Consider the following 57,671-nt stretch of genomic DNA (forward strand, 5'->3'; position numbering starts at 1 on the left):
AAATCCTGCTGATGGAATCCGCCGAAACCGCTGCCACCAAATCCATTGCTGCCAAAACCGCTGCTGCTGTGGAATCCGCTGCCTCCGCCGAAATGGGAATAACTTCTGTTGCTGCCGCCAAAACCGCTGCTTCCGCTATGGCTGCCATGGAACATATTTCCGAAGATATCTCCGAAAATATCATCCATATCTTCACCATTAAAATGAAATTCCTGATATCCGCCATTGGTTCCACCGTGAAATCCGCTGAAGCCGCCTGCACCTGCGCCCGGATCGGCTCCGGCTTCAAAAGCAGCGTGGCCGAACTGATCGTACATTTTCTTTTTCTTAGGATCGCTTAAGACATCATAGGCCTCATTTACTTCTTTAAATTTATCTGCTGCGTCCGCATTTCCGGCGTTGGTATCAGGATGATATTTTTTGGCCAGTTTACGGTATGCTTTTTTTATTGTTTTCTCATCTGCGTTCCGGTCAATGCCCAGAACGTCGTAATAATCTCTTTTTGCTGACATGGTATTCACCTTCCCTTACATAATTATGCTGTCTGTGCGCAGCAGTTCAAAATCCTGTAAAATATAATCTCTGAATTGCTGCATCTGCGTACAAAATTCCCCGGGAATAATTCCCGGGGGATAACTTCAAAATCTTCGGTAAAACTGGTTTGATAAAAAAGTTCTCTCCCAGTTGTTCTATATAGAATATAACACCTAAAACATGAAATGTCAACCCTCTGTCCCGATATAAGTCCAATTCGGACTCATTACAGATATATGATTCTTACAGATTTTTACAGGAAATATGATATAATACTGACATAAAATCCCGGCAGATATCTGATCGGTAAGAACAGATCAGCTTATCAGCAGAAAAAATATCATATTGCCGGGGAATTGCGTTTATCAAACATGCAGCAGAGCAGAAGAATATACAGATATTTGCTTTGCTGACAAAGAAACAGGAGGTTATTAACAGTTAAATATAAATTATAAAATCATATAAGTACATGTTGAGTTTTATAAGATATTAGAGTAGAATATTATTGAAAGGAGTAGATGCTTTGAGTAAATATTATTCTATACATGAATTTTCAAAAATTATAGGCGTATCCGCCCAGACATTACGAAATTGGGATGCCAATGGAAAACTTCATCCGCATCATACTACAGTAAGCGGCTATAGATATTATTCTGACGAGCAACTCAACCAGGTAATAAATGTAAAGCCTAAAAATCGCATTACAATTGGATATTGTCGCGTTTCCAGCCATAAACAGAAAGATGATCTGGAACGACAGATTGATAATGTTAAGACATATCTTCTGGCAAAAGGACAGCCATTTGAGATAATAAGTGATATCGGTTCCGGAATTGATTATAAGAAAAAAGGACTCCAGGAATTGATCAGGCGAATATCTCAAAATAAGGTTGAAAAGGTTGTTGTTTTATATAAAGACCGGCTATTGCAATTTGGTTTTGAATTGATAGAATATATCGCTTCGCTTTATAATTGTGAGATTGAGATTATTGATAATACTGAAAAATCCGAACAGCAGGAACTTGTTGAAGATCTGGTTCAGATAATCACAGTATTCAGTTGCAAATTACAAGGAAAACGAGCGAATAAAGTTAAGAAACTTATCCGGGAACTGATACAGGAGGAAGTAGATGGTAAAAGCCATAAAAGCAATGTTGATACCAAACAATGTACAGAAAACTAAGATGTTTCAGTACGCAGGTGCTTCAAGATTTGCTTATAACTGGGCTTTGGCAAGGGAAATAGAAAACTATGAAAAAGGCGGAAAATTCATTTCAGATGCAGAACTCAGAAAAGAATTTACAAAGCTTAGACATTCTGATGAATACGCATGGTTATTGAGTATTTCAAATAATGTAACCAAACAGGCAATCAAAGATGCCTGCACTGCTTATAAGAACTTTTTCAAAGGTTTGCAGAAATTCCCAAGATTCAAGTCAAAAAAGAGATCAATGCCGAAGTTCTATCAGGATAATATTAAGATACAATTCAGCAATACTCATGTTAAGTTTGAAGGATTTTCTTCGAGCAGGAAAAGAAATAAACAAAAACTAAATTGGGTAAGACTTGCAGAGCATGGTCGTATTCCTACAGATGCTAAATATATGAATCCGCGAATATCCTTTGACGGATTGAACTGGTGGATCAGCGTATGTGTGGAATTGCCTGATTGCATAGAAAAACTTAATGATGATGGAATTGGTATAGATCTAGGAATCAAAGATCTGGCTATTTGCTCTGATGGAGCTAAGTATAAGAACATCAATAAAAGTCAGAAAGTAAAGAAACTAGAAAAACAGAAACGCAGATTACAGCGTAGTATCTCTCGCTCTTACGAGAAAAATAAGAAAGGAGAAAGTTACTGCAAAACAAATAATGTAATCAAAAAGGAAAAACTTTTATTAAAACGAAATCACAGATTAACAAATATCCGTAAGAACTATTTGAATCAGACTACATCTGAAATTGTAAATCGAAAACCAAGATTTATTTGTATTGAAGATTTGAATGTTAGTGGAATGATGAAAAATAGACATTTATCAAAAGCAGTTCAGAATCAGGGCTTTTTTGAGTTTAGAAAGCAGCTTGAACACAAGTGCAGCGATAAAGGGATTCAGCTTATTGTGACTGATCGGTTTTATCCATCATCAAAGCTTTGCAGTTGTTGTGGAAATATTAAAAAAGACCTGAAATTGTCTGACAGAATTTATAAATGTGATTGTGGAAATGTCATTGATAGAGATTTTCAGGCATCTATAAATCTCAAGGCTTATGGAGAAAGATTTGCAAGCTAACACTAAAACGTTAGTGCAAATATGTACGGGTACGTTAATCCGGAATTTTACGCCTATGGAGAGTACAAGAACTTGTGAGTAGATAGATATTTATATCATCAAAAGCATACTCGTTGAAGTAGGAATGAAACATAGAAGTTTATAACTTTTTATAAGTTTTCAGTAACGGCATGTCTATGGAGAAAAAAACTTATCTGTCATTCATAAAAACAGTGAAATGCCTGGCACTTTTTGTATTTATTTTTGCGACGGCATTTATGATGACAACACAGAGGACACACGCAGCAGCAGGAACGACTTTTCAGGTGAATGTAAAGAGTGGTTATCTGGCTCTTCGAAGTGAGAAAGCTTTTGACAAGAGCAATGAGATTGGCCAGCTGAATACCGGAGATCTGGTTGAGGTTACAGACAGGAAGGATTCTACTTACTGGTACGCATATTCGCCGAAGCTTGATAAGTCCGGATATGTGGACAGGAATTATATCAAAGCGGTGGAAAGTGAATCCACATCCAATGATTCCTGGACTGTAAAAGTAAAAAGCGGTTATCTGGCTCTTAGAAACACAGCAGCCTATAATGACAGTAATGAGATCGGCCGTCTGAACACAGGTGATACTGTCCTTGTAAAAGATAGCAGTGATTCTACTTACTGGTATGTATATTCTCCGAAACTTGATAAATGCGGATATGTGGATAACCGATACATTTATAACAGCGGTCTGTGGACAGTGAAGGTTGAGAAGGGTTATCTGGCTCTTCGTAATAAACCGGCTTACAATGACAGCAATGAGATTGGGCAGTTAAATACAGGTGACACGGTACAGGTGAAGGATACCAGCGACAGCAATTACTGGTATGTGTATTCTCCGCTGCTTGATAAAACAGGATATGTGGACAAAAACTATATCACCGGTGGTTCAGAAGTTACGTATCCGACAATGACCGTCCAGGTGGAAAAAGGCTATCTAGCATTGCGGAATGCGAAAGCCTATGACAAAAATAATGAGATTGCACAGTTAAATACAGGCGATCAGGTGGAGATCATTGAGAAAAAAGACAGTACTTACTGGTATGTATACGTTCCGAAACTTGGAAAAGAAGGATATGTAGATAAGAATTACCTTAAATAATAAGCGTAAATTACCAAACATGGCAGCAGGGAGGTTGACAGATGACGCTGGCACAGCTTAGATATACGATTGAGATCGCAAAAGCAGGCTCTATGAATGAGGCAGCTAAAAGCCTTTATATTTCCCAGCCCAGTCTTTCCACAGCAATCAGGGAACTGGAAGCAGAGACTGGGGTTGAGATATTCCGGAGAACAAACAGAGGAATTGCAGTGACACCGGCAGGGGAAGAATTTCTGGGATATGCGAGACAGGTGGTTGAACAGTATAAACTGATGGAAGCCAAATATATTTCCAAGGAGCAATCACGAAAGAAGTTCAGTGTTTCCATGCAGCACTATACATTTGCAGTGAATGCTTTTGTGGAGCTGGTGAAGCAGTTTGGAATGGATGAATATGAATTCGCAGTTCATGAGACAAAGACCTATCAGGTGATCGAAGATGTACGTGATTTTAAAAGTGAGATCGGAATTCTTTACGTCAATGATTTCAACCGAAAGGTTCTGACGAAGATGTTTCATGAATATGGCCTGGAGTTTCACGAGCTTCTGAATTGTAGCATCTATGTTTATATGTGGAAAGGCCATCCGCTGGCAAAACGAGAGATGATAACTCTGGAAGAACTGAAAGAATATCCTTGTCTGTCTTTTGAACAGGGAGGAAATAATTCCTTTTATTTTGCAGAGGAGGTTTTAAGTACTTACGAATATAAACGTCTGATCAAAGCAGATGACAGAGCGACTATGCTGAATCTGATGGTAGGACTTAACGGTTACACGCTGTGTTCAGGAATTATCTGCGAGGATCTCAACGGTTCTGATTACTGTGCTGTGAAACTGGATTCTGATGAGATCATGACTATTGGCTATATCGCAAGAAAAGGTGTTAATATCAGTGCCCTTGGAAAAAAATATCTCGAGGAGATCTCAAAATATAAGGATAAGGCGTTGAAATAAGTGAAAATAAAAATCTGGCAGAATTGTTACCGGATACGTAATGACACGTATGATAAGGGCTGTTCTGCCAGATTTTTTTGTTATGTTCGATTGGATCAGACAAAGAGTGAATATCCGCCTGACTTGGAAAGCGGTTGGATTAAACGCGGATCACAAATTCCTCTTTACGAGGCTTTGCATCCGGATACTCGCAGTCACGGTATCCCAGAACACAGTGGCCGATGCCAACATACTCTTCCGGAACGCCCCACTGTTTCTTAAGCTCTTTTCCTTCTTCGGAATCAAAAACTTCTCTTGCGCGGTGGATCCAGCAGGAATCAACATCAAGTGCATGAGCCGCGTTCATAAGATTTCCCATTACAAGGCTGCCGTTCTCAACACATGTACCCATTTTGCTGTCTGAGAAAACAATGATCACGGTCGGAGCACCGTAGAATGGATCAGCTTTGCTGCCCATGACAGCAGCGTTCATTTTGGAAAGCTTTGCTACGAGGTCAGGGTCCTGTGTTACGACCATAAGAGTGCTCTGCTGTCCCATACCGCTTGGGGAATATTCACCGGCTGTCAGGATCAGATCCAGAGTTTCCTGAGGAACAAGGTCCTTCTTATAAGCGCGGATACTTCTGCGCTCCAGAAGATTTTTGATGCTTTCGTTCATAATATTTACCTCCTGAATAATTGCAATTTCTGAAATTGCTATAGTAATCTGATGGAATTATTATAGCGTAGATAAGTCTGATTTCCAAGTAGTTATAACTTTACAACTTAAGGCAGAGTATTATATAATCGAATAAACTGCAAAGCAGGTTATTCGATGTAGAGTTGCGTAGCGAATGCTTTTATTCAATTAACGTAGAGTATTCCGGTGGACAGCTGTGATGCCGGGATATGTTGGGTGGAGATTGAGACGGAATATACGTGACAGAAGAATATGAGGTGTCAGATGGAAAAAATTCGAAAACATTTTTACTTTTCAGGAAGAGTTCAGGGAGTTGGATTTCGTTACCGCTCTTTTTATATCGCGCAGGATATGGGAGTGACCGGATGGGTGCGGAATCTTTGGGATGATCGCGTGGAGATGGAGGTTCAGGGAACCAGAGAGGAGATCCGGGAGATGGTTGAGAGGCTTTCCCAGCAGAATTATGTGGAGATCGAAGGAATCGAGTCTAAGGAAATCCCGCTGGAGAAGGAGAGTAGTTTCCGGATAAGGTGATATTGGAGGATCAGAGGACTTACTCCATCTCCAATGCCAGGTACAACAGAACAGCGTCCCGGAATTTCCGGGGATTAAGACCACATTTTTTATAAATGTGGTTTAATTTATATTGGAGAGTATTTTTATGGAGAAAAAGCTTTTCCGCAGTGTCGGCCAGTGACATTTCCAGGGAAAAATAGGTGCGAAGAAGTTCTTTTTCGTTGTCAGAGAGGTGGAGTATAGTTTTTCCGGCAAATTCTTTACGGTCTTCCGGTGATACAGAGGAAAGAATGATTTCCAGAGTGAGATTGTCAAACAGTACGTAATGTTCTATTATGCTTTCGTCAGTGTCATTGCCGGCTGCTGGAAACTGCAGACTGCGAAGGGCAGTTTCAGCCGTTGTCAGAGAAATACTGAGCTGATGCAGAGGCACAGATTTTCCCACTGCAATGGACAGAGTATCGCTATGCTTTTCAGTAAAACGGCGCAGCTTCCCGGAGATCTCAGAGAAACGGGAACTGTCTGCGACAGCCAGGTAATCGCCCGGGTAGCGAAAGGTGTACAGCGTGATTCCTGTATCTATGAAAAGATTTCGAATATGATGCTCTGGAAGGGAAAAATCAGTATTCGTTTTTACATCAACAGATGCATTTTCAGTAGAGCGGGCCTGTGCGGAATGCACTGTATCGGAATATATCCGTATCAGGATCAGCCGCTTGGGTGTGTCGGGATCAATCTGAAATTCTCTGAGACATTTCAGAAGATATTCCGGGTTCTGGGAATCGCCATGGAGCAGGGAACTGATGACAAAATGCTTCTTATCTGCCTGATGCTGGCTGTACTGGTTCAGTTCCTGCTCACGGATCAGAAGGCTGGTAATGCGCTGGGCCAGAAAAGCATATTTGCGCACTTTTTCCGGTGAGCCGGTGATACCGATCACGGCGAGAAGGTTGTTCTCATGATAAAGGGGCATATTGATTCCCTGCCGTGTCCCGGTAAAATTTTCGGATTCAGCCACTTCGATTGTAACGCCCGTGGCAGCAGCCTTTCGTCCGATTTCATGAAAGGTTCCGATTCGGGCAGAATTGGTACTGGCGATAATAGTGCCGGAGGGATTGATGAAATTGATATCATAGCTGCAGACGTCTTTAATGGTGTTGACGATCTGCTGGGCGAGGGTATGGCTGATGTGTGTGATCATAGGGAACCTCCTTGATTTCTTTTGGAAAGTATATCATATGGAGTTCAAAACTTCAATTTTGTTATGTTATATATAACAATAAAATATAGAAATATATAAAGAATATAGCATATATAACATATACATTTATTTCCGAATTTATTATGATAAGAACAGAAAAAAGGTTGAATGCAAATAGACATTCGCTCACTGCTGATGTGAAGCGCGGGCAGGGAATGAGAAGTCTGTTTTATGGAAAAAATCTCACAGGAGGAATAAATAATGAAGGTAGTTACAGCAATCGATTCTTTTAAAGGAAGCATGACATCCATGGAAGCAGGTTTTGCAGCAGCAGAGGGAATCCATCGCGTGGATGCCAACGCAGAGGTTCAGGTAAGACCGCTGGCAGATGGTGGTGAGGGTACTGTGGAGGCTCTTGTTGCAGGAATGAACGGAAAAACAGAGCATGTTAAAGTTACAGGACCTCTTGGTGAGCCGGTGATCTGTGAGTATGGAATTATCGAGAGCACAAAAACAGCAGTTATCGAGATGGCAGGAGCCGCAGGAATCACACAGGTTCCGGATGAGAAGAGAAACCCTCTTTACACCACAACTTACGGTGTAGGTGAGGTTATCAAGGATGCTATCGAAAAAGGCTGCCGCAGATTTATTGTAGGTATCGGCGGAAGTGCTACAAATGACGGCGGTGTGGGAATGCTTCAGGCACTTGGCTATGCATTCCTTGATAAAGACGGAAAACAGGTTCTTCCAGGAGCCCGTGGCCTCAAAGACATTGCAGAGATCACAGATGCCTATGTGATTCCGGAGCTTGCAGAATGTAAATTCCGCGTTGCCTGCGACGTAACAAATCCGCTTTGCGGAGAGCTTGGCTGCAGTGCTATTTACGGTCCGCAGAAAGGTGCGACACCGGAGATGATCAAAGATATGGACCAGTGGCTCGGTGCATATGCAGAGCTTGCAAAAGACCGTTTCCCGAAAGCAGATCCCAAATATCCGGGAACAGGAGCTGCCGGTGGAATGGGATTCGCTTTCCTTACATTTACAGATGCAGTTCTGGAATCAGGAATCAATATTGTTCTTGATGAGACAAAACTTGAAGAGTATATCAAGGACGCGGATCTTGTGATCACAGGTGAAGGGCGAATGGACGGACAGACAGCTATGGGAAAAGCACCTGTAGGTGTTGCAAAGCTTGCAAAGAAGCATGGCAAAAAGGTCATTGCTTTTGCAGGTGCAGTACAGCGTGATGCAAGAGCATGCAATGATGCGGGAATTGATGCCTTCTTCCCAATCCTCCGCGGTGTGGTAACACTGGAAGAAGCCATGAAAAATGAAAATGCAAAGCAGAATATGGCAGATACTGTGGAGCAGGTTATCCGATTGATGAAATAATATGGAAACGCAGAAAAGACAGGTTCGCTGTGATATTGATCACATTGTGCAACCTGTCTTTTTGCGGTTTATAATTTGTAAAAACAAGGGAGTTGTAACCTGATAGAATCAGTTTGGAAGGATTTTGTTTTATCCTTCGATCGGCTCAAAATCCACAGCTCCGTGCTTACACAGTGGGCAGATGATATCTTCCGGAAGTTCATCGCCTTCGTAAATATATCCGCAGACTTTGCATACCCAGCCTTTTTTGCCTTCGGTCTGTGGCTGCGGTTTTACGTGTTTCTGATAGTAGGTGTAAGTCATGGTTTCCTGATCGCTCATAACGCGGGCTTCAGTTACGCTGCAGATGAACATTCCGTGAGTGCCAAGATCCACATAATTCTCTACCTTCAGGGACATAAATGCGTTGATATATTTATCCAGGAACACAAGTCCATTGTCAGAGTGGTTCACTTTCTGGCCAGCAAATTTATCCACGCTTCTGCCGGACTGGAATCCGAACTGTTCAAAAACAGAGAACGGAGCATCCACAGACAGGCAGTTTACATTCATGATACCAGTCTGCTGGATCACATGATGGGAATAGTTGGCTTTGTTGATATTGACAGCAACGCGGTACGGATTGTCTGTGAGCTGTGTAACCGTGTTGACGATGAGACCGTTGTCTTTTTTGCCGTCATTGGATGTCACCACATAGAGGCCGTAGCCGATGCGGAACAGTGCAGTCATATCATTCTTATTTGCAAGATCATCGCTTTTGGCAATGTACTCCTGGCAGAGCTCGTCAGCCATTGCTTCTATCTGTTTACGGTTCTCCTCGTTTACAGCAGACATGATCTTGACGGTGGTGTTCAGCCAGTTGATCTTTTTGCATTTGGAAAGCATTTCCTTCATAACTTTGGCTGCAAGCGGTGCCCAGGTTCCGTTTTCAATAAGTCCGACTGTACGGTTCTGGAAATTGTGCTCCACAAGTCTGGTGATAAAATCATTCATAAACGGATAAATGCTTGCATTGTAAGTGGTTGTTGCCAGTACCAGCTTGGAGTAGCGGAAAGCATCACTTAGTGCCTGGGACATGTCATCTCTTGCAAGGTCGTAGACAAGGACATTTGGACATCCTTTGCTGCGGAATTTGTCGGCAAGCTGCAAAACTGCGGTTTTTGTGTGGCCGTATACGGAAGTGTAGGCAATCACGATTCCGTCATCCTCCGGTGTGTAGGAAGACCAGGTATCATAGAGACTGATGTAGTGGCCAAGGTTTTCATTGAGTACCGGGCCGTGGAGCGGGCAGATAGTCTGGATATCCAGAGTTGCAGCTATTTTAAGAAGGTTCTGAACCTGCACGCCGTATTTTCCTACGATGCCGATGTAATATCTTCTTGCCTCATCATCCCATGGCTCCTCAACGTCAAGAGCACCGAATTTTCCGAATCCGTCTGCGGAAAAAAGTACCTTTTCTGTGCTGTCATATGTGACCATAACCTCCGGCCAGTGTACCATTGGTGCAAACACGAAGGTCAGGTTATGCTTGCCAAGGGAAAGGCTTCCACCGTTATCTACTATAATTTTCTGGCCTTCCAGATCCAGGTCAAAGAAGTTCTGCATCATGCCGAATGCTTTTTTGTTGGAAACAATTGTGGTGTCCGGATAAGCTTTCATGAAGTTTGCGATGTTGGCTGCGTGGTCCGGTTCCATGTGCTGGACAATAAGATAATCCGGTTTGCGATCACCCAGAACCTGCTGGATGTTATCAAGCCATTCGTGGGTAAAATTGGCATCTACTGTATCCATGACAGCAGTTTTTTCGTCCAGGATCACGTAGGAGTTGTAGGACATACCGTTTGGAACTTTGTACTGGCCTTCGAAAAGGTCAATCTGGTGATCGTTTACGCCTACATATTTGATAGTATCTGTGATTTTCATGAGCAATACCTCTTTTCTTTCTATGGTGGATTTATGTGAGTGGCTGTTTTGTTTGTCCTTAACTTTGATAAAAATATAACAGATTTACCATAATAATTCTGTTGCAAATACAACAAAATATGGAAAAATATATAAATGTCATTATTAAAATAAACATTTTTCCAGGGGATTATTACAGCGTGTTTTCCAGATAATGTTTTATAAAATGCTTGTGATTTCGGTGCATTGCGAAGTGTACTGCTGGCCACGGAGTGAACAGTAATACAGAGCGTGATGTCATTCATGGAATGAACCGCTTTATCTTTACATTTCAGATATGCTGGTATAAAATCATGAGCAGATAACATGGGGAAGGATGGGGAAAAGAAGCTATGGAGCATATCACATTATTTACGGATATTCTGCCCGAAGAGCAGGAAAGAATGCGTGTCTGTTTCAAAGTCCGGGAGGCTTTTTTCCAGAATGGGGAGACGATCATGGAATATTCCAGCTCCATGAAAAAAATCGGTCTGATCCAGGAGGGACGGGCAGTTCTTTACTGCTGTGATGAAGACGGGAATGAGTATGTGATCGATGAACTGAACAGAGACAGCGTGTTTGGAGAGCCTTTTTTGCTTCCGGCAGATTCCCAGCATTATTATGTGTGTGCCACTACGGATACGAAGGTGATGTTTATTGATTATGAGCACGTGATCAAGCGATGTGAAAATGCCTGTCATCATCACAGTCAGATGGTCAGCAATCTTCTGCAGATGATCGCACTTCGCTCCAGACAGCAGACGGACCGTATCTATATGCTTTCCAGGTCCAGCACCAGAAAAAAACTGATGGCGTATCTTCATTCACTGGCCGCAGAGAAGAATACCGGGAAGTTTAAACTGCCGATGTCATATACTGCGCTGGCTCAGTACTTGAGTGTGGACCGCAGTGCCATGATGCGAGAGATCAGGAATCTGACTGATGAAGGTGTACTGTGGCGTGACGGGCGGAATGTGGAGCTGCTTATGTGAATGTAGAAGAGGGGAAATAAAATGCAAATGACTGTTTTGCTGTGTGCTTTGCAGAAATGCGAGAGGAGAAGTTATTGTGAATATTACAGTAAGAAAATACGAGGAAAAAGATCTTTCGGACCTGATCCGGATCTGGAATGAGGTTGTAGAAGATGGCGTGGCTTTTCCGCAGGAAGAATATCTGAATGAAGAAACAGGAAGAAATTTTTTTGCGGAGCAGACATATACAGCTGCGGCTGTAGATAAGGAAAGCGGAAAGGTTTATGGCCTTTATATTCTTCATCCCAATAATATAGGAAGATGCGGCCATATCTGCAACGCCAGTTATGCAGTAAGCAGAGATTCCAGGGGTCTTCATATCGGAGAAAAACTGGTGTCAGACTGTCTGGTGCAGGGAAAAGAGCACGGCTTTGGAGTTTTGCAGTTTAATGCGGTCGTGGCATGTAATGTTCATGCAAGACATCTTTATGAGAGACTTGGCTTCGTGCAGCTTGGCGTGATCCCGAAGGGATTCCGTATGAAGGACGGACATTATGAGGATATCTGCCCGTATTATCATGAACTGTAGAGACAGAAGCTATTCGTTTGAAGGTCTGTTTTATTTATGGAAGTTTTCGACAGGGGATGGATGTGCCTGATTGGAACGATCTCAAACTCGCAGCAGAGCTGGTGGTAGTGACTTTGCAGGAAAAGAAAGGATTCATTATGAAAAATCTTCAGATCACAGCATATACTCAGCATTTTATCAGGCAGCAGGTAATGCCGGGGGATATCTGTATTGATGCAACGATGGGAAACGGGAATGATACTGCACTTCTGAGCAGGCTTGCAGGAGAGAAGGGTCATGTGATTGCTTTTGACATTCAGAAGCAGGCACTGGAGCATACTGCGGAACGGCTTTTGAAGGATGGCTGCCCTGAGAATTATCAGCTGTTCCTGGATTCACACGAAAATATGATGAACTATGCAAAACCGGATACCGTATCCTGCATCACCTTTAATCTGGGTTATCTTCCTGGTGGGGATCATTCCATTGCAACTAAGGCTGACAGCAGCAAAAAAGCTGTGGAAGCTGGTCTTCGCCTGTTGAAAAAGGGTGGCCTTATGACATTGTGTATCTACAGCGGCGGGGACACCGGATTTCAGGAGCGGGACGCTATGCTGGATTTTATCCGGCAGCTGGATCCGCATAAATATCTGGTTATCCAGTCAGAATATGCAAATCGTCCCAATGATCCGCCAATACCGGTGCTGATTATTAAACTATAAGAGGAAGGGGAAAATCATGAACGATTACATATATTATTATCTATTGGCCGTCAACATCCTGGCCTTCGTATTATTCGGCATCGATAAACAAAAAGCCCGTCGGAATCTCTGGCGGATCCCGGAGAAAACCCTTCTTCTCAGTGCCCTCATCGGCGGCAGTGCCGGAGCGATCTTAGGGATGCAGTTTTTCCATCATAAAACGAGAAAACCTAAATTTGCAGTCGGTGTTCCGGTGATACTGGTTGTGGAGATTGTTGTAGTTTGGTTTATACAGACAATGTAAATAACAGCTGCCTGTCAGGCAGTGGAGTTTAATACTCCACGTCTGCGGCAGCTGTTATTTTATGAAAAGCCGGTTAAATAATGCGATAACGCAGCTCATACCAAAGGTTACTATAACATTTCTTCTTGACAAATACTTTTATGATGATATAATTTGATAATCAAAATATTTTAAAGCAAAATATAATCTAGAGAACAGCAGCAAAGATTATGGAGAGAAATATGACAGGTAAAATATGTGGAACAGGTTCCTGGGCACCGCCGAAAGTATGGGACAACAACGATCTGGCCAGGATGGTGGACACCAGTGATGAATGGATCCGGGAAAGAACCGGAGTGGTGCAGAGACACATTGCGGAAGAAAATGAAGATACTGTGACAATGGCATCAAGGGCAGCACAGAGAGCACTGGAAGATGCAGATATGAAGGCAGAGGAGATCGACCTTATTATTGTAGCGACCATCTCACCAACTGAGATCATGCCTTGTGTGGCATGCGGAGTGCAGGAAAAACTTGGCGCAGAAAATGCTACCTGTTTCGATCTGAACGGAGCTTGTACAGGATCTCTTCTGGCATTAAACACAGCACAGGCTTATCTGTCCCAGGGAATTTATCAGACAGCACTTGTGATCGGTGCAGAGAAATTATCCGGTTTAACGGACTGGACAGATCGAGGCACCTGCATCCTTTTTGGGGATGGAGCAGGAGCAGTTGTACTGAAAGCAGAAGAAGGCGGCAAATATGCTCAGGTAACACAGTCCATTGGAAAAAAAGGCGGTGCGCTTACATTACGAAGCAGAAACCAGATCCAATACGAAACAGATCCCAAAGCAAAAGAAACCTACATACAAATGAATGGAAAAGAAGTTTTTACCTTCGCAGTTTCGAAAGTTCCGGAGGCAGTAAAAAATCTTCTTTCCAGAGAAAAAGTTCCATGTGAGGACATTCGATATTATCTTCTTCATCAGGCAAACGAGCGGATCATCCGCTCAGCAGCAAGGCGAATAGGAGAAGACATTTCCAAGTTTCCCATGAATATGGATGAATACGGAAATACCTCATCAGCAAGTCTTCTGATCCTTCTGGATGAGGTGAAAAAAAGCGGAAAACTGCAGAGAGGCGATAAGCTGGTACTTGCAGGCTTCGGCGGTGGATTGACATATGGAGCGAGTTTGATTGAGTATTAATTTCCCGGAGGTAAAAAATGAAAACGAGAATCACAGAATTACTTGGTATTGAATATCCTGTCATTCAGGGCGGTATGGCCTGGGTAGCAGATCATCATATTGCAGCTGCTGTATCTGAGGCTGGCGGTCTTGGGCTGATCGCAGCAGCCAATGCACCGGCTGAATGGGTTCGCGAGCAGATCCGCGAGGCAAAAAAGCTGACAGACAAGCCTTTTGGTGTAAACATCATGCTTATGAGCCCAAGTGCAGATGAGGTTGCAAAGATTGTAGTAGAAGAAGGAATCAAGGTGGTAACAACCGGCGCCGGAAGTCCTGAGAAATACATGGAAGCATGGAAAACAGCCGGAGTAAAAGTTATTCCGGTGGTTGCATCAGTAGCTCTTGCAAGAAGAATGGAACGCTGTGGTGCAGATGCTGTTGTGGCAGAGGGAACGGAGTCAGGCGGACATATCGGAGAGACAACAACAATGGCACTGGTGCCACAGGTTGTTGATGCAGTACAGATCCCGGTGATCGCAGCAGGCGGAATCGCAGACGGCCGCGGAATCGCGGCAGCCTTTATGCTGGGAGCAGAAGGTGTACAGATGGGAACACGTTTCGTAGCAACTGAGGAATGTAATGTCCATGAGAATTACAAGCAGTTCCTTCTGAAAGCAAAAGATATCGATACAAGAGTAACCGGCCGTACCACAGGCCATCCGGTACGTACTTTAAGAAATCCGATGACAAAAGAATATCTGGAAAAAGAAGCAGCAGGAGCATCTTTTGAGGAGCTTGAGATGCTCACACTTGGCGGACTTCGCAAGGCTGTTGTAGATGGTGATGTAAAAACAGGAAGCGTCATGTCCGGCCAGATCGCAGGAATGGTGAAAGATGTGCCGACCTGTAAAGAGCTTATGACGAGACTGATCGCGGAAACGAAGGAAGCTGTAAAAAAACACGCTTTTCTTGTGGAGGAATAAGCAAATGGGAAAAATAGCATTTATCTTTCCGGGCCAGGGCGCACAGAAAGCTGGTATGGGAAAAGATTTTTATGAAAAATATGACACAGCAAAAAAGGTTTTTGATTCAGCCAGTGAGTGGCTGGATCTTGACATGAAAGCTCTCTGCTTTGAGGAGAATGATAAACTTGACCTTACTGAGTATACACAGGCGGCACTTGTCACAACCTGTCTTGCAATGGAAAAAGTGGTAGAAGAAATGGGACTTCACCCGGATGTGACAGCAGGGTTAAGCCTTGGTGAATACTGCGCCATTGAAGCAGCAGGCGGCATGGATCTGAAAGATGCCATTACAACGGTAAGAAAAAGAGGAATCCTTATGGAGCAGGCTGTTCCGGCAGGACAGGGCAGCATGGCAGCTGTAATGGGAATGGAAACAGAGAAGATCGAGGAAGTGATCTCAGATATTCCGGATGTGAGCATTGCCAATTATAACTGTCCGGGACAGATCGTGATCACAGGACTTGCCCAGGCAGTCAGTGAAGCTTCCGAAAAACTGAAAGAAGCAGGTGGAAGAAGAGTAATCCCGTTAAATGTCAGCGGTCCTTTCCATTCTGCAATGCTGAAAGAAGCAGGAAAAGAGCTGGGTAAGGTTCTGGAAAATGTCACTCTTCATCCCCTTCAGATCCCATATGTCACAAATGTAACAGCAGAGTATGTGGAAGATTCAGCAGAGACAAAAGCATTTCTGGAAGAACAGATCGCTTCTTCTGTTCGCTGGCAGCAGAGTGTAGAAAATATGATCAGCCAGGGAGTTGATACATTTGTAGAGATCGGACCAGGAAGAACTCTTGCCGGATTCATGAGAAAGATCAACAGGAATGTAAAAGTATATAATATCCAGACAGTAGAAGACGCAGAAAAAGTCTGCCAGGAAATCGGATGAAGATAATCGCCCAGAAAGGAATTCATATGTCAGATAAAAAAATCGCAGTAGTAACAGGCGGTGCGCGTGGAATCGGAAAAGCCATTGCCATGGAACTTGCAAAAGCAGGAAATATTGTAGTGATCAATTATAATGGTTCAGCAGACAAGGCAGAAGAGACCAAAAAAGAGATTGAGGCAGCTGGCGGACAGGCAGATGTGATGCAGTGCAACGTGGCAGATTTTAATGCGTGTGAGACTTTTTTCAAGGTTATTGCAGAAAGATATGGAAGAGTCGATATCCTGGTAAACAATGCGGGAATCACAAAAGACGGACTTCTCATGAAGATGAGTGAAGAAGACTTTTCCAGAGTAATTGATGTGAATCTGAAAGGTGCGTTCAACTGTATCCGACATGTGTCCAGAATGATGCTGAGACAGCGAAGCGGCCGGATCATCAGCCTTGCGTCTGTAGTAGGTCTCCACGGAAACGCAGGACAGGCCAACTACGCAGCCTCAAAAGCAGGAATCATCGGTCTGACAAAATCCGCTGCAAAAGAGCTTGCATCCAGAGGAATCACCGTAAACGCCATTGCCCCGGGATTTATTAAAACAGATATGACAGACGTGCTTTCTGACAAAGTAAAAGAAAATATCGCGGCATCTATTCCAATGGGAAAAATGGGAACAACAGAAGATGTGGCAAAAGCAGCAGCATTTCTGGCATCTGACGGTGCACGTTATATCACAGGACAGGTGCTCAGTGTAGACGGCGGAATGGCAATGTAGAGGAGAGTTGAGGATGAAAAGACGAGTAGTAGTAACAGGACTTGGCGCAGTAACACCTATTGGAAATGATGTGAAAAGCTTCTGGAACGGAGTAAAAGAAGGAAAAGTAGGAATCGGGCCGATCACCCGTTTTGATACAACAGGATATAAGGCAACACTGGCAGCGGAGCTGAAGGATTTTGTGGCAAAAGACCGTATGGACCCGAGAACAGCCAGAAGAATGGAGCCTTTTTCCCAGTATGCAGTAGTAGCTGCTCTGGAAGCTGTGGAAAATGCAGGCCTTAAGATGGAGGAGGAAGATCCGTACATGGTAGGCGTGATCATCGGTTCCGGTGTGGGAAGCCTTCAGGCAACAGAGCTTAATGAGAAGAAGCTTGTGGAAAAAGGCCCGTCAAGAGTTGATCCACTTCTTGTTCCGAAAATGATCACAAACATGGCAGCAGGAAATGTTTCCATTGCAACCGGTGCAAAAGGAAAATGTACTAACGTTGTAACTGCATGTGCAACAGGAACCCACTGTATCGGAGATGCTTTCCGTGCGATCCAGTACGGGGATGCAGATGTAATGCTTGCAGGTGGAACAGAAGGCGCGATCTGCCCCATCGGAATCGCAGGATTTTCAAGTCTGACAGCCCTCTCCACAAGCGAAGATCCGCTGCGTGCATCCATTCCTTTTGATAAGGACAGAGGCGGTTTTGTTATGGGCGAAGGTGCCGGCATTGTGGTTCTGGAAGAGCTTGAGCATGCGAAAAAAAGAAATGCCAATATTCTTGCAGAGGTTGTTGGCTACGGTGCAACAGCAGACGCATTTCACATTACTTCTCCGGCAGAGGACGGAAGCGGAGCAGCACGCGCTATGGAAAACGCCATGAAAGAGGCGGGAGTTGCACCTGAGGAAGTTGACTACATTAATGCACACGGAACCGGAACACATCATAACGATCTTTTTGAGACAAGAGCTATCAAGCTTGCGTTCAAAGATGCTGCAAAAAATGTGAAGATCAACTCCACAAAATCCATGGTGGGACATCTTCTGGGAGCAGCCGGAGCTGTTGAGTTTATTGTGTGTGTGAAATCCATTCTGGACGGCTTTATCCACCAGACAGTGGGAACGAAAGAGACAGAGGAAGAGCTGGATCTCAACTATATGATTGGTGCGCCTGCCAGTCAGGAAGTACGTTATGCAATGAGTAATTCCCTTGGTTTTGGCGGCCACAACGGAACATTGCTTGTGAAGAAGTATGAGGAGGACTGAAAATGGAGTTTAACCAGATCCTTGAGCTGATCGATCATGTATCAGCATCAGAGCTTACCGCTTTTACATATGAGACAGATGATCTGACACTGACAATGGAGCATGGAAAACCACAGATCATCCAGGGTGTTATGGGTGAAGCAGTGGAAAATATCCCGGCAGCAGGAATGACAGGTGGAAAAGTCCGCAGGGCAGTTCAGAAGACGGCAGACCAGGTGAATACAGAAGCGCAGAACAACCAGTCAGCATCTGCTGTGCAGGAAAGTAAGAGTCAGTCAGAAACCGTAACAGATACATCAGCTCCGTCCGAGGCTGCTTCTGATCAGTCCGGAAGCCTGGTAACATCCCCTCTGGTAGGAACCTTCTATGCGGCTCCATCCCAGGATCTACCTCCTTATGTACAGGTAGGAGATAAGGTGAAAAAAGGTCAGGTTCTTGCAATCGTGGAGGCCATGAAACTGATGAATGAGATCGAAAGTGATTTCGATGGAGAAATTGCAGAGATCTATGTGGAGAATGGAAAGCCTGTGGAATACGGACAGAAACTTTTTCGCATTAAATAAAAATTACAGATAAAGAACAGATACAGCTGCGGATGAAATATGCAATGATCTTCGGTCAGCACGCTTCACCGAAGCTTTTCAGGAGGATAAATAAATGAAACATCTTGATGTAAAACAGATCGAGGAGATCATCCCACACAGACATCCGTTTCTCCTTGTAGATTATATTGAAGACTATGAACCAGGCGAGTTTGCGGCAGGATATAAATGTGTAACTTTCCGCGAGGATTTTTTCAGAGGACATTTTCCACAGGAGCCGGTAATGCCGGGAGTCCTTATGGTAGAAGCACTGGCACAGGTAGGTGCAGTTGCCATTCTTTCCCTGGAGGATATGAAGGGAAAAACAGCGTACTTTGGCGGCATCAACAAATGCAAATTCCGCAGAAAGGTAGTTCCGGGAGATAAGCTTCGTCTTGAGACAAAGATCATCCGCAGAAAAGGTCCTGTAGGAATCGGCTCCGCGGTGGCATCTGTTGACGGGGAAGTTGCTGTAGAGGCAGAGCTTACATTTATGATCGGGTAAGGTGATTGTATGATTCGAAAGTTACTGATCGCCAACAGAGGCGAGATTGCGGTGCGTATTATCCGTGCCTGCAGGGAAATGGGAATTGCAACAGTGGCCGTTTATTCTGAGGCAGATGAGGAAAGTCTCCATACACAGCTGGCAGATGAAGCGATCTGCATTGGCCCGGGCCCTTCCGCACAAAGCTATCTGAACATGGAACAGATCATCAGTGCAACCATGGTTTCCGGTGCGGATGCCATTCATCCGGGCTTTGGCTTTCTTTCTGAAAATGCCAGATTTGCAGAACTCTGTGAAAAATGCGGCATCACTTTCGTAGGTCCGCCATCAAAAGTAATCCGTATGCTTGGCAACAAACAGATTGCAAGAAGCACAATGATAGCTGCAGGAGTTCCTGTAGTTCCGGGAAGTGAAGGCTCTGTGGATGATATTGAGACAGGTCTTAAGGAAGCTGAGCGAATCGGTTATCCTGTAATCATCAAGGCGGCTCTCGGAGGCGGCGGAAAAGGTATGCGTGTGGCAAATACGCCGGAAGAATTTCCGGAGGCCTATGCAACAGCCAGAAAAGAATCCGAGATCGCTTTTGGCGACGGTACTATGTACATCGAACATTTTGTGGTAAATCCAAGGCATATCGAGTTTCAGATCCTTGCAGACAGCCAGGGAAATGTGATCCACCTGGGAGAGCGTGACTGTTCCATCCAGAGAAATCACCAGAAGATGATCGAGGAATCCCCAAGTGCTGCAGTATCCGATGAGCTGAGAGAAAAAATGGGCCACGCAGCAGTGACAGCAGCCAAAGCAGCAGGTTATGTAAATGCCGGAACTATCGAATTCCTTCTGGAGCCTGACGGAAAGTTCTGGTTTATGGAAATGAATACAAGGATCCAGGTTGAACATCCGGTAACAGAGTGGGTTACAGGAATCGATCTTGTAAAAGAACAGCTGAAGATCGCATCCGGAATGCCGCTTGGGATCACTCAGGATAATGTCCGTATTATGGGACATGCAATTGAATGCAGGATCAATGCAGAGAATCCGCAGAAAAATTTCCGTCCGTCACCTGGAAAGATCAAAGGTGCACATTTTCCGGGGGGAAACGGAATCCGTGTGGATACCTGTGTATACAACGGCTGTAAGATTCCGCCGTACTATGATTCCATGCTTGCCAAGCTTATTGTCCATGCAGATAATCGCCGGGATGCCATTGCAAAAATGCAGAGTGCACTTGGGGAAGTGATCATTGACGGAATTGATACAAACATTGACTATCAGTATGAAATTTTAAAAAATGAGGATTATCAGTCCGGAAACTTTGACACTGGCTTTCTTGCCAGCCATACCATTGCAGGAGTGAAGATTAATGAGAATTAAGCACATGTTCAAAAAAACAGTCATGGATATCCGCGGTGAGGAGCGTGAAAATACGCCCGAAGTGCCGGATAACCTGATGCGAAAATGCAATGCCTGCAAAGCAGCGGTTTTTGTAGATGAGGTAAAACAGAATCATTATATCTGTCCTCATTGTGGCAATTATTTTCATATGCCTGCATACAGACGGATCAAAATGATTGCAGACAGAAAGAGCTTTGTGGAATGGGATGCCGAGATGGAGGAACAGAATCCTCTTCAGTACAGAGGATACGAGGAAAAGCTCCGTGCACTTCAGGAGAAAACAGGGCTTAACGAAGCTGTTGTAACTGGTAAGTGTACCATAAAAGGGATATCTGTGGCTTTAGGTGTCTGCGACTGCCGTTTCATGATGTCCAGTATGGGAGAAGTAGTAGGAGAAAAAATCACCCGTGTGTTTGAGCGTGCCACAGAAGAAAAGCTTCCAGTGATCCTCTACATCTGTTCCGGCGGTGCCAGAATGCAGGAGGGACTTGTATCCCTGATGCAGATGGCAAAAACAAGCATGGCACTTCGCAAGCACAGCGATGCAGGACTTCTCTATGTTCCGGTTCTCACAGATCCTACAACAGGTGGTGTAACCGCAAGCTTTGCTATGCTGGGAGATATCATTCTGGCAGAGCCGAAAGCTCTCATTGGTTTCGCCGGCCCGAGAGTCATCGAGCAGACTATCGGCCAGAAGCTTCCAAAAGGATTCCAGAAAGCGGAGTTTCTTCTGGAGCATGGATTTATTGATAAGATCGTGGAACGTGATGATCAGAGGATCGTGCTGGCAGATATTTTGAAATTGCATGAGAATAAAGGGCAAAATTCCAGTACATCCAAGGTAGCTGAATCGCATATATCAGACAAAAGTAACGGGAATACTGTATGGCCGAAATTTATCCCATCCGGTAGCTTCACTCCATGGGAGCATGTTCAGCTCGCCAGAGCCAAGACCCGTCCAACCGGAAAAGACTATATCGAAGCCCTCTTTGATGATTTTATAGAATTTCACGGCGACCGCCACTGCGGTGATGATGCAGCGGTAATCGGCGGTGTGGCTTTCTTTCATGGTCATCCGGTAACAGTCCTTGCCCAGGAAAAAGGCGAAGGAACGAAAGAAAACATAGCCCGGAATTTCGGAATGGTTTCCCCGGAAGGTTACTGGAAATCCTTACGTCTTATGCAGCAGGCTGAGAAATTCCATCGCCCGGTGATCTGTCTGGTGGATACTCCCGGTGCTTTCTGCGGACTGGAAGCAGAAGAGCGAGGACAGGGAGAAGCCATCGCAAAAAATCTCTACACACTGGCAGGTCTTACCGTCCCGGTGCTTTCCATTGTGATCGGAGAAGGCGGAAGTGGCGGTGCCCTTGCATTTGCAGTTTCAGACGAAGTATGGATGCTGGAGCATTCGGTTTATTCCATTCTTTCCCCGGAAGGCTTTGCATCCATTCTCTGGAAAGACAGCAAAAAAGCAAAGGAAGCAGCTGAAGTGATGAAACTGACAGCAGCAGATCTCTGTGAGATGGGAATGATAGAGCACGTAATTCCGGAAACAGAACCGGTAAGTCGGGAGAATATGGAAGATGTAGCCGGCTGTCTGGAAAATGGAATTGCAGACTTTCTTGAAAAATACAGCGGTAAAGAACCGGAGGAACTTCTGGAACATCGTTATCAGCGGTTCAGGAAAATGTAAAGTGAAAATCCAGTGGAAAAAAACCTATATTTATGTTACGATGGCTTCATAAACAGAGAACCGGGGAGATTTTTTGACTCCGGAGAAACAGGAGAGGGACAGGAGTGGATAATCGGGAAGTTATCAATGATGTGCTGGTGCATCTGTTCAATGAGATCCTTCGTCTGGAGGAAGAAGCCATCATCACAGATAAATATAAAGATATCTCCAATAATGATATGCACATTATTGAGGCAGTTGGCCTGGGTGGAGGCAATATGTCTTCTATCGCAGCCAAGCTGAACATTACAGTGGGATCGCTTACAACCTCTATGAACAGTCTTGTGAAGAAAGGCTATGTGAAAAGGGAGCGAAGCGAGAAGGACCGCCGTGTTGTATTTATCCAGCTTACCAACAAGGGACGTATGGCATACCACCATCATGCGGAATTTCACAGACAGATGACAGAAGCTGTGCTGGCAGAACTGAATGAGGATGAGACAGAAGTACTTGTAAAAGCACTGGACGGACTGCGTAAGTTTTTCAGGCAGTATCATGAACAATAAAGAAATCAAAATAAAAGCATCAGAATCGGTAACGAAAGACAGCTGCCGGTTCTGATGCTTTTTGCCTGTTTATTATTCGTCCCATCCATCCTGGAAACGGATGTTAACAGAGATATTGCGGACAACATCGCCCTCTTTCAGATCCAGATCGCTCTCCTCGGAAACAGGAGGAAGCTTGCCCTCGAATTCCATCAGTTCTGTGTAGATCCAGTCATAGGCAGCTGCGTTGGCGTTCTCAATGGCATCGTCCAGAGTATCGCCTTTCGCTTCGCAGCAGGCAAGATCCGGAAAAAAAGCGTTGTATTTTTTGTCTTCTGTGGGACGGAAAACTGCAGGATATATAAATTTCATTGGTGTGGTTCCTTTCTGATTTAAAATGCTGTAGATTCAGGGCATTGCCATAAAATAAGGTTTTGCCCAATTGTGATAAGTATATACCAATTTTAAAATTAGGGCAAGAGAATGAACAGATTGATACACTATAACTATTCAGAAGATTATCAACAGAGTACAGAGGATTCAGGTACAGACAAATTTGAGAATAATGATAGGCTAAACTATAATCAGAAAATTGTCAGATATAAGAAAAAAAGATAGACATATAAGAGTTCTTGTCCTTGTATGGAGGATGATCAGATGCTATACTGTGTTATGTAGAGCATAAAACAGGTTACTGTGACCGAAGCAGGCAGTGACCGGAACGGCGGTTTGACAGAACCGGACGGGAGGAACGTTTATGATTTATACAGCTTTGACGAAAAAAGCTATGAAGGTGGCATACGAGGCACATCATGGACAGACAGATCGAAGCGGAACACCTTATATTTTTCATCCATTTTATGTAGCGGAGCAGATGGATGATGAGATCAGTGTGTGTGCAGCACTTCTTCACGATGTTGTGGAAGATACAGAGATTACATTTGAAGATCTGGAAAAAAATTTTCCGGAAGAAGTTGTAGAGGCACTTCGTTTTCTGACAAGAGATAAGAGTATGAATTATTTTGATTATATCCGCAATCTTCGAAAGAATCCAATTGCAAAAAAAGTGAAGCAGGCTGATCTGCTCCACAATTCTGATGTAACACGTCTTACTGACTGCGAAAATATTTCTGCCCGACAGATTTCTCGTTTGCATGGAAGATATAAACGGGCTCTGGAAATCCTTCAGGAAACTTTCTGAGTTTATTTTAGCATAAGTCATATGTTGACTTTTATTCAGTTATTTTTCATGCGTATGGATCACGCAAAAATATCCGTGACTTCAGATATTATTGTGGATCTTCTTAGCGGAAGTTGTATGGGTATCTTGCATAAATAGCCATGTAGCACTCCATTGCGTATTTGATAAAGTCTTTGATTTTTCTCATTTTGTTTTCCTCCTCTTTTCTTTAACTTACAAATGTATTATAATAGACCATCGGAAATATTACGTGCCAAAAACACAAAAAAAGTAGTCAAATCTTGCAGGAGAGAAAATACATGTTTCCAGTATACGAAGAAAAAAAGAAGAATCTCCATGTTCATTTAAGGACATCTGCACATGCTTCTCCTCATCTGCATAATTCCATAGAGTTCATTTATATTACAGAAGGAACTTTGGAACTGGGAATGGGACAGGAGCTTTTTCATATGGAAGAAGGGGACTTCGCGGTGATCTTTCCGGATGTGATCCATCATTATCAGGTTTTTTCACAGGGGGAGAATAAGGCGGTTTATCTCTGGGCAAAGCCTGCTCTGGCTGGACAGTTTGCAGATGTTATCCAGAGCAGCTGTCCGCAGAACCCTGTTATAAAAAAAGAGAATGTTCATCGTGATATCGTGAATGCGGTGAGCTGTCTCAGGGTCAGCCGGAAAGAACCGGACAGCAGCCTTGTGATAGAACAGGCTTACGTGCAGATTCTTCTGGCAAGGAGTATTCCCTGCTTTCGCCTGATGGAGAAAAGCAGCGTGGAGAGTAACGATATCATCTATCAGACCGTGTCCTACATAGCCAGACATTTCCGTAATGAAGTTTCCCTGGAAAAGATGGCAAGGGATCTTGGAATCAGCAAGTTTACGCTGTCCAGAGTTTTTTCGGGAACTTTTCACAGGAATTTCAACCAGTTTCTTAATGAACAGCGTCTGAATTATGTGACAGTCCATCTGGAATGTACGGATGATAGTATCACAGATATCTGTATGAACGCAGGATTTGAGAGCCAGAGGACTTTTAACCGGGTATTTCGTGAGCGGTACCGTATGACTCCGCGGGAATACCGGAATTTATACAGAGAGAAATATTTACGAGAGGAACTAACATGATCACAGTAGAGCTGGAACATTTCAGCCTTGATAAGATATGCGATTCCGGGCAGTGCTTCCGGATGAAGAAACTTGGAGACGGACATTTTTCCATGGTGGCAGGAGACCAGTATCTGGAAATGCACCAGAAGAATGGAATTGTGGATTTTTACTGTTCCCAGGAAGAATTTATCTGTTACTGGGTGAGATATTTTGACCTGGATACAGACTATGAGGTGTATATGAATGCTGCTAATCCCAGGGATAAATATCTTAATGCAGCAATAGAAGCGGGGGATGGAATCCGCATTTTAAGGCAGGATCTATGGGAAATGATCGTTACATTTCTGATCTCCCAGCAGAATAATATCAAACGTATCCGCAAATGTATTGAGACGATCTGCCGGATGTATGGAGAACGAAAATTTTCGACGGAAGGCGTGGAATATTATACATTTCCTGCAGTGGAAGCCTTAAGTCAGGTAACGGAGGCAGATTTACGTGCGTGTGGACTTGGATATCGGGCAAAATATATTGCAGTGACTGCAAGAACTATTGCATCCGGCGAGATTTCGCTGGAAAGAATCTATGATATGAGCTACCACAGAGCCAAAAAGGAGCTGCTGAAACTTTGCGGTGTAGGGGAAAAAGTTGCAGAGTGTATCTGTCTTTTTGCACTGCATCATATGGATGCTTTTCCGGTGGATACTCACATCCGGCAGGTGATGGATGTACATTATAAAAGAGGCTTTCCAAACCGCAGATACAAAGGAATGAGGGGAATCATGCAGCAGTATATTTTTTACTATGACTTGTACTCATAACCTGCGGATGCTATCATAGTTCACGACAAAAGAAAATTTCCCGGAGGTGAGAAAGCGATCAGAATACATTTACTGAGATTAAGACGACCACATATAAAAAAGAAAGAAAACAGCTATTACATCCGTGGCTACAAAGGAACAGAGGTGATCATCCGCACAGATCACGAAATATTGAAGCGTATCACATACGAGCGTACCTGCGTGAAATATGTCCGGATCATGGCGAAGTATGATACAGAAACGAAATATATTTACACAAGAAAAGGAAAGAAGAGAAGCCGTTTTATTGTGATACCAGGCGTTCCGGTGAAGAGTGAGAATACCATGCCACGTGCAGTACGAACTGTTCTGCATGCACTTTCCTACGGTGGGATCGAGGTGGATGCCTCCAGGAAACTGGCAGATATAAAGAAGATGGATCCAATGAGGATCTTTTACAAAACATTGGATGCGGAGGTTTATAATGGAGATTATAAGGTTCCCGTCCGGCTGTTCTTTCCAAATGAAGAGGCCATGGAAAATGGCGCGGCCTCCGGCAAAAAACCTCCGGTCATTCTGTTTTTCCATGGCGGTGGCTGGGTGACAGAAAGCGTGGAGAATTATGAGCGTGTATGTGCCAGAATGGCACAGTCTACCGGACAGATCGTGGCATCTGTGGAGTACAGGCTTGCACCGGAGTATCGGTTTCCTGTGGGACTGATGGACTGTTATGCAGCTGCGAAGGTTTTTTATACCAACCGTTTTCTGCTGAATACAGATCCGGATCGTATTACGATCATGGGAGACAGCGCAGGAGGAAATCTGGCAGCAGCTGTGTGTATGATGGCCAGAGATCGGGGAGAATTTTTTCCGAAAAAACAGATTCTCATTTATCCGGCACTGAACAACTGTTATACAGAAGAATCACCATTCGAGTCTGTAAGGACAAACGGAACAGGGTATCTTCTCACTGCTGAGAAGATGGAGGACTATCTGAAGCTTTATGAGAGCAGTCCGAAGGACAGGCAGAATCCGTATTTTGCACCGATCCTGGCGAAAGATTTCCGAAATATGCCGGATACATTGATCCTGACAGCTGAGTTTGATCCTCTCCGTGATGAGGGGGAGGCTTTTGGCAAAAAGCTGAAGGCAGCGGGAAACCGTGTGGAAGTGCACAGGATCGCAGGTGCGTTTCATGGGTATTTTGCACTGGGAATTAAATTCCTGCATGTGCAGGAGAGTTTTGAATATATGAACCGTTTTCTGGAAAAAGAAGAACAGGAGTAAGCATTTAACTGAATCAGGGTAGTTCAGGCAAGGTTACGAAAAACAATAAACGGACAGGAAATGGAAGAAAAGAGCACAGTCCCGGATAATGGATACTAGATGCTTGACAGGAAGAAGGAGAGTAACATGAAAAACGAGTACGGACAGTGGAGAAAACTGGATAATGCAGCGCTGGCGTTCCCTGCTGTGACAGGAAAGAATGATACAAGAGTATTTCGTTTTTACTGTGAACTGAAAGAAGAAATAAAAGAAGAAACTTTGCAGGCGGCACTGGATCGGACAATGGAAAAATATCCTCTTTTCCGTGCTGTCCTCCGTAAGGGACTGTTTTGGTTCTATCTGGAGCGGCGTGATATTCCGGCAGTGGTGAAAGCAGAGACAGGTGCACCCTGCAGCGGCCTTTATATTCCGGACAAAAAAACACTTCTTTTCAGGGTGAGCTATTATAAGAACAGGATCAATTTCGAGGTATTCCATGCCCTCACTGATGGAACAGGAGCTATGCATTTCCTGATGGAGCTTGTGAAGAATTATATTCAGGAAGCACATCCCGGGAAAAATCTCCCGGAGCTTTTTCCGGATGAGAATGTCACAGGGAAGGATATGGAAGAGGACAGTTTTTCCCAGTATTATTCTTCCGATGCACCGAGGAAACGGGAGTCCAAGAAGCCGGCATTTCAGCTGAAAGGCGAGAAGTTGCAGCAGGAGGATATGAGTATCACGGAAGTCTGTATTCCGGTAAAAGAGATCCATTCCCAGGCAAAAGCGGCAGGCGTGTCCATCACTGTTTTTCTCACAGCAGCTCTCATATGGGCAATCCATGAGGAAGTACCGCAGAATCAGCTGAAAAAACCGATCGGCCTGATGATCCCTGTGAACTTAAGAAATTATTTTCCATCCCAATCTATGGCGAATTTCTTCGGATGGATCGAGATCAGCTGTTATTTTCAGCCGGAGACTACATTTAAAGATATTCTGGAATCTGTGAAAGAGCAGTTTAAAAAAGAACTGAGCAGGGATGTGATCGCTGCGAAGCTAAATGACCTGGTCAGCCTGGAGAAGAATCCGGTGCTGCGGCTTGTGCCGCTGGAGATCAAGACTCCGTTTCTTCTGGCTGGTACAACTCTTGGAGGAAGGTCAATTACAGCTATCTATTCCAATGTGGGAATTATCAGGATGCCGGAGGAATACAGGGAGTATATTCAGAGATTCGGACTTTTTGCAAGCACAGACAGCCTGCAGCTTTGTTCCTGCTCTTTTGGAGATGAGATGGTATTAAGCTTTACATCGAAAATACCAAATGGAAATATCGAGCGGAATTTTGTGGAGAAGCTGAAAGAGGAGCAAGTGTCCTGTGAGATCCGGGAGAATGATTTTCCGGGACAAAAAGAGGAAAGAAAACAGCCTGCGAAGATTTTTGAGAGTTTTACATTTCTCTGTATTGTGCTGGCTGTGGTGTGTAATCTGATCGATTTTCTGGCTAACGGACATATGGGCTGGGCCTGGTTTGTAACGGCAGGGGCGTTTTGCACCTGGCTGATGGTTTCGGTTGCCTATGTGAAGCGGCGGAATCTTCTGAAGAATGAGATGTGGCAGCTGGTGATCGTAACTGTGGCTGGAGTTTTGTGGGATGTTCTTACAGGCTGGAGAGGATGGTCTGTGGATTATCTTCTGCCCCTTGGTGCACTGGCTGTGATCTGTTCCATGTGGGTGATCACTGCAGTTCAGAAGCTGGAGGCTGCGGAATATATGATCTATCTTATGGAAGCGGGAGCTTTCGGAGGGGGGATTCCGGTGATTCTGCTGGCAGCAGGAGTGGTGACAGTCCTGTATCCGTCACTGATCTGTGTGTGTGTCAGCTTTCTGATGCTGGTGTGGCTGTTTCTGTTTAAGAGAAAAGATACAGTCCGGGAGATTCAGAAGAAGTTTCGGGTTTAAAACCCGAAATCTTCATAATCCTCCGGTGTGAACTTGTGATAGATCATATGCTCGCCTTCCAGGGACAGACAATACCGGTAATCATCCGGGATGCCGTCTTCGAAGTATACGAGATAATCGAATCCTGTGCCGGTAGTTTTCTCTAAATGAACATGCCGGGAATAAGCGTGGAACACCTCCATCACCTCATCCAGAGTACAGCCGTGGTGTGCTACTGTATTGATGAAGCGCACCAGGAATTCACTTGGTTTTCTGTTTTCATGCACATAATCAGAAGCCTGGGGAGGCAGTGTGATACAGAAACGTTCATTTTTGGAAGAGGCTTTCACTTTTCCTAGACGTTCCTCTGCATAAGCAGAAAATTCTTCTAGCGCATGTATCATTTCTTCTTCTGTAAGTTCTGTTCCGAGGAGTCGGTTCAGAGACTGCAGCGGATAATAGAAGCGTGTTACACCGCTCATATATCCGATCTTAACCTGTTGTTCCTGGATCATGTCCAGAAGATTATTTTCCAGTTTTTTGAAATTCATAATGTTGTCCTTTCCGGAGTTTGAATATACGCTTTATAGTACTTTGCATATCTGCAGGTATTGTATATCAGACTCCATTTTTTTCACAGATATCGCTGAGACAGCAGCGGTCGCAGTAAGGCTTTGTCCGTGCTGTACAGACATCTCTTCCGTGGTTTACAAGCCGATGGCAGAGGTCATTGCCCTCCTTTGGCGGAATGATCTTCCAGAGTTCCATTTCCACTTTTTTTGGGTCCTTCAGGTCATGGACAAGACCGATGCGGTTGGAAAGGCGGATACAGTGGGTATCTGTTACAATGGCTGGTTTGCCGAATACATCACCCATGATAAGGTTGGCACTTTTGCGGCCAACTCCCGGGAGTTTTAAGAGGGCGTTGAAGTCTTCCGGAACCTTGCCGTGATACTGCTCATGGAGAATACGCATGCACGCACTGATATCCCTGGCCTTGCTTTTTCCAAGTCCGCAGGGACGTACGATCGCTTCAATATCTTCCGGTTCGGCAGCAGCAAGAGCTTCCACATCCGGGTATTTTGCATAGAGGTCCTGGACGACTACATTGACCCGGGCATCTGTACATTGGGCTGCCAGACGGACGCTTACCAGAAGCTTCCATGCATCATCATAATCCAGGGTACAGTCTGCGTCAGGATATTCTTTTTTTAAACGGCTGATGACTTCAAGAGCCAGTTCCTGTTTAGTCATTTGTATGATCAATCCTTTCGATAGAATGATAAGTTCTGTAAGGGAATGTTTGAATGTAAAATTGTGCAGCAAATGCGGATCGCGAATATCTGCCGGATTCGTCTGTCTGCTACAGCTAGTATGGCTCACGCTAATTAGCGACCTGCTTCATTTGCATAAATTCCCATCTACTGCGTTGTCGTCAATCGCCGTAGCCACCGCTACGCCTCATTCCTTCGCCTTGTAGATGAAAATTTATCCAGCATGAATCAGATTGTTAATTAGCGTGAGTCATACTAGGATGATACCACAGTAATCGGAGAATTACAAGGTTGCTGCCTGTATAGAGAATACACAGCTTCCAGTCAGTTAATCCCCCCCAGGGGCTTGTTAAAACACTGACAATTTGCTACATTAAACATAACCTGTGGGTATGGGAAGAGTTAGGAAAACCTTACCGGAACAGGCACTCATATCATAAAGAAAGCGCGGAGGAATCAACGTGGAAAAACTTCTCGATGAAATCGAATCATACTGGAATACCCGCACAGAAGGGTATTCCGAAGTTAATCATAAAGAGCTTGCAGGAACACAGAAAAATGCCTGGCTGAAGCTTCTGACCAGTTATTTTCCAGACAAGCCCAAGGAGGAGATCCGGATCCTGGATATTGGAACAGGCCCCGGATTTTTCCCTGTGATCCTGGCAGAAGCAGGATATAAAGTAGATGCTGTGGACTATACGGAAGGCATGCTGGAAAAAGCAAAGGAGAATGCGGGAGAGCTTTGCAAAAATATTCATTTTCAGCGTATGGATGCACAGAAACTGGAGTTTGCAGACAACACTTTTGATATTGTAATTTCCAGAAACCTTACCTGGAATCTGGAACATCCGGACATTGCCTACAGTGAGTGGGTCCGGGTGCTGAAAGCAGGAGGAAGACTTCTGAATTTTGATGCCAACTGGTATGGTTATCTCTACGAAGAAGAGCAGAGAAAAGCATACGAAAATGACCGTAAAAATGTGGAAAGCAACAGCCTGGATGATCATTATCTCTGTACAGATATTGAACGTATGGAGCGGATTGCCCTGCAGGTTCCTCTTTCAAAAATCCACAGACCTCAGTGGGATGTAAAGACACTTCGAAATACAGGACTTATGGGAATCCATACAGATACAGAAATCTGGAAAACAGTCTGGAGCGAGGAGGAGAGACTGAACTACCAGTCCACTCCGATGTTCATGGTAACAGGTGTAAAGCCGGATCACTTCCTGAATCTTCCGGTAGCAGACGGCGAAAAAACAGAAGGTTTTCTCGAAATCGGAGACGGAGAATTTAAACTTCCTGCAACCATCATCCGTGGAAAAAATCCGGGAAAAACAGTTCTTGTCACAGCCGGTCTCCACGCCGGAGAATATGTAGGGATCCAGACCCTGATCGAGCTTTCAAAGAAGCTGAAGCCTGAGAATGTGAACGGACAGCTGGTTTTTGTAAAAGTACTGAACAGGGAAGATTTTGAAAAGCGCGCGGGCAGCATCAGCTGGGAGGATGGAAAAAACCTGAACCGTGTTTTCCCTGGGAAGAAAGACGGCACACGTATGGAACGTCTGGCAGCTGCTGTCACAGAATCACTGATTCAAAAATCAGATTATTACATTGACCTTCACGGCGGTGATGATTACGAGGAACTGACGCCTTATGTATATTTTGCAGGCGTGGCAAAGCCGGAGGTTGCAGAAGCTTCACGGAAAATGGCAGAGCAGGTTGATGTCCCATATATGGTACAGTCAAATGTAAGCACAGGTGGTGCATATAATTATGCTGCCAGCACCCTGGATATCCCGGCAGTTCTTCTGGAACGCGGCTGCATGGGAACCTGGCAGAGGGAGGAAGTAGATTCCATGCGCAGGGATGTGCGGAATATTCTTTGCAGCATCGGAGCATATAATGGAATCCGTTCCCACAGTACTTATTACCCGCTGAAAATGGACGATGTCCGCTACCAGTGTGCAAGTGTCAACGGCCTCTGGTATCCGCTGAAAAAACCGGGAGATATCATTCATCAGGATGAGATCCTTGGCGAGATCCGGGATTATGAAGGCAATGTTCAGGAAATCTGCCGTGCTGATATGGATGGCGTGATCCTTTACCAGGTATCCAGTCTTCAGGTTGTGGAAGGCGGCCCTGTGATCACCTACGGAAATATTGTGCGCGAAAAAGATGAGCGAAAAACAAGGATCGCCCAGTACTGGACAAAACGAAGTGACAGTTTCCTGGAACAGAGAAGAGCTGAGCTTCACAGTGAACTTGCAGGCAGATGGCTTATCGAGCTTAAGAAACACCTGCCTGAGAAAAAGAATCTTAAGATCCTGGATGTGGGATGCGGAACAGGATTTTTTACCATTCTTCTTGCAAAAGAGGGTCACGATGTAACCGGTATCGACCTGACACCGGATATGATTGCCCATGCAAAAGAGCTTGCGGAGGAAGAGAACACGGTCTGCCGGTTTGCAGTGATGGATGCTGAGAATCCGGATTTTCCGGATGAGGAATTTGACGTGATCGTATCCCGAAATCTGACCTGGACGCTGCCGGATGCAGAGCATGCTTACCAGGAGTGGTTCCGTGTGCTGAAACCAGGCGGAGTGATGATCAATCTGGATGCCAACTACGGTGCAGCAGATTTTGCAGATACTGCGGATCTTCCGGAAAACCATGCACATCATCAGATCCAGGATGATCTGATGCAGGAGTGTGAAGACATCAAACGCCAGCTTCCCATCAGCTCGTTCCTTCGCCCTGCCTGGGATCTGGAAACTCTGGGACGCATGGGAGTCGAGGAGTTTTCTTTTGACCTGGGAATCAGTAAACGTATTTATATAGAAAAAGATGAGTTTTACAATCCTACCCCGATGTTCCTGATTTTTGCGAAGAAACAGGGGTAGAAATATGCTGAATATCAAACAGATCCAGTATTTTGCAGCCTGTGCCAAAACAGGTTCTTTCAGCCAGGCTGCAGAGATACTTTTTACCACCCAGTCCAATGTAAGCAAGGTGATTCGCTCCATGGAGGATGACATGCGGACTCAGCTGTTTGTCCGCCATGCAAAAGGTATCGAGCTGACTCCGGAGGGAGAGCGTGCATATGGTCATGTGCAGAAGATCCTGGAAAATATGAATGAACTGGAAATGCAGCAGCAGCCTCTTGCAAAAAGCAGTCTGAGTGTATGCTTTCATCCCAGCTCCTGGTTTGCGGATACTTTTGTAGAATATTATGAAACACACAAAAAGGACGATCTCCATTATCAGGTTTATGCAGCAGATACACACGAGATTGTAAGAAGAGTGAAATCGCGCCAGGATGATATGGGCTTTGCTTATGTGATGCAGAACCAGCTGGCAGCCTTTCAGTATTTTCTGTTACGGAATTATCTGGAATTTGAACCACTGACTGAGACGGAAGTAAATATATATACCGGGAAAAAAGATTCAGCGTCAGAGGTGGGAGAGTTTAAGATGTCCCAGCTGAGACTGATACAGAGATTCCCGGATGAATTTTCATCGGATAATTATCGGAATCTTGTGGAGGAAAACGGACATTCCGCAGTGGAAGCAGAGATGGTAGTGGTGACCAACAGTGACTATATCGTAGAACGTCTTCTGGGTTCCGGCGAGCTGTGCAATATAAGTGGAGCAGATCTTTCAGGCCGCGATCCCGGGTATTCCAGAGTGAAGTATACATTTCCGGGAGAAGGCCAGAGACTTGTTTATGGATGTATCAGAAGACGAGGTGAGACACTCAGTGACCAGGGAAAAGATTTCCTGGAATTTGTAAAGGGAAGATTTCAGACTTTATAAGCTGCAATAAAAATAAAGAAAAGACCAGCCGGGATTTTTCTGTGCAGAATAAGATTCTGCTGCAGGAAGATGCCGGCTGTTTTGTGTTTAACGGTATGGCATAAGAAAATTGGAATGCACATCTATGCCAAACCCGACTGACCCAATATCCCCATACCGGGGTTGTTCAAATATCATTAAATGATAAAATAATATCAACAGCACAATCCGCGTGCTGCATATTAAACACTGTAATGCACACAACCTCCGCGCACTCCTGTTTGTGCATGCAAATGTTTTGTCGAATAATAACACGACCCTTTCAAAAGCAGTTATGGTTTTTGATACCATAACTGCTTTTGAAATATGAACGCAAATCGCAAAGCGATTGCGTTCATGAGCATGCAGCAGAATGGAATGCGAATATCTGTCTCGCGTGTAAGTAATGGGACGTGGGAAAGGAAAATTATGAACAAAGGAAATAAGATAGGTGCCCGGATCCTGAAACGGATCATTTTGCTTGCAGTAGTTATGTTTCTGCTGTCTGTCGTGGTTTTCTGGATGGCAAGACTTGCACCGGGAGATCCGCTGCAGTCCTTTTACGGGGATTATCTTGAGATGATGACCAGCGAAGAGATAGCTGCTGCCAGGACAAGGCTGGGACTTGATCAGGGAATTGCAGTACAATATGTAAAATGGCTCACCAATGCAGTTCATGGAGAGTTCGGACTGTCCTTGAAGTACAGGCAGCCGGTCATGAATGTGATAAAACCGCTGATCGGGAATACTCTGGTACTGGGGGGAGTCGCCTATGTAGTGATCTTTATGCTGGCAATCCTGATCGCAATATTCTGTACTCTTCATGAAGATCAGTGGATCGACCGTCTGATCTGTAAGATAGGAACAGTAGCCTTTTATGTGCCGGCTTTCTGGCTGGGGGTGGTACTGATACTGATCTTCAGCGTAAATCTGGGATGGTTTCCGAGCAGTGGCGCTTATGATGTCGGAATGGCAGACAGCATTGGCAATCGTATCAGACATATGGTACTTCCGCTTGTGGTTATGATCTTAAGTCATCTGTGGTATTACGCATATATGATACGAAACAAATTTCTGGATGAGGTGCGGAAAGATTATGTATTGCTTGCCAGGGCCAAAGGGCTTTCCAAAAGAAAAATTCTGTGGAAACACTGTCTCAGAAATGTAATGCCTACCATTGTAAGTATTATGGCGGTTTCAGTCCCTCACGTAACCGGTGGAACAGTGACGGTCGAGGCAGTATTCAATTATGCAGGTATTGGAAATCTGGCAGTGGAATCTGCCAAATATCATGACTATAATCTTCTGATGGTAGATGTGCTGATCACGGGCTTTATCGTATTTTTAAGCAGTTTTATTGCACAGACTGTTAATGAGGAGATTGATCCGAGAATGAAGGATTCAGAGGTGAGAGTATGGTAGATAACAGTATGATTTCCGAAGAAGAGCTTTTCCAGGTGGTAGGTCCTGGGTGGAAAACGTATGAAGTTCAAAAAAGAAAGAAAACATTCAGGGAAAAGCTGAAGGGAAAACCGGTTTTCTCCATGATTCTGCTGCTGATAGTTGTGTTGGGATGTGTATTTGCGAATCTTGTAGCAAATCATGATCCTTCAGGATTTTATCTCCGGAATCTGAATACACCGCCTGGAAGGGAATTTATTTTTGGAACGGATTCTCTTGGAAGAGATATCTACTCCCTGATCTGGTATGGAGGAAGAGTATCTCTGGTGATCGGAATTTCAGGAGCAGCGATCATTACTGTGATCGGTGTTACCTACGGATGCATCAGCGGAACGGCAGGACCAAAGGTTGATTCGGTCCTGATGCGATTTACGGAAATGTGTGGAAGTATTCCGACACTTCTTATGATACTGATCTTATCTGCTGTTTTTCAGGCAGATGATGTGATCGGCATTTCCGTTATCATTGGTATTACCGGATGGTTCGCACTGGCCCGTATCGTAAGAAGTGAAGTGCGGCAGATACGGAACAGCGATTATGTGATGTATGCAAGACTCTGCGGAGGAGGCTTTGGATATGTGATGTATTATCATCTGATACCGAATTTTGTTTCAGCGATCATGTTTGTGGTGATCTCATCTGTCAGCAGTTGTATCACTATGGAATCTACTTTAAGCTTTCTGGGACTGGGACTTCCGGCAGATGTAGTTTCCTGGGGAAGCATGCTTTCCCTGGCTAATAAAGCACTGATCATGAATACCTGGTGGGTGATCGTGATACCGGGAGTTTTTCTGGTGGTTACTCTGATGTGTATTACCAATGTGGGAAGCTTTGTAAGAAGCGAAGTGAATAATAAATACAGCAATCTCTGATGGAAATGATATGTGGAATGGTGCCGGTATCTGACAGGATATGGATAAAGCCAGACGAAGTGTGGATAACCGGTTCGAAAATAAGGAAAGATGAGGAAAACAAAAATGAAAAAGAGAACAGGGAACAGTTACGGAAAGAAATGTGCAGCAGTAACGCTTGCGGCAGTGACAGCAGTATGTACAGGAGCTGTAACAGGGGGAACAGTAACTGCATTTGCAGCAGAAGAAAACAAAACACTGGTTTATGCAGGAGAGTCGGAAAGTACGATCAATCCGCTTCTGAACAATCATGATGAGCTTCCGGATCTTATTTTTTCCGGTCTGATGAAATATGATGCAAATGGAAAACCTGTAGAGGATCTTGCAGAGAGCTATACCTTTGATAAAGATACCAATACTTATACTTTTAAACTTCGTGATGGTGTGAAGTGGCATGACGGAGAAGCTTTTAATGCTGAAGATGTTGTATATACTTACAAAGAGCTTACAGAGGATGAAACTCTGGGTGCAAGCATTACCAGCAATTATCAGGATATCACAGATATCGAGGCACCGGATGATAAGACCGTAGTATTCACCCTTGACCAGTATGATGCGGCAATGCTGGATTATTTTACCATGGGAATCCTTCCGGAGCATCTTCTTGAAGGTGAAGATATAAATACAACATCTTTTAACCAGAATCCGGTAGGAACAGGACGTTATAAATTCGAAGACTGGGATGCCACAGGTGGAATGATCACATTGAAACGAAATGAAGACTACTATGGAAAAGTTCCGAATATTGAAACAGTAGTATACCGTACCGTATCTGATGAGACTACCAAGGCAACTATGCTCCAGTCCGGAGAAGCTGATCTTGCATGGCTGAATTCCAACTATGCTTCCCAGTTTAAGGACAAGGACGGATATAATTACTGGGAGTTCACAACAGCAGATTACCGTGGAGCTGCCATGGATATGAGCACGGATTTCTGGAAAGAAAACGGAGATTCCATTGGCGTTCTGAACTATGCACTGGATAAAGATTCCATTATCGCAGGTGTTCTGGCAGGTCAGGGAGAGCCGGCGTACAGCCCGATCCAGAGAAATCCTCTTGGAACTGACAAAGAAGCAAATATTTATTCCTATGATCTGGATACTTTTGCAAAGAAGATGGAAGAGCTTGGCTGGAAAAAAGGTGATGATGGCATCTATGAGAGAAACGGGCAGAAATTCCATTTCACTATTCAGGTCCGTGACTATGAAGAGGAGCGTGTGGATATTGCCAATGTTATGTCAGATATGCTGAAACAGGCTGGCGTGGAGATGGAAGTAAAACTGGTGACAAAATTTGACTGGGATGCAGGATATAATGGATTCCTTGCAGGCTATTCAACACAGTTCGATCCGGATATGGCATATGTAAATTTTGTGACAGATGCAAGTGGAAACAATATGCATTATTCCAATGCAGATGTTGACAAATATCTGGAGGAAGGACGTCACGGTGAAACAGAGGAAGCACGAAAAAAATCCTACGGTGAGTTTGAAAAGGCTTATGCGCAGGCACCTGGAATTCTTCTGGTAGCTTATCTTCAGGGTGATTATGTAGGTGTTTCCGGAATTTCCGGACTGGATACCACACGTGTTCTCGGACATCATTCCGTAGGCGTTATGTGGAATATTGAAGACTGGACTATTACAAAATAAGGGAAAAAATATGCAGGAAACCGTTTTGGAATTAAAAAACTATTCGGTAAGCTTTGACACACCGGACGGCGAGGTACAGGCCGTCCGGAATGTGGATCTTTCTGTGAAAAAAGGAGAGATTCTTTGTATCGTAGGTGAATCCGGATGCGGAAAAACAGTGATGTGCCGCAGTGTGATGAAACTGCTGCCGCCAAATGCCAGGGTGAAAAATGGAGAAATCCGGCTTTGCGGAGAAAACATTACAGATTATAAAAGAAAAAAGATGGAGAAGCTGTGCGGAAGCAAGGTAAGTATGGTGTTTCAGGATCCTATGCTGACTCTGAATCCTACGATCCCTGTCGGAAAACAGATCACAGAAGCGATCATCAAAAATCAGAAGGTATCCAGAGGTGATGCTGAAAAGAAAGCGATAGAAATGCTGAAGCTGGTAGGAATTTCAGATGCAGAGCAGCGATATGGACTTCAACCTCATTTTTTTTCAGGCGGAATGAGACAGAGATGTGTTCTTGCTATTGCGCTGGCATGTAATCCACAGATTTTGTTTGCGGATGAAGCTACCACAGCTCTGGATGTAACTGTGGAAGCCAAAATCCTGGATCTGCTTCTGGAAATTCGGGAAAAAACAGGAGTCAGCATTGTATTTATATCACATGATCTGGGAGCTGTTGCAAGGATCGCAGACAGGGTTGCCGTAATGTATGCAGGAAAGATCGTTGAGATCGGAACAGCAGAAGAAGTTTATTATGATCCAAGACATCCGTATACATGGGGACTTCTTTCTTCCCTTCCATTTTTTACAAATGAAAAAGGTGTGTTGAATCCTATTCCGGGAATGCCGCCATCACTTCTGAATCCCCCACAGGGAGATGCTTTTGCTGTCCGGAATTCTCAGGCACTTGCCATTGATTATGAAAAAGGGCCGCCGATGTTTAAGGTCAGTGAAACTCATTATGCTGCGACATGGCTGCTGGATGAAAGAGCTCCGAAAGTAGAAAAACCTTCATTTCTGAAAAAAAGACAGCAGGAGCCTTGCGCCTGTGGTCAGGATAACCGGACATGGGAAAAAGCAACGCCTGATTTAAAAAGAAAAGATTATGCGCAGAAGGAAATACTCATAGAAGCTAAAAATCTGAAACAATACTTCCGGGTTCGTTCAGATTATACTATACGGGCAGTAGATGATGTTTCTTTTGGAATCCGGGAAGGCGAGATCATGGCACTGGTTGGCGAGACCGGATGCGGAAAATCCACAACAGCCAGAACCTTGGCTGGAATTTATCACCCCACAGGTGGAGAACTCTTTTACAGGGGAGAGAAGCTTTCGGATAAAAAAAGTCCTTTCGGACTGAGGCGAACAGGTGACAACGATATCAGAAAACGGATGCAGGGAGAAATCCAGATGATTTTTCAGGATTCTGGTGCGGCTTTAAATCCAAGAATGAACATCCGGCAGATCATGCTGGAACCGATAAAGATCAGCCGAAGGATCAGGAATCGGGAGCTTCTGGAAAATAAGCTTCAGGAAATTCTGAAAGAAACCGGACTGGATGAAAGCATCCTTTCCAAAAGACCCGGAGAGCTTTCCGGAGGCCAGAGGCAGAGAGTGGCGATCGGAAGAAGTCTTCTTATGGAGCCACGCCTTATTATTGCAGACGAACCAATTGCCTCTCTGGATATTTCCATTCAGGCGCAGATCGTTATGCTGTTTAAAAAGCTTCAGAAAGAAAAGAAGTTTTCATTTTTGTTTATTGCCCATGATCTGTCGATGGTGCGGTTTTTGAGTGATACGGTTGGTGTAATGAAAAACGGGAAACTGGTTGAGATGGCACCAACGGAGGAGCTTTTTGGAAATCCGTGTCATCCATATACAAGATCTTTGCTTTCGGCAATACATATTCCGGATCCGGTGTCAGAGCGTGGACATGCACTGATCGAATACAATGAGATACAGAGTCAGGAAGAAAACTGGCTGGAAATATCACCGGGACACAGAGTACGAGGTGAAGTATACAATGGAGCAGAATGTTATTCATAAAAAGGAATACATATACATGACAGAATGGAATAGGTGAAATCCCCCCACGGGGGTTGTGACAGAGCAGGAGGATTGTTAAACTTTTATTATCTGAACATTTAAAATGCGGAAAGGAAGAAAATGAGAAGGTATATTTTTAAAAGACTTCTGCAGCTGATCCCGGTCCTGATCGGGATCACATTTCTGTCTTTTGCCATGATGAGGCTGGCCGGTGGAGATGCAGTGACGTATATGTATGAAAATGCAGGCTCTGCAGTATCACAGGAAATTATTGATAAGACAAAGGCGGAATATGGTCTTGATAAGCCGTTTCCTGTTCAATATGCAAACTGGTTTGCAGGGATGGTCACAGGTGATATGGGAGAGAGTTATGTTTCCCACAGAGATGTTTACGAAACTTTCACTTCAAAGCTTCCGGCAACGATCATGCTGACATTGTCATCTATCATTCTAACTGTTCTTCTTGCGGTTCCCCTTGGAATTTTATCTGCGGTGAAACATAATAAATGGATCGATTATGTGATCCGGTTCTTAAGCTTTGTGGGAAATTCCATGCCGAATTTTTTTGCGGCAATGGTTCTGATGTATTTTTTATCTGTTAAACTGGGAATTTTACCGGTAGTAACGAATTCTGATTTTGGACAGAGCATCATTCTTCCTACACTGACGCTGGCTGTTTCTATGGCTGCCAAGTATACAAGGCAGGTACGTGCCACGGTTTTGGAAGAGCTGAACAAGCCGTATGTGATGGGGGCGAAGGCTCGGGGAATCAGAGGAAGCGTGATCATATGGAAAAGTGTTATGAAAGCATCAATGCTGACAATCATCACTCTTCTGGCCTTATCCATCGGAAATCTTCTGGGAGGAACAGCCATTGTAGAGAATATTTTTATGTGGGACGGAGTTGGAAAGCTGGCTGTAGATGCCATCAATATGCGGGATTATCCCATTATACAGGCTTATGTGGCATGGATGGCGGTTATCTATGTACTGGTAAATCTTGTGACAGATATCGTTTACCACTATCTTGATCCGAGAGTAAGGCTTGGAGGTGACAGAGCATGAGTGGAGAAAAAAAGATAACTGTCCGGAAACAGAAAATCAGGAAAAATCATATCAGGGCCAAACTGATATTTTTTCTGATACTGACTGCAGTACTTTTGCTGATCGCAGCGTTTGCAAAATATCTTTGCCCTTATGATCCTTATGTGCAGGATCTGACACTGGCACAGAAGGCACCATGCCCGGAGCATCTTCTGGGAACAGACCGTTATGGCAGAGATATGCTGTCAAGAGTGATTACAGGAAGTACTGTGAGTATTTACGGAACACTGATCCTGGTAGCTGTGATCACGGTTGTGGGAACTGTGATCGGAATTTTATGCGGCTGGAGAGGCGGAAAAACAGAGGCAGTCCTTATGCGTATTTCCGACCTTTTTCTTGCATTCCCGGGACTTGTTTTTGCACTGGCAGTAGCTGCTGTGCTGGGAGGGGGAATCCAGAATGCGATCATCGCTCTGGCTGTGATCAGCTGGCCGAAATTTGCAAGGCTCGCCAGAGGACTTACCCTGACACAGAAAGCTTCTCCGTATCTGATGGCAGCGAAGCTTTCCGGCAGCAGTACAGGAAAACTTCTGATAAAACATATTTTACCCAATATTGCAGGACCGATTCTTGTGACAGCAGTTCTTGATATCGGAACCATGATGATGGAGCTTGCAGGACTTTCCTTCCTGGGACTTGGAGTGAAGCCGCCAATGGCTGAGTGGGGAAGTATGATCAATGACGGAAGAAGTATGCTGCAGATCGCACCGTGGATGGTGCTGGCTCCGGGAGCCGCGATTTTTATTACAGTTATGCTATTTAATCTGCTGGGCGATACAGTCCGGGATTATATGGATCCAAGAGAACGGAACAGAGGAAAATGATATCAGAGTAAAAGAAAGAGAGAAAAAATATGAGGAAAAAAATAATGGCAGCGACACTTGCGGCAATGCTGGTTATGGGTATGACAGGAGTGTCTGTAAATGCGAAAAGTAAAAATAAGGATAAAACAGAAGGGACAACTTTTGTTTACGGAACAACCGGATACAGTGAGGAGATGGGAGATGCAGGTCTGAACCCACATGATAATTATTCCGGCTGGAGCTGCCTGCGTTATGGTGTAGGGGAGACCTTGTTTAAATATAATGACAACATGGAGATCGAACCGTGGCTTGCTACAGATTATGAATTTACAGATGATAATACTGTGAAAATTACGCTTCGTGATGGCGTGAAATTTTCCAGCGGCAGAGATATGGACGGAGAAGCAGTTAAAGAATGTCTGGATGATCTGATCGCGAATCATGACCGGGCACCGTCAGATATGAAGATTGACAAGATCGAGGCAGACGGAATGACGGTGACGATCCATACAACAGAAGCCTGTCCTGCGATCATCAATTATCTTGGAGATCCATATGGGGCTATCATAGATATGGATTATGGTGTGCAGGGAGAAGGCGGTTCTGCCAATGTTGCAGGTACAGGTCCTTTTATTGCAACAGAGGTTTCCCCCACAGAAATTAAGCTGGTGAAGAATGAAAACTACTGGGGCGGAGAAGTAAAGACTGATAATGTGATCGTGAAATCTTTTTCTGACGGAAGTGCACTGACAGCAGCTCTGCAGACAGGAGATATCCAGGGAACTTACGGGCTTCAGTATGACAATTATACCTTATTTGACGGAAATCCTGATTATCAGATCAGTTCTGTTGCAACAAGCCGCTGCTTTTTCGGCCAGTTTAATATGAAATCTGAACTGATGCAGGATAAGAATGTGAGGGAAGCTATTGAGATGGGAATTGATAAGGACGGCTTCTGCAGCGTGATCATGGAGAATCGTGGCGTTCCGGCAGTGGGAGCTTTCCCGGGCAGCTTTTCTTACGGAAATGATGCAGTGAAAGCACCATCCTATGATCCGGAAGGCGCAAAAAAACTTCTTGAGGAATCCGGATGGAAGGATACAGATGGTGATGGATATGCAGATAAGGATGGAAAAAAACTCTCTGTTACATGGCTGACTTATCCGACACGTCTGGAACAGCCGAAGCTTGCTGAATATGCACAGTCTACTTTAAAGGATATTGGAATTGAGGTAAATGTAAATAATACGGCAGATCATGCAACCTATGCGAAGAATGGAGATTTTGACGTATATGTAAGTTCTCTTACAACTGCACCGACCGGTGATCCGGAGTACTTTTTCACAAGCACAGTTGTATCCGGGGCAGCAAAAAATTATGGCAAATACAGTAACTCAAGTCTGGATGATATCATAGCAAAAATGCATGGGACCTTTGACGCAGATGAGAGAGGAAAACTTGCCATCGAAGCACAGCAGACAATTCTTGATGATGATGCGTATTTCTTTGTTTCTCATCTGAATATGGGACTGGTATCAAAATCCAATGTGTCAGGGCTGACTGCACATCCATGTGATTATTATGAGATCACGGCAGATCTGGAAGTGAAATAACGGCTGGGAGATTTTAAATGGAAGCATTGCTGAAACTTGATCATGTGACGATCTGTTATAATGGAGAACCTGTTGTTCAGGATATAAATCTGGAGCTGAATAAAGGAGAGATCCTTGGGGTGGTAGGTGAATCCGGAAGTGGAAAAAGTACTATCATTAAGGCTGTTATGGGACTTCTGGGAAATGAAGGCATGGTTACGGAAGGTGATATCTGGTACATGGGAAGGAATGTAGCGGATATGCCGGAAAAAGAACTCCGAACACTCCTGGGACCGGAGATCGCTATGGTTTTTCAGGACTCCGGTGCTGCGCTTTGCCCGATCCGTACAGTTGGCGATCAGATTTACGAAAGTATGCGAGAACATGAAAAAATCAGCCGCAGGGAATGCGAAGAACGTGCAATAGAAATGATGGAAAAGATCGGGCTGAAGGATGGCAGGCGTGTTCTGAGGAGTTATCCTTTTGAACTGTCCGGTGGTATGAACCAGCGTGTGGGAATCTGCATTTCCATGCTGCAGCATCCATCTCTTCTGCTTGCAGATGAGCCGACCAGTGCCCTTGATGTGATTGTGCAGAAACAGGTTGTTGAGGAAATGCTGCTCCTGCGTCGGGAATATCATACAGCCATGATCATTGTCACGCATAACATCGGAGTAGTTGGAAAAATGGCAGATAAGGTTCTGGTGCTGAAGAACGGCAAAGTGATGGAATACGGAGATACCAGGCAGATACTGGACGATCCGCAGGATCCTTATACAAAAGAGCTTATGAATTCTGTGCCGCGTCTGAACAGAGGCAAGCTGGAGAGCATTTGTACAGGCTGAAACAAGGAATGGAGAGAAGAAGTGGCAGAATATATACTGGAAGTACGTCATTTAAAAAAGAATTTTATATCAGGGAAAAAATCCTTTACAGCTGTGGAAGATGTGAGTTTTTTTCTGAAACAGGGAGAATGTCTTGGTATTGTAGGGGAGTCCGGATCAGGAAAAAGTACGGTTGCAAAGATGATCACTCATCTGACAGAACTGACCGGCGGAGAGATTTTTCTTCTGGGAAAAAATATTACACAGGTAAAGGGAAAAGAACTGCGGGAAACGTACAGAGAAATCCAGATGGTATTCCAGACTCCGGGAGAATCCTTTGATCCAAGATGTACACTTGGGGATGGAATCGGGGAAAGTCTCCGAAATATGGGGATAAGTAAGAAAGAAACCAGGAAACGTGTGGAAAATCTTCTTATTAAATATGGACTGAGTGCAGATTATGCAAACCGGTATCCTCATCAGGTCAGTGGTGGGGAATGTCAGAGAGCAGCCATTGCAAGAGCCCTAGCTGTGGAGCCGAAAATTCTGATCTGTGATGAAGCCACCAGTGCTCTTGATGTGACTGTACAGAAACAGATTATGGAGCTTCTCATAAAGCTGAAAAAAGAAAAGAATCTGGCGTTTATTTTTATCTGCCACGACCTGGCTCTTGTTCAGATGTTCTGCGACCGGGTGATCGTGATGCACGACGGACATGTAGAGGAAGAAGGAACACCGGAGGAAATCATTGAGAGGCCGAAGACGGAGTATACGGAGAGGCTGATCGAGTCGGTGTTGTGAGACGTTGAAATTAATTTTCAGTGAGAAGTATATTGCTCTGCCTCAAAGCACATGCTATAATGCCAACAGGCAAAAGAAAGAATAAGTCTGGCAAAGACGAAAGAATGAAGCCCTCAGTAGTGTGAATACTGGGGGCTTTTCGATATCTGGCTATTTACCTCACCTTCTCTCGCTGCCGGGTTTCGGATGGACAACATTGTCAGTATATTACAGTTCACGACAAACTGGATTATAAAAAAAGCCTGAGGTTGAACGTTGACGCATTTTCATTCAGCCGATATAATTAAAGAAATATTGATTTTAAAAGATTGTATTAGTTTCAGGAGGAAATATACATGGCAGAGAATTTACAGATCAGACTGGCGCATCCAGAAGAAGCAGACAGGCTGGCCGAGATCGAGGCAATCTGTTTCCCGCCGGCGGAAGCAGCAAGCCATGAGGATGTAGTGAACCGTATGGGAGCATTCCCGGAGAATTTCGTAGTAGCAGTGAAAGATGATAAGATTGTAGGATTTATCAACGGAGGGACCACAGATAAACCGGTACTTCCGGATGAATTTTATCACGACATCACACTTCATAAGAAAGACGGAGAGATCCAGACTGTATTTGGACTGAACGTGATCCCGGAATACCGTCATCAGGGAATTGCCGGAGAACTTGTGGAATACTTCAAGGATCTTGCGAAAGAACGTGGAAAAAAAGCTCTTATCCTTACCTGCAAGGAGCATATGATCCCGTTTTATGAAAGCCACGGAATGAAGAAACTGGGAGTTGCAGATTCCTGCCATGGTGGAGCCACCTGGTACGATATGCAGATCTGGTTCTGAGAAATAATAAGATAACCTGAGAGAAAAAACTGCTGCCGGGAATGCAGCAGATAAACAGAAAACCAGAGGGAAAGTAAATGAGAATACGAATGTACAATGTAGGATTCGGAGACTGTTTCTGCATTCGCGACAGAAAAGGCAGCCTGCTTGTGGATTTCGGTGCAGTTAACAGTAAGATCGAGGGAAGACCGCGAAGAGAAGTTTTTGATGTGATCATCTCAGACCTTACCACCATCCGCAAAAAAAATCTCCTTCTCACACATTTTCATCCGGATCACGTATCCGGGCTTCTTTATATGATGCGGTACAGGAGAGATGCCTACGAATTTGAAAAAATCTATCTCCCGGATGTATTTTCTGATCCGGAAATGAAATATACACTGACACTGCTTCTCCTTGCAGATGTCACGAAAAAAGCCAGTCTGCCGGGAAGACGTGTCAGTCTTTTGGCCCTGGCAGAAGCACTTTGCGCCAGAAAAGTAAAGATCGATCTTCTGTCAAGAGGATCGGAGTTTGAAGGGAAATATACAGCCCTCTGGCCGGATGTGAAAATGGTGAACAGAGAAACTGAGGATGTATTTAACTCTCTGATCGAAGATAATGAAAAAGCCATGACTGAGCTTGTGAATATCGCAGAGGAAGTACGTCAGCTGTTTATGTCTATGACTGTGGATGAAAACGGGGCAGACAACCTGGGGGCAGAGAAAGAAGCTGTAGATGCAGCTGCGAATGGAACAGTTGGAGCTGAAACTGCAAGCACAGCAGGAACAGGAGTAAAATCAGCAGTTAAATCAGCTGAGCAGGAAGATATTGAGAATTCACAGAAAGAAACCCAGCGCCGTTTAAGACCAGAGAAATTAGAAAAGAAATTCCGCGAACTTCAGGTCACACCGGAATTTCAGACACTTCTGGAATGTGCAGAAAAACAGGGTCATCTTTTACGCCAGTTCCGCCACAAGATCAGCCTTGCATTCCAGAACACAAGTGACAGTGAACTGAACCTTCTGTTTACCGGAGATGTGCAGCCACAGTATATGAAGATGATCGTGGAAGATTACGATGGAAAGATCCCTCTCCACGAGCATTACTGGTGCATCAAGGTACCTCATCACGGAACAGAATCACACTTCTTTGATTTCAGCAGATTTTCCCCGGAAAATATGATGATCCCAAATGGAGCCTACTACGATAACAGCAAGAAAAAATCCAAGAATCAGCGTACATCCATGCAGTACGGCGGCCTGTTTTATATTAATGATGCACACATGTACTGTTCCAACTGTGACTGCTGCGACAGCTATGAAAATGGCTGCTCCTGTCGTGAATATGACGTAATTTCACCATCTTATTACAAAGACATCTAAGTTTAAAAAGTGCTCTTTCAGAGAAAAATAAATCTCTTAAAGATGATTTCCAACATTCAATTATCCACGTATCCTGTTGAAAAAAGGAGATGGATTACGAATGAAAGACGGATTATTAGGTGATACGATCCGCAGAGCACGAATGGATAACAAGATGACTCAGGAACAGCTTGCAGAAGCGATCAACATCAGCCCTACACATATGAAACACATCGAAAGCGAACACAGAAAGCCATCCGTAGAAGTACTCTTTTTACTGGCAGATGTCCTGAACTTTTCCATGGATGCCATGCTCATGGAGAAACAATCCGATGAACATGCGAAACGCGTAAACGAGATGAATCTTATGATGAACAAATGCACAGACGTGGAACTGGATGTATTTCTGGCTGCGCTGCGTGAGATGATGAAGCATAAGCGTTAGAGTCAGGAAGCAATAAAGGCTAAAAATGAGAAAAGCCACGACAATCTCTGAGTATTGAGACGGTCGTGGCTTTTTGTGCCTGCTTTGTTACTGTTTACTCTGTTCTTCGTAACTTGCTTCGCGGAATATTACCAGTGAACGGTAACAAAATGTCAGGAGAAATATAGATACATACTGATTATAGTTGTGAAAACAAAAAGAAAATAGTAAAATTATAGAAAAATTACAGGAGGTATTCGGATGAAGAAGAAAACAATAGCAGTATTTATGACTATTTTATTGAGTTGTCAGCCTGCTTCGGCTTATGCAGCAGAAATAGCATATGATTTTTGTGATTCACCGGAAAGCACAGTGACAGATGATGTGAATATCTGGTCAGATGGTGATGAAGAGGAGCTGTTTTCCGAAGGAGATGTGGTTGATGTGCCGCAGGCCAAGGCGTCCGGAAACTGTGGAACAGGTGTGAACTGGAATCTGGATACAGACGGAACGCTTACGATCAGCGGTTCCGGACAGATGGAAGATGGGTTTGGAGAATCTTTTCTTCCAAGTTATTATCAAAATGCAGTAAAAAAAGTAATCATACAAAATGGAATTACGAGAATCGGAGGGGCTGCATTTTTTGGACTTACGAATCTGAAGGAAGTAACGATTCCTGAAAGTGTTACAAGCATTGGATATCAGGCTTTTTCAGGATGTGGAATGTCAACTATTTTGATTCCGGCATCTGTTACAACTATTGAGGAAGGTGCGATTAACAGCAACTCATTGACAGCAATAGCTGTAAGTGACAAAAACAAAAATTTCACTTCAGTAGACGGAGTGCTTTTCAGTAAAGATAAAACAGAATTAGTAGCATATCCCGGTGGAAAATCAGCAGCAAGCTATGCAATACCAGAAGGAACAAAAAAGATTGGGATTATGGCATTTTTTGAATTAAATTATCCGAAGTCCATTATAGTTCCTGCAAGTGTAGAATATATAGGCGAGCAGGGATTCGGGTACATGGGGAAAAAGCTGGAAAGCATATATTTTAAAGGAAATGCGCCTGTGTTTGACAATAATTCTTACAGCGATGTGTTCAGTTATACTACAACAACTGCGTATTATCCCGAGAATAACAGTACCTGGACAGCCAGTTCCTTTATAGGAAGCAATGTAACATGGAAAACCTGGAAAGTGTCGGGAAATCCGATACCGAAACCAACAGAAAAACCGGATATATTAGATTTGACAAATGAAACATTATCCAGCTGTTCAGGATCTAAAGTTGGTCATATGTGGGAACTGGAATCCGGAACAACGAAATATTATAAATGCCGATTCTGCAATACAGAAAAAAGTCTGATGAATGCAGCTGGTGATGTAAGGGCTATGGGAATCTGCGGTGAGCATTGCTATTGGTCAGTAGATCAGAAGGGCGTATTAAGAATCTGGGGATCAGGAGATATGTTTATCTATGGAACGCCCAACAGTTCAAAAAGTTACAGCAAGGGAGAGATGGGGCTGGGAATTGCTCCGTGGATGAAATACTGGACTAAAGAAATAAATTCTATAAAAGTAGAAAGCGGGGTTACAGGTATTTCAGATGGAGCATTTGCCTGCGTGGATCTGGATAGCAGCACTCCTTTTTCCTATGAAAAAAAATTTACAGATATTTCATTTACAGACACAATTGAGAAAATTGGATATAAGGTATTTTGGGGTGTATGTTATGATAATCTGACCATTCCTAAAAGTGTGAAAGCATGGACAGAAGATGTCCTGAGTGCATCAAATATAGATACAGTTACCTTTGCGGAGGGAATTCGCGAGATACATAAAATCGGTTCAAATAATGTGAGAAAATTTGTTTTGCCATCAAGTGTTACTTCTCTTGAAGATAAAGCTTTTATGGGCAGTGGTTCATTGGAAGAGATTAATCTGCCATATGGCATTACAGAGATACCGCAGCTGGCTTTTTCCGGCTGTAAAAAATTAAAAAGTATTACAATTCCGTCCAGTGTAACGAAAATTGGCCAGGAGGCTTTTGGAAACTGTGATACTTTAACTACAGTTACTATTCCATCAGGGGTTACAGCCTTAGCATTTCGGACATTCTTTCAGTGCAAAAACCTGGAAAGTGTTACTATTCCGGAAAGTGTAACTGTACTGAATTATTTCAATGTTTTATGTGATAAACTGAAAGATATTTACTATCAGGGAAGCGAAGCTTCATGGAAAAAAGTTACGATTTATGGGACAGAATACTTAGATAAGGTAAAAGTTCATTATGCAAAACCAACGGCGACACCAACAGCAACGCCGAAGCCAACAGCAACGCCGAAGCCAACAGCAACGCCAAAGCCGACGGTGACACCAACAGCTACACCAAGGCCAACAGCGACACCGAAACCAACGGCGACACCGACACCGCAGCCAACAGTAACAGCTACACCAAAACCAACCGCAACACCAGCCCTTCCAACAGGCAAATTCACCGTCAAACTTTCGGCAGCTACAGTAGCCTATAACGGTAAAACACAGACTCCATCCATTACAGTAACCTACAAGGGCAAGAAGCTTTCCGGCAAATACTATACAGTGAAATGTACCAATAATAAAAATATAGGTACAGCATCAGTTACTGTAACCGGAAAGGGAAATTACAAGAAGTGCTCCGGAAAAGCAACCTTCAAAATTGTGTTAAAGAAAAGTACTTTATCCAGCTTGAAAACAGGTAAAAAGTCAGCAACACTCAGCTGGAAAACAATAACAGGAAGTACCGGCTATCAGATCCAGTACAGCACAAGTAAAAACTTTTCCAAAGCTAAAACTGTAAAAATAGCAGGTGCAGGAAAACGTTCCACAACGATCAAAAAACTGACATCAAAGAAAACATATTATGTGAGAATCCGGGCATATAAGATTGTAAATAAAAAAACAGTATATGGCGCATGGTCAGTCAGTAAGAAAGTTGTTGTAAAATAGAAAAAAAGTAAACAGACGAGAAAAAGCAGAAGCAGAAGCTTTTCCCAGACGGGGAATCAGCTCCTGCTTTTTGCTATGCTTTCTGTAAAGGACTTCAGAAGGAATTTGTCTGATTACAATGTGGCAGATGATTTCATGACAGACAGTATAAGAATGAATTGTTATTTGCGAAAAAAACAGCTATACTAAAAACGTAACTTCTCAATAAATTTCAGAAAACATGGAAGGAGAAAATAATTTATGAGAAAAAGAAAAAATGTGTTTATTACTGTTTTGGCTGTCATTATGGCTGTATTTGCCATGTCTGTAAGTGTCTGTGCGGCACAGAAGAATCCGCTCAGTCAGATGCCGAAAAAGACCAGCACTGTATTCAGATCAGCGGCGACAGGAATGGGATGTGATTTTTTCACACCGGAGTATACAACAAAGGTGAAAATAACCGCGAAGAGCTATAACACAAAAGTAGTAACAGTAAAGACTTATGCATTTACCAGAAACGGTAAAAGCTTTGCAGGATATGAGACAACACCGAAAGGACCGGGAAGTACCCAAATTAAAGTTACAGTTAAAATCGGATCAAAATCATATACAAGAACATGCCGCTATACAGTCTATAAATGGGAAAATCCATTAAAGACATTAAAAATCGGTTCTAAAGCTTATACTGCCAAACTGAACAGATCAGGAACTGCTGTACTGCCGAAAAACTCACTTAATGGAAAATTTACATATAAACTAAATCCGAATTATAAACTGGAATCCATTTACTGCTATAACAAAAAAGGTGTAGTTACAAACATAAAAAACGGAAAAAATCTTCCGAAAGGTACCAACAGAATAATGATGCGAATGAAATCCAGAAAGAATAATAATTTTTACAATGTGCTTGTTTATGTAGCACAGCCATAATATCGGCCTGAACTGAACGTAAAAAATAACCTGGCAATACGCCGGAGATGGAAGGAAAAGAATAAAAATGAAGAAAAAATTTATAGCTATCGTTCTGACAGCAATGCTCGGTGCAGAACCATGCAGCATGGTTTATGCAGAAGAAATTTTTGCAGATAAATCCGTGGAAAATGATAATACAGCAGAAGTGAAAGTAACAGAAGAAACGGAGACAGAACAACCGGAGGCAGAGCAGGAAGAAACAACAGAAGAAAACGAAAGCGATGTGCAGGCGAATGAAACAGATGCTTCAGATGCAGATGAGATCGAAATGCAGGAGTCTGAAATAGCACCAGAAGAATTATCCGAAGAGCTGTCAGAAGATGACGTTTTCAGTGCAGGAGATTCGGAGGCAGAGATAGAAGAAGTCAGTATTGTATCTGAGCCGAACAAGAAAGAATATGACTATGGAACTGTTAAATCTGCCAGTGACTTTGACCTGACAGGTCTTGTAATCAGAATATCCTACAGTGATGGAAAAGAGGAAACACTGAGCTTCACCAGAGATAAAGAAGAAAAAAGCGATTCCAGAGGAAATACATTTTATCCGCTGATCTATTTTGATGAAGAGGATGGGGGAAATGACGGAGATCTGGGAGAGTATGATTTTGTTATCGTAAGTGAAGAAGAGGGGGAAGTTGCATCTTCTGAGCTCAGTATAGTTCTTTCTGCTGCTACCCCTCATCTGGAAAATAAAGGAAAGGGTGTTTATTCCAGAACAGTTGGAGCAGAAACATATACTAAATTTATTCCGGAAGCAGACGGGGAATATATTGTAAGAAGAACTTTTACAGAAGATTCACAAAAATCCACTTTAAAAGAAGAGATTTATGATTCTGAATTTAACAGAATAGATGTAGTAAACTATGATACAGGCAGTGTAAAACTGAAAAAAGGAAATGTATATTACATAAAACCATTCAGACTTAAAAATACAGTTACAGCAGAATATGTATGGCCCATAAAATCAGTGGCACTGCAGGGAAAATTCAAAACAGCGGTTTTTTATACACCGGTGAATTTCTGGAGCAGTGGAAAGAATAAATATACGCTTGAAAAAGCACCGTGGCACGGACAGAAACTGAAGATCACATATACCAATGGTGAAACAGAAAGCGTTGATATCTATAAATCAAATCATTACGGACAGTATATCAATGCGTATATTAATTATTCCGGCAACAAAAAATCCCCGGAAGCAGGAACTTATGATGTACATTTCAGGCTGGGTGAATCTGGTGCAGAAGCTGTATTGAAAAAAGGCATTCAGGTAAAAAATCTGTCACAGATGCCGGCAATCGTCGGTAAAGGAACGAAAGTAATGCCAGTTACAGGCTCCATTGTATACAGCTGCCTGAAAACTACAAGTGCCGGCAAATATACTATTAAATGCAAGGATTGGGACAGCTATTCATATCTTACAGTTTCACAGCTGAAGAACGGAGAGCTGAAACAGATCCTTTCAGTTGAAAACGGAAAAAGCTGTACTCTGAAAGCAAACAGTGTTTACTATATCGGGCTGAATATCCACAGTGGTGTGATGAGTCTTGATAATATGACATTTTCGGTATCACAGGGAACTGATAAAACGCAGATAAGCAAAACAAAGATAACAGTTGGAACATTATCCTATACAGGAACTAATGTAAAACCGGCGGTAACAGTTAAAAATGGAAAGAAAACATTACGTCAGGGTGCTGATTATACAATTTCATACAACAAAGCTTCAAAAATCGGAACAGCAGTGAAAGTCACGATCACCGGAAAAGGCAGCTATACCGGAAAGATAGCTAAAACAGTTTACATTGTCCCGGCAAGATCGACGGTATCTTCTGCAATCGGTGGAAAGAAAAGACTTACGGTTTCTTTCAAAAAAGCGACAGGAGCAAGTGGCTATCAGATCGCATATTCAACCAGTCAGAACAGAGGTTATAAATATACATATCTGAACAGCAAAATCTTCAGAAAAACAATAACCGGTCTCAGCAGTGGAAAAAAATATTATGTCAAAGTAAGGGCATATAAAACTGTCAATGGCAAAAAATATTATGGAAATTACAGTGCGGTAAAATCTGTGAAAGTGAAATGATATAGTATATTTGACAAAAAACAGGGAGGAAAAGCTTTGAAGCAGATCGCAGATTTACACATACATTCCAGATATTCCATGGCAACAAGCAAAGACGGGACACCTGAGATGCTGGATCTCTGGGCACGGAAAAAGGGGATTACGGTTCTTGGAACAGGAGATATGACACATCCTGTATGGCGGCAGGAACTGAAGGAGAAGCTGGTTTCGGCCGAACAGGGATTGTTCCGCCTGAAGGACGAGTTTGTTTTGCCGGAGGCGGCACGTTATCCCGGAATTGCGCCAAGATTTGTGCTGTCGGGTGAGATCAGTTCTATCTATAAAAAAGGCGGAAAAACCCGGAAGGTGCACAGCCTGATCCTGCTTCCCGGATTTAAAGAGGCAGATGCTTTTGCCGCGAGGCTGGAAAAAATCGGAAATATCCATTCTGACGGAAGGCCCATTCTGGGCTTTCCCTGCCATGATCTTCTGGAAATGATGCTGGAAGTCAGCGAGGAGGGGATGTATATTCCTGCGCATATCTGGACACCGCATTTTTCCCTGTTTGGAGCGAAGTCAGGATTTGACACCATAGAGGAATGTTTTGAAGAACTGACACCTTATATTCATGCACTGGAAACGGGGTTGTCCTCAGATCCTGCGATGAACTGGCAGATTTCCGTACTGGACGGATATCAGCTGGTATCCCATTCGGATGCGCATTCTCCATCCAGACTTGGAAGGGAAGCGGATCTTATGGATATAGAGCTTTCCTATCAGGGACTTTGGAATGCGGTGCAGAAAGGTGAGGGGCTTGAGGGAACGATCGAGTTTTTTCCGGAGGAAGGAAAATATCATTTCGACGGACACCGGAAATGCGGCGTATGTTTAAGTCCGAAAGAAGCAGAGAAATATCAAGGAATCTGTCCTGTGTGTGGAAAGAAACTGACCATGGGTGTGGATCACAGGATTCTGCAGTTATCCGACCGTGAAGAGGGTGCTTTTGCCATGCCGGAAAGTGGCCGTCCGTATGAAAGCCTGGTTCCTTTGCCGGAAGTGATATCAGCCTGTGTGGGATTTTCTACAGCAAGCAAAAAAGTTCAGAGACAGTATGAGATGCTTCTTGAAAATCTGGGTGCGGAATTCCAGATTTTGAGAGAAGTTCCGATAGAAGATATCGGGCTTACAGGCGGTGATGTTCTGGCAGAGGGAATCCGGCGGCTGAGAAAGGGAGAAGTTATACGGAAGCCGGGATTTGACGGGGAATACGGAAAAATAGAGCTGTTTTAAAGGAACGGGAAAAAATATGAAAGAAAAAATCGGCATCATATCAGACACTCACGGCCTTCTGCGGCCTGAGGTGCTGGAAATTTTAAAAGACTGCAAATATATTCTTCATGCAGGAGATGTAAATAAAGATGAGATCCTGGATGTACTGCGCAATATGGGGAATCTTTATGTTGTCAGAGGAAACAATGACAAGGACTGGGCGGAAAATCTCCGTATCAGTTTAAGCTTTACCATTGGCGGTGTGAAATTTTTTATGGTTCATAATAAAAAAGATGTAGCCTGGGAGCTTGGAGATACTCAGGTGGTGATTTTCGGACATACACATAAATATTTTGAGAAGATAATAGATGACCGTCTGTGGCTGAATCCGGGCAGCTGCGGACGAAGCCGTTTCGGAGGGGAAGTCACAATGGCTGTGATGACCGTGGAGGACGGACACTATCAGGTGGAAAAGATTATTTTGGCGGAAAATTCCAGGAAATGATCAGAACCCTGTTTATGGATCCTTTTGTGCAGATATGTTTCTGTAGATTACTGGAACACGCTGATGTATAAAAGGTTTTTTTGTATTTTATGGGATACAATCCTTGTAATTTAGGATTTGTAGCGTATAATTAGAAAACGTTTAAACCCAAAGTGGTCTTACCACTTTTGAGAAATTTGTCTGAGCGCAGACTGTGAGGTGACTGCGTTCATGAGTATGCAGTAAAGCAAAATGTGAATATGCGCTTTACATGAATCAGGAGGGACGCAACATGAAGTACGTGCAGCAGTTCAGCATCATCCTGCTGATTTCCGTCATTGGAGAATTACTGAAAACCTTTCTTCCACTTCCGGTACCGGCCAGTGTTTATGGACTGATCATTATGCTGGTGGCACTGCTTACAGGCATTCTGAAGCTGGATCAGGTGAAAGGTGCGGCAGATTTTCTGGTTGAGATCATGCCGGTAATGTTTGTACCGGCAGGTGCGGGGCTGATTACAGCCTGGAGCACTCTGAAACCGATCTGTGTACCGGTTCTTATCATGACGTTTATCAGCACGGTGATCGTAATGGTCGTAACAGGAAAAGTAACGCAGGGAGTGATCCGAATGGGAAAGAGAGGAACTGAAAAATGATGGAATTTATAAAAAACTCCGCATTTTTCGGAGCGATGATAAGCCTGATCGCTTACGAGATTGGTCTTATCCTGAAAAAGAAATTCAAAATGGCGATTTTTAATCCTCTTTTAATTTCGATCATCTGTGTTATCGGAGTGCTTGTGATTTTTCATATTGATTACAATGATTATAATGAAGGCGGCAAATATATCAGCTATCTGCTGACACCGGCAACGGTATGTCTGGCAGTGCCTCTTTATGAGCAGATTCATCTGCTGAAAAAAAATCTCAAGGCAGTTGCAGCCGGGATCATCTCAGGAACGCTGGCGGGACTTTGCAGCGTCCTGCTTATGTCAAAGCTGTTCGGATTCAATCATCAGGAATATGTTACCATGCTTCCGAAATCCATCACAACAGCCATTGGAATGGGAGTTTCCGAAGAACTTGGCGGTATCGTGACTATTACAGTTGCGGTTATCATCATCACAGGAGTTCTGGGAAACATGATCGCAGAGGTTGTTTATAAAATCGCAAAGATCGAGGAGCCAATTGCAAGAGGTCTCGGACTTGGAACTTCAGCCCATGCTATCGGAACAGCCAAAGCCATGGAGCTGGGACCTGTAGAAGGTGCCATGAGCAGTCTTGCTATCGCAGTAGCCGGTCTTCTTACCGTTGTAGGTGCATCGGTGTTTGCCGGAATGATGTGAGCACAGATCATGAAAGGATTGTGTTCATGAGTATGTAGCAGTAAGAAGTGTGAATTTTTGTTTTATATGTTAAATCCATAGAAAAAAATATGTGAAAGGTCTGTCGTCTGTGGCAGGCTTTTTTCTTTTTGACCAAATAAATCGCGAAGGAGGTTTTTGCCGCCTGACTGAAAAACGAACATATTTTTGTGCAAAATAAACAAATGTTCGGAAAAACAATATTCGTACCGTTTTATTGTACTGAGCATGCGCTATAATACCAATATACAGAAAATATGTTCGGAAAATATGTTCGAAAAAAATCACGAGCCGGACATATAACAGGGAGGAAGGATCTTATGTGGAATACAGAGAATAGCAGGAAGATAGCACTGGCAGAGGGAAGATATGTG

At 43.7% G+C, this 57,671-nt stretch carries 53 protein-coding genes and 1 pseudogene (2 of these 54 only partly in view); 47 read left to right on the forward strand and 7 right to left on the reverse strand.

The window, feature by feature from the left end; genetic code table 11:
• Nucleotides 1-512, reverse strand: partial view of a DnaJ C-terminal domain-containing protein gene (locus tag AC04Q4_RS14035; RefSeq protein WP_173755671.1) — the 5' end (the start) only. It extends 577 nt beyond the left edge of the window; the window shows 512 of its 1,089 coding nt (coding positions 1-512); it begins with the start codon at nt 510-512; the stop codon falls past the left edge of the window.
• Nucleotides 513-1,057: 545 nt separating this feature from the next.
• Here AC04Q4_RS14035 and AC04Q4_RS14040 point away from each other — a divergent pair.
• From AC04Q4_RS14040 to AC04Q4_RS14055, 4 genes are all read left to right on the forward strand, one after another.
• Nucleotides 1,058-1,717 (forward strand): IS607 family transposase, encoded by a 660-nt coding sequence (locus AC04Q4_RS14040; RefSeq protein ID WP_476389217.1) that lies wholly within the window; start codon nt 1,058-1,060, stop codon nt 1,715-1,717.
• Nucleotides 1,665-2,828 (forward strand): RNA-guided endonuclease TnpB family protein, encoded by a 1,164-nt coding sequence (locus AC04Q4_RS14045; RefSeq protein ID WP_476389169.1) that lies wholly within the window; start codon nt 1,665-1,667, stop codon nt 2,826-2,828. Before AC04Q4_RS14040 ends, AC04Q4_RS14045 begins: the two co-directional genes overlap by 53 nt.
• A gap of 176 nt (nt 2,829-3,004) precedes the next feature.
• Nucleotides 3,005-3,958, forward strand: coding sequence for an SH3 domain-containing protein (locus tag AC04Q4_RS14050; RefSeq protein ID WP_243251412.1), 954 nt, complete (start codon nt 3,005-3,007; stop codon nt 3,956-3,958).
• A gap of 41 nt (nt 3,959-3,999) precedes the next feature.
• Nucleotides 4,000-4,911, forward strand: a complete 912-nt coding sequence (locus AC04Q4_RS14055) for a LysR family transcriptional regulator (RefSeq protein WP_173737967.1) — start codon at nt 4,000-4,002, stop codon at nt 4,909-4,911.
• A 139-nt stretch (nt 4,912-5,050) separates the two neighbouring features.
• On the opposite strand, the gene AC04Q4_RS14060 is transcribed toward AC04Q4_RS14055, so the two are convergent.
• Entirely contained in the window at nt 5,051-5,569 is a 519-nt protein-coding gene (locus tag AC04Q4_RS14060; RefSeq protein ID WP_476389170.1) for a nitroreductase family protein, read from the reverse strand.
• Nucleotides 5,570-5,854: 285 nt separating this feature from the next.
• Here AC04Q4_RS14060 and AC04Q4_RS14065 point away from each other — a divergent pair, with 285 nt between their 5' ends.
• Nucleotides 5,855-6,124 (forward strand): acylphosphatase, encoded by a 270-nt coding sequence (locus AC04Q4_RS14065; protein ID WP_119239247.1) that lies wholly within the window; start codon nt 5,855-5,857, stop codon nt 6,122-6,124.
• Nucleotides 6,125-6,143: 19 nt separating this feature from the next.
• Here AC04Q4_RS14065 and AC04Q4_RS14070 read toward each other — a convergent pair whose 3' ends face one another.
• A complete protein-coding gene (locus AC04Q4_RS14070) occupies nt 6,144-7,307 on the reverse strand; it encodes a sugar diacid recognition domain-containing protein (RefSeq protein WP_476389171.1) in 1,164 nt (387 codons plus the stop codon).
• A gap of 261 nt (nt 7,308-7,568) precedes the next feature.
• Between AC04Q4_RS14070 and AC04Q4_RS14075 the strand changes: the two genes are divergently transcribed.
• On the forward strand, nt 7,569-8,699 hold the full coding sequence (locus AC04Q4_RS14075) for a glycerate kinase family protein (RefSeq protein ID WP_173737964.1): 1,131 nt from the start codon (nt 7,569-7,571) through the stop codon (nt 8,697-8,699).
• Nucleotides 8,700-8,828: 129 nt separating this feature from the next.
• Here AC04Q4_RS14075 and AC04Q4_RS14080 read toward each other — a convergent pair whose 3' ends face one another.
• A complete protein-coding gene (locus AC04Q4_RS14080; protein ID WP_173755887.1) occupies nt 8,829-10,622 on the reverse strand; it encodes a flavin reductase in 1,794 nt (597 codons plus the stop codon).
• A gap of 371 nt (nt 10,623-10,993) precedes the next feature.
• On the opposite strand from AC04Q4_RS14080, the gene AC04Q4_RS14085 reads away from it, so the two are divergent.
• The 14 genes from AC04Q4_RS14085 (at nt 10,994) to AC04Q4_RS14150 (ending at nt 22,999) form a co-directional block, all read left to right on the forward strand.
• Nucleotides 10,994-11,632, forward strand: a complete 639-nt coding sequence (locus AC04Q4_RS14085; RefSeq protein WP_119239250.1) for a Crp/Fnr family transcriptional regulator — start codon at nt 10,994-10,996, stop codon at nt 11,630-11,632.
• Between the two features lie 76 nt (nt 11,633-11,708).
• Nucleotides 11,709-12,200: a GNAT family N-acetyltransferase gene (locus AC04Q4_RS14090; protein WP_173737962.1), complete on the forward strand. Its 492-nt coding sequence runs from the start codon at nt 11,709-11,711 to the stop codon at nt 12,198-12,200.
• 137 nt (nt 12,201-12,337) lie between these two features.
• On the forward strand, nt 12,338-12,901 hold the full coding sequence (gene mnmM, locus AC04Q4_RS14095; protein ID WP_173737977.1) for a tRNA 5-(aminomethyl)-2-thiouridylate-methyltransferase MnmM: 564 nt from the start codon (nt 12,338-12,340) through the stop codon (nt 12,899-12,901).
• A 16-nt stretch (nt 12,902-12,917) separates the two neighbouring features.
• Nucleotides 12,918-13,184 carry a DUF1294 domain-containing protein gene (locus AC04Q4_RS14100; RefSeq protein ID WP_173737961.1) on the forward strand — a complete coding sequence of 89 codons (267 nt, stop codon included), beginning with the start codon at nt 12,918-12,920 and terminating at the stop codon, nt 13,182-13,184.
• 221 nt (nt 13,185-13,405) lie between these two features.
• Entirely contained in the window at nt 13,406-14,371 is a 966-nt protein-coding gene (locus AC04Q4_RS14105; RefSeq protein WP_173737960.1) for a beta-ketoacyl-ACP synthase III, read from the forward strand.
• 17 nt (nt 14,372-14,388) lie between these two features.
• The gene (fabK, locus tag AC04Q4_RS14110) at nt 14,389-15,333 is read left to right on the forward strand and encodes an enoyl-[acyl-carrier-protein] reductase FabK (protein ID WP_119239253.1); all 945 of its coding nucleotides are present in this window, start codon (nt 14,389-14,391) and stop codon (nt 15,331-15,333) included.
• Between the two features lie 4 nt (nt 15,334-15,337).
• Nucleotides 15,338-16,258 (forward strand): ACP S-malonyltransferase, encoded by a 921-nt coding sequence (gene fabD, locus AC04Q4_RS14115; protein WP_173737959.1) that lies wholly within the window; start codon nt 15,338-15,340, stop codon nt 16,256-16,258.
• Between the two features lie 26 nt (nt 16,259-16,284).
• Entirely contained in the window at nt 16,285-17,025 is a 741-nt protein-coding gene (gene fabG, locus AC04Q4_RS14120) for a 3-oxoacyl-[acyl-carrier-protein] reductase (protein ID WP_173737958.1), read from the forward strand.
• A gap of 13 nt (nt 17,026-17,038) precedes the next feature.
• Nucleotides 17,039-18,280 (forward strand): beta-ketoacyl-ACP synthase II, encoded by a 1,242-nt coding sequence (gene fabF, locus AC04Q4_RS14125; RefSeq protein ID WP_173737957.1) that lies wholly within the window; start codon nt 17,039-17,041, stop codon nt 18,278-18,280.
• Nucleotides 18,281-18,282: 2 nt separating this feature from the next.
• Entirely contained in the window at nt 18,283-18,843 is a 561-nt protein-coding gene (gene accB, locus AC04Q4_RS14130) for an acetyl-CoA carboxylase biotin carboxyl carrier protein (RefSeq protein ID WP_173737956.1), read from the forward strand.
• A 94-nt stretch (nt 18,844-18,937) separates the two neighbouring features.
• Nucleotides 18,938-19,366 carry a 3-hydroxyacyl-ACP dehydratase FabZ gene (gene fabZ / locus AC04Q4_RS14135; protein ID WP_173737955.1) on the forward strand — a complete coding sequence of 143 codons (429 nt, stop codon included), beginning with the start codon at nt 18,938-18,940 and terminating at the stop codon, nt 19,364-19,366.
• 9 nt (nt 19,367-19,375) lie between these two features.
• Nucleotides 19,376-20,740 (forward strand): acetyl-CoA carboxylase biotin carboxylase subunit, encoded by a 1,365-nt coding sequence (accC, locus tag AC04Q4_RS14140; protein ID WP_119239258.1) that lies wholly within the window; start codon nt 19,376-19,378, stop codon nt 20,738-20,740.
• The gene (locus AC04Q4_RS14145; RefSeq protein WP_173737954.1) at nt 20,730-22,454 is read left to right on the forward strand and encodes an acetyl-CoA carboxylase carboxyltransferase subunit alpha; all 1,725 of its coding nucleotides are present in this window, start codon (nt 20,730-20,732) and stop codon (nt 22,452-22,454) included. The genes accC and AC04Q4_RS14145 overlap by 11 nt, the downstream gene beginning before the upstream one ends.
• A 104-nt stretch (nt 22,455-22,558) precedes the next feature.
• On the forward strand, nt 22,559-22,999 hold the full coding sequence (locus tag AC04Q4_RS14150) for a MarR family winged helix-turn-helix transcriptional regulator (protein ID WP_119239260.1): 441 nt from the start codon (nt 22,559-22,561) through the stop codon (nt 22,997-22,999).
• Nucleotides 23,000-23,071: 72 nt separating this feature from the next.
• On the opposite strand, the gene AC04Q4_RS14155 is transcribed toward AC04Q4_RS14150, so the two are convergent.
• The gene (locus tag AC04Q4_RS14155) at nt 23,072-23,350 is read right to left on the reverse strand and encodes a type II toxin-antitoxin system HicB family antitoxin (protein WP_119239261.1); all 279 of its coding nucleotides are present in this window, start codon (nt 23,348-23,350) and stop codon (nt 23,072-23,074) included.
• Between the two features lie 385 nt (nt 23,351-23,735).
• Here AC04Q4_RS14155 and AC04Q4_RS14160 point away from each other — a divergent pair, with 385 nt between their 5' ends.
• The 5 genes from AC04Q4_RS14160 (at nt 23,736) to AC04Q4_RS14180 (ending at nt 29,307) form a co-directional block, all read left to right on the forward strand.
• Nucleotides 23,736-24,179: an HD domain-containing protein gene (locus AC04Q4_RS14160; protein WP_173737953.1), complete on the forward strand. Its 444-nt coding sequence runs from the start codon at nt 23,736-23,738 to the stop codon at nt 24,177-24,179.
• Between the two features lie 299 nt (nt 24,180-24,478).
• Nucleotides 24,479-25,300: an AraC family transcriptional regulator gene (locus AC04Q4_RS14165; RefSeq protein WP_119239263.1), complete on the forward strand. Its 822-nt coding sequence runs from the start codon at nt 24,479-24,481 to the stop codon at nt 25,298-25,300.
• Nucleotides 25,297-26,103 (forward strand): DNA-3-methyladenine glycosylase family protein, encoded by an 807-nt coding sequence (locus AC04Q4_RS14170; protein ID WP_119239264.1) that lies wholly within the window; start codon nt 25,297-25,299, stop codon nt 26,101-26,103. The genes AC04Q4_RS14165 and AC04Q4_RS14170 overlap by 4 nt, the downstream gene beginning before the upstream one ends.
• A gap of 324 nt (nt 26,104-26,427) precedes the next feature.
• Nucleotides 26,428-27,369 carry an alpha/beta hydrolase gene (locus AC04Q4_RS14175; RefSeq protein ID WP_119239307.1) on the forward strand — a complete coding sequence of 314 codons (942 nt, stop codon included), beginning with the start codon at nt 26,428-26,430 and terminating at the stop codon, nt 27,367-27,369.
• Nucleotides 27,370-27,495: 126 nt separating this feature from the next.
• On the forward strand, nt 27,496-29,307 hold the full coding sequence (locus tag AC04Q4_RS14180) for a DUF6320 domain-containing protein (protein ID WP_476389172.1): 1,812 nt from the start codon (nt 27,496-27,498) through the stop codon (nt 29,305-29,307).
• Here AC04Q4_RS14180 and AC04Q4_RS14185 read toward each other — a convergent pair.
• Nucleotides 29,304-29,837 (reverse strand): DUF3877 family protein, encoded by a 534-nt coding sequence (locus AC04Q4_RS14185; protein ID WP_173755874.1) that lies wholly within the window; start codon nt 29,835-29,837, stop codon nt 29,304-29,306. The genes AC04Q4_RS14180 and AC04Q4_RS14185 overlap by 4 nt on opposite strands.
• Nucleotides 29,838-29,904: 67 nt before the next feature.
• Nucleotides 29,905-30,540, reverse strand: a complete 636-nt coding sequence (locus AC04Q4_RS14190) for an endonuclease III (RefSeq protein ID WP_178808666.1) — start codon at nt 30,538-30,540, stop codon at nt 29,905-29,907.
• 481 nt (nt 30,541-31,021) lie between these two features.
• Between AC04Q4_RS14190 and AC04Q4_RS14195 the strand changes: the two genes are divergently transcribed.
• The 22 genes and pseudogenes from AC04Q4_RS14195 to AC04Q4_RS14300 form a co-directional block, all read left to right on the forward strand.
• Nucleotides 31,022-33,463, forward strand: a complete 2,442-nt coding sequence (locus AC04Q4_RS14195) for a methyltransferase domain-containing protein (protein WP_476389173.1) — start codon at nt 31,022-31,024, stop codon at nt 33,461-33,463.
• Between the two features lie 4 nt (nt 33,464-33,467).
• The gene (locus tag AC04Q4_RS14200) at nt 33,468-34,376 is read left to right on the forward strand and encodes a LysR family transcriptional regulator (protein WP_476389174.1); all 909 of its coding nucleotides are present in this window, start codon (nt 33,468-33,470) and stop codon (nt 34,374-34,376) included.
• Between the two features lie 447 nt (nt 34,377-34,823).
• Nucleotides 34,824-35,816 carry an ABC transporter permease subunit gene (locus AC04Q4_RS14205; RefSeq protein WP_476389175.1) on the forward strand — a complete coding sequence of 331 codons (993 nt, stop codon included), beginning with the start codon at nt 34,824-34,826 and terminating at the stop codon, nt 35,814-35,816.
• Nucleotides 35,810-36,727, forward strand: a complete 918-nt coding sequence (locus AC04Q4_RS14210) for an ABC transporter permease subunit (protein ID WP_476389176.1) — start codon at nt 35,810-35,812, stop codon at nt 36,725-36,727. The genes AC04Q4_RS14205 and AC04Q4_RS14210 overlap by 7 nt, the downstream gene beginning before the upstream one ends.
• 105 nt (nt 36,728-36,832) lie before the next feature.
• On the forward strand, nt 36,833-38,419 hold the full coding sequence (locus AC04Q4_RS14215; RefSeq protein WP_476389177.1) for an ABC transporter substrate-binding protein: 1,587 nt from the start codon (nt 36,833-36,835) through the stop codon (nt 38,417-38,419).
• Between the two features lie 25 nt (nt 38,420-38,444).
• Entirely contained in the window at nt 38,445-40,454 is a 2,010-nt protein-coding gene (locus AC04Q4_RS14220) for a dipeptide ABC transporter ATP-binding protein (protein ID WP_476389178.1), read from the forward strand.
• Nucleotides 40,455-40,574: 120 nt separating this feature from the next.
• Nucleotides 40,575-41,519 (forward strand): nickel ABC transporter permease, encoded by a 945-nt coding sequence (nikB, locus tag AC04Q4_RS14225; protein ID WP_476389179.1) that lies wholly within the window; start codon nt 40,575-40,577, stop codon nt 41,517-41,519.
• Entirely contained in the window at nt 41,516-42,382 is an 867-nt protein-coding gene (gene nikC / locus AC04Q4_RS14230; protein ID WP_476389180.1) for a nickel transporter permease, read from the forward strand. Before nikB ends, nikC begins: the two co-directional genes overlap by 4 nt.
• 29 nt (nt 42,383-42,411) lie before the next feature.
• Complete coding sequence (locus tag AC04Q4_RS14235; protein WP_476389181.1) at nt 42,412-43,974, forward strand: ABC transporter substrate-binding protein; 1,563 nt, start codon at nt 42,412-42,414, stop codon at nt 43,972-43,974.
• Nucleotides 43,975-43,991: 17 nt separating this feature from the next.
• A complete protein-coding gene (locus AC04Q4_RS14240; protein ID WP_476389182.1) occupies nt 43,992-44,798 on the forward strand; it encodes an ATP-binding cassette domain-containing protein in 807 nt (268 codons plus the stop codon).
• A gap of 21 nt (nt 44,799-44,819) precedes the next feature.
• Entirely contained in the window at nt 44,820-45,578 is a 759-nt protein-coding gene (locus AC04Q4_RS14245) for an ATP-binding cassette domain-containing protein (protein ID WP_476389183.1), read from the forward strand.
• A 335-nt stretch (nt 45,579-45,913) separates the two neighbouring features.
• On the forward strand, nt 45,914-46,408 hold the full coding sequence (locus AC04Q4_RS14250) for a GNAT family N-acetyltransferase (RefSeq protein WP_173737938.1): 495 nt from the start codon (nt 45,914-45,916) through the stop codon (nt 46,406-46,408).
• Nucleotides 46,409-46,485: 77 nt separating this feature from the next.
• Nucleotides 46,486-47,772, forward strand: a complete 1,287-nt coding sequence (locus tag AC04Q4_RS14255) for an MBL fold metallo-hydrolase (protein WP_243251416.1) — start codon at nt 46,486-46,488, stop codon at nt 47,770-47,772.
• A gap of 100 nt (nt 47,773-47,872) precedes the next feature.
• Entirely contained in the window at nt 47,873-48,196 is a 324-nt protein-coding gene (locus AC04Q4_RS14260) for a helix-turn-helix domain-containing protein (protein ID WP_173737937.1), read from the forward strand.
• A 240-nt stretch (nt 48,197-48,436) separates the two neighbouring features.
• A complete protein-coding gene (locus tag AC04Q4_RS14265; RefSeq protein WP_173737936.1) occupies nt 48,437-51,166 on the forward strand; it encodes a fibronectin type III domain-containing protein in 2,730 nt (909 codons plus the stop codon).
• Nucleotides 51,167-51,406: 240 nt separating this feature from the next.
• Entirely contained in the window at nt 51,407-52,075 is a 669-nt protein-coding gene (locus tag AC04Q4_RS14270) for a hypothetical protein (RefSeq protein WP_173737935.1), read from the forward strand.
• A 67-nt stretch (nt 52,076-52,142) separates the two neighbouring features.
• Complete coding sequence (locus AC04Q4_RS14275; RefSeq protein WP_476389184.1) at nt 52,143-54,203, forward strand: hypothetical protein; 2,061 nt, start codon at nt 52,143-52,145, stop codon at nt 54,201-54,203.
• A gap of 78 nt (nt 54,204-54,281) precedes the next feature.
• Nucleotides 54,282-55,469: pseudogene (locus AC04Q4_RS14280) on the forward strand (endonuclease Q family protein); the annotation flags it as partial.
• A 19-nt stretch (nt 55,470-55,488) separates the two neighbouring features.
• On the forward strand, nt 55,489-55,956 hold the full coding sequence (locus AC04Q4_RS14285) for a metallophosphoesterase family protein (RefSeq protein WP_173755861.1): 468 nt from the start codon (nt 55,489-55,491) through the stop codon (nt 55,954-55,956).
• A 271-nt stretch (nt 55,957-56,227) separates the two neighbouring features.
• The gene (locus AC04Q4_RS14290) at nt 56,228-56,590 is read left to right on the forward strand and encodes a CidA/LrgA family protein (protein WP_173737932.1); all 363 of its coding nucleotides are present in this window, start codon (nt 56,228-56,230) and stop codon (nt 56,588-56,590) included.
• Nucleotides 56,587-57,279 carry an LrgB family protein gene (locus AC04Q4_RS14295; protein ID WP_173737931.1) on the forward strand — a complete coding sequence of 231 codons (693 nt, stop codon included), beginning with the start codon at nt 56,587-56,589 and terminating at the stop codon, nt 57,277-57,279. The genes AC04Q4_RS14290 and AC04Q4_RS14295 overlap by 4 nt, the downstream gene beginning before the upstream one ends.
• Before the next feature lie 338 nt (nt 57,280-57,617).
• Nucleotides 57,618-57,671 carry the start of a hypothetical protein gene (locus AC04Q4_RS14300; RefSeq protein ID WP_173737930.1) on the forward strand. It continues 201 nt past the right edge of the window, so the window shows 54 of its 255 coding nt (coding positions 1-54); the start codon lies at nt 57,618-57,620; its stop codon lies beyond the right edge, outside the window.

This window comes from Blautia sp. HA8986 (genome assembly GCF_056504635.1).

Coding starts and splice junctions, on each gene's coding strand:
- AC04Q4_RS14045 (WP_476389169.1), top strand. CDS start 1,665: ATGGTAAAAGCCATAAAAGCAATGTTGATACCAAACAATGTACAGAAA.
- AC04Q4_RS14050 (WP_243251412.1), top strand. CDS start 3,005: ATGGAGAAAAAAACTTATCTGTCATTCATAAAAACAGTGAAATGCCTG.
- AC04Q4_RS14055 (WP_173737967.1), top strand. CDS start 4,000: ATGACGCTGGCACAGCTTAGATATACGATTGAGATCGCAAAAGCAGGC.
- AC04Q4_RS14060 (WP_476389170.1), bottom strand. CDS start 5,569: ATGAACGAAAGCATCAAAAATCTTCTGGAGCGCAGAAGTATCCGCGCT.
- AC04Q4_RS14065 (WP_119239247.1), top strand. CDS start 5,855: ATGGAAAAAATTCGAAAACATTTTTACTTTTCAGGAAGAGTTCAGGGA.
- AC04Q4_RS14070 (WP_476389171.1), bottom strand. CDS start 7,307: ATGATCACACACATCAGCCATACCCTCGCCCAGCAGATCGTCAACACC.
- AC04Q4_RS14075 (WP_173737964.1), top strand. CDS start 7,569: ATGAAGGTAGTTACAGCAATCGATTCTTTTAAAGGAAGCATGACATCC.
- AC04Q4_RS14080 (WP_173755887.1), bottom strand. CDS start 10,622: ATGAAAATCACAGATACTATCAAATATGTAGGCGTAAACGATCACCAG.
- AC04Q4_RS14085 (WP_119239250.1), top strand. CDS start 10,994: ATGGAGCATATCACATTATTTACGGATATTCTGCCCGAAGAGCAGGAA.
- mnmM (WP_173737977.1), top strand. CDS start 12,338: ATGAAAAATCTTCAGATCACAGCATATACTCAGCATTTTATCAGGCAG.
- AC04Q4_RS14100 (WP_173737961.1), top strand. CDS start 12,918: ATGAACGATTACATATATTATTATCTATTGGCCGTCAACATCCTGGCC.
- AC04Q4_RS14105 (WP_173737960.1), top strand. CDS start 13,406: ATGACAGGTAAAATATGTGGAACAGGTTCCTGGGCACCGCCGAAAGTA.
- fabK (WP_119239253.1), top strand. CDS start 14,389: ATGAAAACGAGAATCACAGAATTACTTGGTATTGAATATCCTGTCATT.
- fabD (WP_173737959.1), top strand. CDS start 15,338: ATGGGAAAAATAGCATTTATCTTTCCGGGCCAGGGCGCACAGAAAGCT.
- fabG (WP_173737958.1), top strand. CDS start 16,285: ATGTCAGATAAAAAAATCGCAGTAGTAACAGGCGGTGCGCGTGGAATC.
- fabF (WP_173737957.1), top strand. CDS start 17,039: ATGAAAAGACGAGTAGTAGTAACAGGACTTGGCGCAGTAACACCTATT.
- accB (WP_173737956.1), top strand. CDS start 18,283: ATGGAGTTTAACCAGATCCTTGAGCTGATCGATCATGTATCAGCATCA.
- fabZ (WP_173737955.1), top strand. CDS start 18,938: ATGAAACATCTTGATGTAAAACAGATCGAGGAGATCATCCCACACAGA.
- accC (WP_119239258.1), top strand. CDS start 19,376: ATGATTCGAAAGTTACTGATCGCCAACAGAGGCGAGATTGCGGTGCGT.
- AC04Q4_RS14145 (WP_173737954.1), top strand. CDS start 20,730: ATGAGAATTAAGCACATGTTCAAAAAAACAGTCATGGATATCCGCGGT.
- AC04Q4_RS14155 (WP_119239261.1), bottom strand. CDS start 23,350: ATGAAATTTATATATCCTGCAGTTTTCCGTCCCACAGAAGACAAAAAA.
- AC04Q4_RS14160 (WP_173737953.1), top strand. CDS start 23,736: ATGATTTATACAGCTTTGACGAAAAAAGCTATGAAGGTGGCATACGAG.
- AC04Q4_RS14165 (WP_119239263.1), top strand. CDS start 24,479: ATGTTTCCAGTATACGAAGAAAAAAAGAAGAATCTCCATGTTCATTTA.
- AC04Q4_RS14170 (WP_119239264.1), top strand. CDS start 25,297: ATGATCACAGTAGAGCTGGAACATTTCAGCCTTGATAAGATATGCGAT.
- AC04Q4_RS14175 (WP_119239307.1), top strand. CDS start 26,428: ATGCCACGTGCAGTACGAACTGTTCTGCATGCACTTTCCTACGGTGGG.
- AC04Q4_RS14180 (WP_476389172.1), top strand. CDS start 27,496: ATGAAAAACGAGTACGGACAGTGGAGAAAACTGGATAATGCAGCGCTG.
- AC04Q4_RS14185 (WP_173755874.1), bottom strand. CDS start 29,837: ATGAATTTCAAAAAACTGGAAAATAATCTTCTGGACATGATCCAGGAA.
- AC04Q4_RS14190 (WP_178808666.1), bottom strand. CDS start 30,540: ATGACTAAACAGGAACTGGCTCTTGAAGTCATCAGCCGTTTAAAAAAA.
- AC04Q4_RS14200 (WP_476389174.1), top strand. CDS start 33,468: ATGCTGAATATCAAACAGATCCAGTATTTTGCAGCCTGTGCCAAAACA.
- AC04Q4_RS14205 (WP_476389175.1), top strand. CDS start 34,824: ATGAACAAAGGAAATAAGATAGGTGCCCGGATCCTGAAACGGATCATT.
- AC04Q4_RS14210 (WP_476389176.1), top strand. CDS start 35,810: ATGGTAGATAACAGTATGATTTCCGAAGAAGAGCTTTTCCAGGTGGTA.
- AC04Q4_RS14215 (WP_476389177.1), top strand. CDS start 36,833: ATGAAAAAGAGAACAGGGAACAGTTACGGAAAGAAATGTGCAGCAGTA.
- nikB (WP_476389179.1), top strand. CDS start 40,575: ATGAGAAGGTATATTTTTAAAAGACTTCTGCAGCTGATCCCGGTCCTG.
- nikC (WP_476389180.1), top strand. CDS start 41,516: ATGAGTGGAGAAAAAAAGATAACTGTCCGGAAACAGAAAATCAGGAAA.
- AC04Q4_RS14235 (WP_476389181.1), top strand. CDS start 42,412: ATGAGGAAAAAAATAATGGCAGCGACACTTGCGGCAATGCTGGTTATG.
- AC04Q4_RS14240 (WP_476389182.1), top strand. CDS start 43,992: ATGGAAGCATTGCTGAAACTTGATCATGTGACGATCTGTTATAATGGA.
- AC04Q4_RS14250 (WP_173737938.1), top strand. CDS start 45,914: ATGGCAGAGAATTTACAGATCAGACTGGCGCATCCAGAAGAAGCAGAC.
- AC04Q4_RS14255 (WP_243251416.1), top strand. CDS start 46,486: ATGAGAATACGAATGTACAATGTAGGATTCGGAGACTGTTTCTGCATT.
- AC04Q4_RS14260 (WP_173737937.1), top strand. CDS start 47,873: ATGAAAGACGGATTATTAGGTGATACGATCCGCAGAGCACGAATGGAT.
- AC04Q4_RS14265 (WP_173737936.1), top strand. CDS start 48,437: ATGAAGAAGAAAACAATAGCAGTATTTATGACTATTTTATTGAGTTGT.
- AC04Q4_RS14270 (WP_173737935.1), top strand. CDS start 51,407: ATGAGAAAAAGAAAAAATGTGTTTATTACTGTTTTGGCTGTCATTATG.
- AC04Q4_RS14275 (WP_476389184.1), top strand. CDS start 52,143: ATGAAGAAAAAATTTATAGCTATCGTTCTGACAGCAATGCTCGGTGCA.
- AC04Q4_RS14285 (WP_173755861.1), top strand. CDS start 55,489: ATGAAAGAAAAAATCGGCATCATATCAGACACTCACGGCCTTCTGCGG.
- AC04Q4_RS14290 (WP_173737932.1), top strand. CDS start 56,228: ATGAAGTACGTGCAGCAGTTCAGCATCATCCTGCTGATTTCCGTCATT.
- AC04Q4_RS14295 (WP_173737931.1), top strand. CDS start 56,587: ATGATGGAATTTATAAAAAACTCCGCATTTTTCGGAGCGATGATAAGC.